General features: G+C 61.1%; 58 protein-coding genes, 1 tRNA gene and 1 other RNA gene (2 of these 60 cut by a window edge). 31 read left to right on the top strand and 29 right to left on the bottom strand.

The window, feature by feature from the left end:
- From HY36_RS00575 to recR, 15 genes are all read left to right on the top strand, one after another.
- On the top strand, positions 1-54 hold the 3' portion of the coding sequence (locus HY36_RS00575) for an accessory factor UbiK family protein (protein ID WP_035546869.1). 198 nt of this gene lie to the left of the window's left edge; 54 of the gene's 252 nt are visible here — the last part of the coding sequence; its start codon lies off the left edge, out of view; its stop codon occupies positions 52-54.
- A gap of 130 nt (positions 55-184) precedes the next feature.
- A complete protein-coding gene (locus HY36_RS00570; RefSeq protein ID WP_035546866.1) occupies positions 185-688 on the top strand; it encodes a YbjN domain-containing protein in 504 nt (167 codons plus the stop codon).
- Positions 689-698: 10 nt separating this feature from the next.
- Complete coding sequence (gene proC, locus HY36_RS00565) at positions 699-1,508, top strand: pyrroline-5-carboxylate reductase (protein ID WP_035546862.1); 810 nt, start codon at positions 699-701, stop codon at positions 1,506-1,508.
- 15 nt (positions 1,509-1,523) lie between these two features.
- The gene (locus HY36_RS00560) at positions 1,524-2,162 is read left to right on the top strand and encodes a hypothetical protein (RefSeq protein ID WP_035546861.1); all 639 of its coding nucleotides are present in this window, start codon (positions 1,524-1,526) and stop codon (positions 2,160-2,162) included.
- On the top strand, positions 2,163-3,254 hold the full coding sequence (locus tag HY36_RS00555; protein ID WP_051602365.1) for a phosphotransferase: 1,092 nt from the start codon (positions 2,163-2,165) through the stop codon (positions 3,252-3,254).
- Positions 3,255-3,455: 201 nt separating this feature from the next.
- On the top strand, positions 3,456-3,728 hold the full coding sequence (locus HY36_RS00550) for a DUF1153 domain-containing protein (RefSeq protein ID WP_035548108.1): 273 nt from the start codon (positions 3,456-3,458) through the stop codon (positions 3,726-3,728).
- A 146-nt stretch (positions 3,729-3,874) separates the two neighbouring features.
- The gene (locus HY36_RS00545; protein ID WP_035546858.1) at positions 3,875-4,519 is read left to right on the top strand and encodes a hypothetical protein; all 645 of its coding nucleotides are present in this window, start codon (positions 3,875-3,877) and stop codon (positions 4,517-4,519) included.
- On the top strand, positions 4,516-5,445 hold the full coding sequence (locus HY36_RS00540) for a FliG C-terminal domain-containing protein (protein WP_035546855.1): 930 nt from the start codon (positions 4,516-4,518) through the stop codon (positions 5,443-5,445). Before HY36_RS00545 ends, HY36_RS00540 begins: the two co-directional genes overlap by 4 nt.
- Positions 5,442-5,846: a hypothetical protein gene (locus HY36_RS00535; protein WP_035546846.1), complete on the top strand. Its 405-nt coding sequence runs from the start codon at positions 5,442-5,444 to the stop codon at positions 5,844-5,846. Before HY36_RS00540 ends, HY36_RS00535 begins: the two co-directional genes overlap by 4 nt.
- Positions 5,843-6,109, top strand: a complete 267-nt coding sequence (gene fliN / locus HY36_RS00530) for a flagellar motor switch protein FliN (protein ID WP_035546843.1) — start codon at positions 5,843-5,845, stop codon at positions 6,107-6,109. The genes HY36_RS00535 and fliN overlap by 4 nt, the downstream gene beginning before the upstream one ends.
- 166 nt (positions 6,110-6,275) lie before the next feature.
- A complete protein-coding gene (locus HY36_RS00525) occupies positions 6,276-7,283 on the top strand; it encodes a flagellar biosynthesis protein FlhF (RefSeq protein ID WP_035546841.1) in 1,008 nt (335 codons plus the stop codon).
- A gap of 4 nt (positions 7,284-7,287) precedes the next feature.
- Complete coding sequence (locus HY36_RS00520) at positions 7,288-8,127, top strand: AAA family ATPase (RefSeq protein WP_035546838.1); 840 nt, start codon at positions 7,288-7,290, stop codon at positions 8,125-8,127.
- 135 nt (positions 8,128-8,262) lie between these two features.
- Positions 8,263-8,976 (top strand): response regulator transcription factor CtrA, encoded by a 714-nt coding sequence (gene ctrA / locus HY36_RS00515; RefSeq protein WP_035546835.1) that lies wholly within the window; start codon positions 8,263-8,265, stop codon positions 8,974-8,976.
- 299 nt (positions 8,977-9,275) lie between these two features.
- A complete protein-coding gene (locus HY36_RS00510) occupies positions 9,276-10,736 on the top strand; it encodes a hypothetical protein (RefSeq protein ID WP_035546833.1) in 1,461 nt (486 codons plus the stop codon).
- A 45-nt stretch (positions 10,737-10,781) separates the two neighbouring features.
- Entirely contained in the window at positions 10,782-11,387 is a 606-nt protein-coding gene (recR, locus tag HY36_RS00505; RefSeq protein ID WP_035546828.1) for a recombination mediator RecR, read from the top strand.
- A gap of 6 nt (positions 11,388-11,393) precedes the next feature.
- Here recR and HY36_RS00500 read toward each other — a convergent pair whose 3' ends face one another.
- Positions 11,394-12,530, bottom strand: coding sequence for a PQQ-dependent sugar dehydrogenase (locus tag HY36_RS00500; protein WP_035546824.1), 1,137 nt, complete (start codon positions 12,528-12,530; stop codon positions 11,394-11,396).
- A gap of 123 nt (positions 12,531-12,653) precedes the next feature.
- Positions 12,654-15,593, bottom strand: a complete 2,940-nt coding sequence (locus HY36_RS00495) for a TonB-dependent receptor (protein ID WP_035546821.1) — start codon at positions 15,591-15,593, stop codon at positions 12,654-12,656.
- Positions 15,594-15,806: 213 nt separating this feature from the next.
- On the opposite strand from HY36_RS00495, the gene queC reads away from it, so the two are divergent.
- Positions 15,807-16,514: a 7-cyano-7-deazaguanine synthase QueC gene (queC, locus tag HY36_RS00490; RefSeq protein ID WP_035548106.1), complete on the top strand. Its 708-nt coding sequence runs from the start codon at positions 15,807-15,809 to the stop codon at positions 16,512-16,514.
- Between the two features lie 130 nt (positions 16,515-16,644).
- Positions 16,645-17,064 (top strand): 6-carboxytetrahydropterin synthase, encoded by a 420-nt coding sequence (locus HY36_RS00485; RefSeq protein ID WP_051602364.1) that lies wholly within the window; start codon positions 16,645-16,647, stop codon positions 17,062-17,064.
- Here the strand turns inward: HY36_RS00485 and HY36_RS00480 are convergent.
- From HY36_RS00480 to HY36_RS00470, 3 genes are all read right to left on the bottom strand, one after another.
- Positions 17,061-17,552, bottom strand: coding sequence for a hypothetical protein (locus tag HY36_RS00480; protein WP_035546814.1), 492 nt, complete (start codon positions 17,550-17,552; stop codon positions 17,061-17,063). The genes HY36_RS00485 and HY36_RS00480 overlap by 4 nt on opposite strands.
- A gap of 90 nt (positions 17,553-17,642) precedes the next feature.
- Complete coding sequence (locus tag HY36_RS00475) at positions 17,643-17,954, bottom strand: cupin (protein ID WP_035546811.1); 312 nt, start codon at positions 17,952-17,954, stop codon at positions 17,643-17,645.
- 80 nt (positions 17,955-18,034) lie between these two features.
- Entirely contained in the window at positions 18,035-18,730 is a 696-nt protein-coding gene (locus HY36_RS00470; protein WP_035546809.1) for a pirin family protein, read from the bottom strand.
- 135 nt (positions 18,731-18,865) lie between these two features.
- Here HY36_RS00470 and HY36_RS00465 point away from each other — a divergent pair, with 135 nt between their 5' ends.
- Together HY36_RS00465 and recQ are read left to right on the top strand one after the other, a co-directional pair.
- Positions 18,866-19,756 carry a histone deacetylase gene (locus HY36_RS00465; protein ID WP_035546805.1) on the top strand — a complete coding sequence of 297 codons (891 nt, stop codon included), beginning with the start codon at positions 18,866-18,868 and terminating at the stop codon, positions 19,754-19,756.
- 49 nt (positions 19,757-19,805) lie between these two features.
- Positions 19,806-21,641: a DNA helicase RecQ gene (gene recQ, locus HY36_RS00460; RefSeq protein ID WP_035546802.1), complete on the top strand. Its 1,836-nt coding sequence runs from the start codon at positions 19,806-19,808 to the stop codon at positions 21,639-21,641.
- Here recQ and HY36_RS00455 read toward each other — a convergent pair.
- Positions 21,638-22,402 carry a hypothetical protein gene (locus tag HY36_RS00455; RefSeq protein WP_162175920.1) on the bottom strand — a complete coding sequence of 255 codons (765 nt, stop codon included), beginning with the start codon at positions 22,400-22,402 and terminating at the stop codon, positions 21,638-21,640. The genes recQ and HY36_RS00455 overlap by 4 nt on opposite strands.
- A 206-nt stretch (positions 22,403-22,608) precedes the next feature.
- Here HY36_RS00455 and HY36_RS00450 point away from each other — a divergent pair, with 206 nt between their 5' ends.
- From HY36_RS00450 to HY36_RS00425, 5 genes are all read left to right on the top strand, one after another.
- A complete protein-coding gene (locus HY36_RS00450; RefSeq protein WP_035546792.1) occupies positions 22,609-23,208 on the top strand; it encodes an ATP-dependent Clp protease proteolytic subunit in 600 nt (199 codons plus the stop codon).
- A 148-nt stretch (positions 23,209-23,356) separates the two neighbouring features.
- Positions 23,357-24,988 carry an ATP-binding protein gene (locus tag HY36_RS00440; protein WP_051602363.1) on the top strand — a complete coding sequence of 544 codons (1,632 nt, stop codon included), beginning with the start codon at positions 23,357-23,359 and terminating at the stop codon, positions 24,986-24,988.
- 8 nt (positions 24,989-24,996) lie between these two features.
- Positions 24,997-25,377 (top strand): DUF983 domain-containing protein, encoded by a 381-nt coding sequence (locus tag HY36_RS00435; RefSeq protein WP_035546782.1) that lies wholly within the window; start codon positions 24,997-24,999, stop codon positions 25,375-25,377.
- An 89-nt stretch (positions 25,378-25,466) separates the two neighbouring features.
- A complete protein-coding gene (locus HY36_RS00430) occupies positions 25,467-27,182 on the top strand; it encodes a hypothetical protein (protein WP_035546780.1) in 1,716 nt (571 codons plus the stop codon).
- Positions 27,183-27,270: 88 nt separating this feature from the next.
- A tRNA-Met gene (locus tag HY36_RS00425) sits at positions 27,271-27,347 on the top strand.
- A gap of 175 nt (positions 27,348-27,522) precedes the next feature.
- On the opposite strand, the gene trxB is transcribed toward HY36_RS00425, so the two are convergent.
- The 3 genes from trxB to HY36_RS00410 all read right to left on the bottom strand — a co-directional run bounded on the left by trxB (position 27,523) and on the right by HY36_RS00410 (position 30,552).
- Positions 27,523-28,491: a thioredoxin-disulfide reductase gene (gene trxB, locus HY36_RS00420; RefSeq protein WP_035548101.1), complete on the bottom strand. Its 969-nt coding sequence runs from the start codon at positions 28,489-28,491 to the stop codon at positions 27,523-27,525.
- A gap of 86 nt (positions 28,492-28,577) precedes the next feature.
- On the bottom strand, positions 28,578-29,573 hold the full coding sequence (locus HY36_RS00415) for a cation diffusion facilitator family transporter (RefSeq protein ID WP_035546777.1): 996 nt from the start codon (positions 29,571-29,573) through the stop codon (positions 28,578-28,580).
- A gap of 91 nt (positions 29,574-29,664) precedes the next feature.
- Positions 29,665-30,552, bottom strand: a complete 888-nt coding sequence (locus HY36_RS00410) for a DMT family transporter (RefSeq protein ID WP_162175919.1) — start codon at positions 30,550-30,552, stop codon at positions 29,665-29,667.
- Between the two features lie 167 nt (positions 30,553-30,719).
- Between HY36_RS00410 and HY36_RS00405 the strand changes: the two genes are divergently transcribed.
- A complete protein-coding gene (locus tag HY36_RS00405; protein WP_035546771.1) occupies positions 30,720-31,439 on the top strand; it encodes a VOC family protein in 720 nt (239 codons plus the stop codon).
- Between the two features lie 276 nt (positions 31,440-31,715).
- On the opposite strand, the gene HY36_RS00400 is transcribed toward HY36_RS00405, so the two are convergent.
- The 10 genes from HY36_RS00400 to HY36_RS00355 all read right to left on the bottom strand — a co-directional run bounded on the left by HY36_RS00400 (position 31,716) and on the right by HY36_RS00355 (position 42,216).
- A complete protein-coding gene (locus tag HY36_RS00400; RefSeq protein ID WP_035546767.1) occupies positions 31,716-32,393 on the bottom strand; it encodes a hypothetical protein in 678 nt (225 codons plus the stop codon).
- A gap of 172 nt (positions 32,394-32,565) precedes the next feature.
- On the bottom strand, positions 32,566-32,787 hold the full coding sequence (locus HY36_RS00395) for a DUF2945 domain-containing protein (protein ID WP_035546764.1): 222 nt from the start codon (positions 32,785-32,787) through the stop codon (positions 32,566-32,568).
- Positions 32,787-32,972 (bottom strand): DUF3008 family protein, encoded by a 186-nt coding sequence (locus HY36_RS00390; protein ID WP_035546763.1) that lies wholly within the window; start codon positions 32,970-32,972, stop codon positions 32,787-32,789. The genes HY36_RS00395 and HY36_RS00390 overlap by 1 nt, the downstream gene beginning before the upstream one ends.
- A gap of 289 nt (positions 32,973-33,261) precedes the next feature.
- A complete protein-coding gene (locus tag HY36_RS18290; protein ID WP_155841594.1) occupies positions 33,262-33,981 on the bottom strand; it encodes a hypothetical protein in 720 nt (239 codons plus the stop codon).
- Positions 33,982-33,998: 17 nt separating this feature from the next.
- Positions 33,999-36,425, bottom strand: coding sequence for a DNA topoisomerase (ATP-hydrolyzing) subunit B (gyrB, locus tag HY36_RS00380; RefSeq protein ID WP_035546759.1), 2,427 nt, complete (start codon positions 36,423-36,425; stop codon positions 33,999-34,001).
- A 398-nt stretch (positions 36,426-36,823) separates the two neighbouring features.
- A complete protein-coding gene (locus HY36_RS00375) occupies positions 36,824-37,588 on the bottom strand; it encodes an enoyl-CoA hydratase (RefSeq protein WP_035546757.1) in 765 nt (254 codons plus the stop codon).
- 86 nt (positions 37,589-37,674) lie between these two features.
- A complete protein-coding gene (gene map, locus HY36_RS00370) occupies positions 37,675-38,454 on the bottom strand; it encodes a type I methionyl aminopeptidase (protein ID WP_035546753.1) in 780 nt (259 codons plus the stop codon).
- Complete coding sequence (locus HY36_RS00365) at positions 38,451-38,675, bottom strand: ParD-like family protein (RefSeq protein WP_035546752.1); 225 nt, start codon at positions 38,673-38,675, stop codon at positions 38,451-38,453. Before HY36_RS00365 ends, map begins: the two co-directional genes overlap by 4 nt.
- Positions 38,676-38,766: 91 nt before the next feature.
- Positions 38,767-40,749: a DEAD/DEAH box helicase gene (locus HY36_RS00360; protein WP_035546750.1), complete on the bottom strand. Its 1,983-nt coding sequence runs from the start codon at positions 40,747-40,749 to the stop codon at positions 38,767-38,769.
- 237 nt (positions 40,750-40,986) lie between these two features.
- Positions 40,987-42,216, bottom strand: a complete 1,230-nt coding sequence (locus HY36_RS00355) for a cytochrome P450 (protein ID WP_035546749.1) — start codon at positions 42,214-42,216, stop codon at positions 40,987-40,989.
- 187 nt (positions 42,217-42,403) lie between these two features.
- Here HY36_RS00355 and HY36_RS00350 point away from each other — a divergent pair, with 187 nt between their 5' ends.
- Complete coding sequence (locus tag HY36_RS00350; RefSeq protein ID WP_035546745.1) at positions 42,404-43,786, top strand: cytochrome P450; 1,383 nt, start codon at positions 42,404-42,406, stop codon at positions 43,784-43,786.
- Here HY36_RS00350 and HY36_RS00345 read toward each other — a convergent pair.
- The 5 genes from HY36_RS00345 to HY36_RS00325 all read right to left on the bottom strand — a co-directional run bounded on the left by HY36_RS00345 (position 43,783) and on the right by HY36_RS00325 (position 46,414).
- Entirely contained in the window at positions 43,783-44,553 is a 771-nt protein-coding gene (locus tag HY36_RS00345; RefSeq protein ID WP_035546742.1) for a siderophore-interacting protein, read from the bottom strand. The two genes, HY36_RS00350 and HY36_RS00345, sit on opposite strands and share 4 nt — an antisense overlap.
- 106 nt (positions 44,554-44,659) lie before the next feature.
- Positions 44,660-45,091: a PaaI family thioesterase gene (locus HY36_RS00340; RefSeq protein ID WP_035546739.1), complete on the bottom strand. Its 432-nt coding sequence runs from the start codon at positions 45,089-45,091 to the stop codon at positions 44,660-44,662.
- Complete coding sequence (locus tag HY36_RS00335; protein ID WP_035546735.1) at positions 45,091-45,546, bottom strand: PaaI family thioesterase; 456 nt, start codon at positions 45,544-45,546, stop codon at positions 45,091-45,093. The genes HY36_RS00340 and HY36_RS00335 overlap by 1 nt, the downstream gene beginning before the upstream one ends.
- Positions 45,547-45,561: 15 nt before the next feature.
- On the bottom strand, positions 45,562-46,044 hold the full coding sequence (locus HY36_RS00330; RefSeq protein ID WP_035546733.1) for an SspB family protein: 483 nt from the start codon (positions 46,042-46,044) through the stop codon (positions 45,562-45,564).
- Between the two features lie 184 nt (positions 46,045-46,228).
- Positions 46,229-46,414, bottom strand: a complete 186-nt coding sequence (locus tag HY36_RS00325) for a hypothetical protein (RefSeq protein WP_035546724.1) — start codon at positions 46,412-46,414, stop codon at positions 46,229-46,231.
- 117 nt (positions 46,415-46,531) lie between these two features.
- On the opposite strand from HY36_RS00325, the gene HY36_RS00320 reads away from it, so the two are divergent.
- The 4 genes from HY36_RS00320 (at position 46,532) to HY36_RS00305 (ending at position 50,754) form a co-directional block, all read left to right on the top strand.
- Positions 46,532-47,773 carry a pyridoxal phosphate-dependent decarboxylase family protein gene (locus HY36_RS00320; protein ID WP_035546722.1) on the top strand — a complete coding sequence of 414 codons (1,242 nt, stop codon included), beginning with the start codon at positions 46,532-46,534 and terminating at the stop codon, positions 47,771-47,773.
- Between the two features lie 29 nt (positions 47,774-47,802).
- The gene (locus HY36_RS00315; protein WP_162175918.1) at positions 47,803-48,669 is read left to right on the top strand and encodes an SDR family NAD(P)-dependent oxidoreductase; all 867 of its coding nucleotides are present in this window, start codon (positions 47,803-47,805) and stop codon (positions 48,667-48,669) included.
- A gap of 108 nt (positions 48,670-48,777) precedes the next feature.
- On the top strand, positions 48,778-49,983 hold the full coding sequence (locus tag HY36_RS00310; RefSeq protein ID WP_035546717.1) for a Gfo/Idh/MocA family protein: 1,206 nt from the start codon (positions 48,778-48,780) through the stop codon (positions 49,981-49,983).
- Between the two features lie 99 nt (positions 49,984-50,082).
- Positions 50,083-50,754, top strand: coding sequence for a glutathione S-transferase family protein (locus tag HY36_RS00305; protein ID WP_035546714.1), 672 nt, complete (start codon positions 50,083-50,085; stop codon positions 50,752-50,754).
- A gap of 3 nt (positions 50,755-50,757) precedes the next feature.
- Here the strand turns inward: HY36_RS00305 and HY36_RS00300 are convergent, their stop codons facing one another.
- The 5 genes from HY36_RS00300 to dapB all read right to left on the bottom strand — a co-directional run bounded on the left by HY36_RS00300 (position 50,758) and on the right by dapB (position 54,475).
- A complete protein-coding gene (locus HY36_RS00300; protein ID WP_035546711.1) occupies positions 50,758-52,374 on the bottom strand; it encodes an amidase in 1,617 nt (538 codons plus the stop codon).
- 87 nt (positions 52,375-52,461) lie between these two features.
- Positions 52,462-52,821: a transfer-messenger RNA gene (gene ssrA / locus HY36_RS18035) on the bottom strand.
- 9 nt (positions 52,822-52,830) lie between these two features.
- The gene (locus HY36_RS00295) at positions 52,831-53,139 is read right to left on the bottom strand and encodes an HPr family phosphocarrier protein (RefSeq protein ID WP_035546710.1); all 309 of its coding nucleotides are present in this window, start codon (positions 53,137-53,139) and stop codon (positions 52,831-52,833) included.
- Positions 53,139-53,543, bottom strand: a complete 405-nt coding sequence (locus tag HY36_RS00290; RefSeq protein ID WP_035546707.1) for a PTS sugar transporter subunit IIA — start codon at positions 53,541-53,543, stop codon at positions 53,139-53,141. The genes HY36_RS00295 and HY36_RS00290 overlap by 1 nt, the downstream gene beginning before the upstream one ends.
- Before the next feature lie 98 nt (positions 53,544-53,641).
- Entirely contained in the window at positions 53,642-54,475 is an 834-nt protein-coding gene (dapB, locus tag HY36_RS00285) for a 4-hydroxy-tetrahydrodipicolinate reductase (RefSeq protein WP_206741130.1), read from the bottom strand.
- 85 nt (positions 54,476-54,560) lie between these two features.
- Between dapB and HY36_RS17510 the strand changes: the two genes are divergently transcribed.
- On the top strand, positions 54,561-55,030 hold the 5' portion of the coding sequence (locus HY36_RS17510) for a diacylglycerol/lipid kinase family protein (protein WP_051602361.1). The gene runs 409 nt beyond the window's last position; 470 of the gene's 879 nt are visible here — the first part of the coding sequence; the start codon lies at positions 54,561-54,563; the stop codon falls past the right edge of the window.

Genomic DNA, 55,030 nt, shown 5'->3' with positions numbered 1-55,030 from the left:
GAAGCCCTTGAGGCGCGGGTGGCTGAGCTCGAATCGGCGGCCAAATCCGAATAGCCCAACCCACAACCAATCACTGCCTGCCTGTTGACCAGGGGTGGACGCGGGTTCGCTGCCGCGTTTCAACAGGGATGGCCATTGGACACGAATCCTGTGTCCATGACTCCAGAGAGCAGGGGAGACTTTCATGAGCCTTGATCTTTCGCGCGAAGAATTTGCCGGAGTGGATCCGCTCGACCGTGTTGAAGAGGCCCTCGAAATCGCAGGGTGGCAACACGAACGCGATGAAGAAGGAACCATTCAGGCGGTCGCCGAGACCCGTTGGGGCGATATGGGCGCGCTGTTCGCGTTCCGTCCTGAGCCGGCTGCAATCCATTTTTCTGTAACTCTGGACGTGAAGCCGGTTGCCGCCAAGCGCAGCCAGCTGTCTGAACTCATCATCATGGCGAATGAGCGCCTCTGGCTTGGTCACTTCGACTATTGGGCCGATGAGGGCGTGGTGATCTTTCGCTACACCTTCTCCATGATGGATCGGGATGAAGCCTCGCTGGGCGAAATCCGTTCGACGATCGCGGCAGCCGTTAGCGCGGTCGACCGGTTCGTGCCGGCATTCAACTTCCTGATCTGGGCCGGAAAGACCCCGCGCGAGGCCATCGACGCGGTCATGTTCGAAACCCAGGGCGAAGCCTGAGCAGGGCCCTATGGCACGGGGAAAATCGATTGTCCTGATCGGGGCCGGGCGCATGGGCGGCGCTTTGGCGGCCGGATGGCTGGCTGGACGGTCAAAGCCAAACCTTGCCATCATTGCGCCGAGACCCACGCCACAGGTTCAGGCCTGGGCGGAGGAGGGGCTGGTCTTTCTCAATCCTGAACCTGCACCAGCGGATATTGTCGTTCTTGGTGTGAAGCCACAGCAATTTGCGCGTGCGGCGGAGGGCATGAAGCCCTTCATCGGCGAAAAAACGCTGGTTGTTTCGGTCATGGGCGGGATCAAGCTGGGCCAGCTTGAGGACGGCCTCGGGACATCTCACGTCATTCGCGCCATGCCCAATACACCGGGAAGTGTCGGCAAGGGTGTCACCTTGCTGGCCGCAGCTTCCTCGCTGGGGCAGGACGATATCGAGGCCGCCCGCAAATTGCTGACGCCGCTGGGACTGGTCGAAGGGCCGATGGACGAAAAGACCATGGTCGCTGCAACGGGTATTTCCGGCTGCGGGCCAGCCTATGTCTTCCTTCTGGCGGAAGTGATGGCCGAAGCTGGTGAGGCGGAGGGCGTGCCGAAGGAGATGGCGGCGCGGCTGGCTGTCGAGACGATCATCGGCGCGGCGGCCCTGATGGAAGAGTCCGGGCAGACGCCGAACGAGCTCAGGAAAATGGTGACTTCACCCGGCGGCATCACCCAGGCAGCCCTTGACATCCTCATGGATGACGGTGGGATGCCTATCTTGTTGAGAAAGGCCCTGCGCGCGGCGGTTACGCGTGATCGGGAGCTTTCGAGGGAACCCGACTAGAGGACGCGAAACCGGATGACGGATCAGGCAGGCATATTGGAAAAAGGCCTGCTCGCCGCACTGGAACTGGCCGCCGATACGCAATGGGCAGACCTCACCCTTTCAGAGATTGCAGAGGCGGCTGACCTAAAGCTCTCGGACTTTCATGGCGTTGCTGACAAGGACGCACTGGCCGCGCATGCGGACTCCTATTTCGACAAGGCCATGTCGGAGGAGGGCATTTCGGCGGATGACAGCCCGCGCGAGCGATTGTTCGATGTCATCATGCTGCGCTTCGAAGCGATGGAAGAATACCGGGCGGGTCTGGTTTCGCTGATGAAGTTTCGGGATCGTACGCCGTCTCTTTTGCTCTCATTGCCAATCGCCCGAAAGCGGAGTGCTGACTGGGCGCTGGTTTCGGCCGGACTGGACAATCGCTCAGGCGCGCCTGCCGGGCTGAAATCTGTTGCCATCGGATACGTGATCGACAAGGCCGAACGTGCCTGGCGAAAGGAAACCAGCGCCGATTTCGCGCGGACGATGGCCGCGCTCGACAAGGGGCTGCGCGAAGCTGAAGAGCGAATGGAGCGGCTGCAGCGCTTCACCGGCTGGGGCAAGACAAGACAAAGGCAGGAAAACACTGCCACTGAGGAAACGAAACCGGAGGAAACATGAATGAGCCGACCAGGCCTCGACGCGAACCCGCTGACACTTGAAGCGGGGTGGTTCAACGCGCTTTTTGATGAGATCGGCATTGATGCCGAAGTCAAAGGCCTGACCGCAAAATCCATTGGCACCGGCCAGATTGGCGAGAATGTCCGTTTCGTTTTCGATTACGCGCGCAAAGGCGCGAATGCGCCGGAAACGCTTGTCGGGAAATTTCCATCTGACAGTCCCGAAAGCCTGATGACGGCGAAGATGCTTGGCCATTACGAGCGTGAGGTGAATTTCTATCGCACCTTCCCGAAAGTGGCCGGTGTCATCACGCCGAAAGCATTCTACACGGATTATGATGCAGAAACGAACCGCTTTGCCCTGATCATGGAAGATATGGCGCCATCAGAGCAGGGCGACCAGTTGCGAGGGTGCAGCGTGGCCGAAGCCGAACGCGCGCTGTCCGCCGCGGCGGTCATGCATGCGGCCCATTGGAATGATCCTGCACTGGACACTTATGCCTGGTTGCAGGGGAGTGAGCTGGCGCCGCCGCCTGCGTTGGCACCGGAGGCCGTGCAGGGGCTGTGGCATGGCTTCAAGGAGCGGTATGGTGACCGTCTGGAGGCGGATGATATTCTGGTCGGGGATGCGTATTCAGCTGTCTTGCCTGCCTGGAGCGAGAGTTATGAAGGTCCGCATGCGCTGACGCATAATGATTTCCGGCTCGACAATATGCTGTTCGGCGCGGACACGGCCCCCAAGCCGCTGGCCGTTGTCGATTGGCAGACAGCCGGCAAAGGCGCGCCCGCTGGCGATGTGGCGTATTTCATAGGCGCGGGCCTGACCCGGGAAGACCGGCCACAGCATGAACTGGCGCTGCTGCGCTTCTATCATGCGCGATTGGAAGAGGCAGGCATCCGGGATTATCCGTTCGAGGCGCTGTACGATCATTATCGCTGGTTCAGCTTTTACGGCATGTCGGTCGCATTCGGGGCTGCCATGCTGGTGAAACAGACCGAGCGCGGCGACGAGATGTTCCTGACCATGCTGCGCCGTCACGCGGCTCAGGCGCGCGAGAATGATGCGTTGAATTTGCTGCCAAACCCGGCGTGAAACTTATCAGTTGTGTAATGTTTCCGCCAGATTCCCGGCGAGTGTCCCGGCCCGGTACAGGTTTCCAAACATTCCTCTAACCGGTGCCGTGAAACTGACGAGGTTGCTTATGCCTCGGCTTAAAACTGCTCCTGTATGGTCTGCTTCATGGCGCCCGGAGAAACCGGGCAGTCCTGTCACGACAACTAGAATGGTGTGGACATGGAACAGCAAAACACTCGCAATCTCAGCGTCCCCGGCCCGGATGGCCAGATGCTGACCCTGGCGGATCTTCCGTCGCCGAATATTTCCCGCTGGGTTACCCGTCGCAAAGCTGAAGTCGTTGCTGCAGTCTCAGGGGGGCTCTTGAGCCGCAAGGCAGCCTGCGATCGCTACAGCCTGAGCGATGAAGAATTCGAGACGTGGGAAAAGCTTTACTCCCGTCACGGCACCAAGGGCCTGCGTACAACACGCTTGCAACAATACCGCCGCTAGACTGCGATCATGTTTAACGGAAAGTTTTTTCGTTAAACTCAAATTTACAAGCCAGCGCCTATCACTGGTCCCTGAATGCCGGAAAACCACGCCGGTATGGGGAGTTTCTGATGGAAAACAGGCTTGTCAGACTTAGAAACAGCGCGATGCTCTCCACACGAGCTGTCGCGCTGTTTGCGCTTGTGATTGCAGTTGTGCTCAGCTCTTGGCGCGGCGCAGACCTGTTTACCCATCCCGTTGAGGCCTGGGTGCCGGGCTCCACCATTGAAGCCTCGCTCATGGGGATTCTGGAGCCAGTCGCCGGAAATGGGAACATTCGCCTGTCCGTTACAGGCGATGGCGGGTCTGGCCGATCTGTCCTGATCCTGCTGGAAAGCACCGCAGCCGAGACCGCGCCGACTCTGCAACGCCTTGCGACATCTGCTTTGCTTTTGTCGCCGGAAGCCGGCGACCAACTCGTCATTGAGCAAGCAGAATTCGCGCGCGGCGTTGCCGGGCGTCCGGATGCGGCCGGTTGGACGGAACTCGGCCTCTATGCGTTGCTTTGCAGCCTGCTGGCCTGGGTCGGTTTTCGTGCGCCCGCCGATGAGGCTGTCAGCGTTTCCCAAGATACGCCCGCCGCTGAAACGAAGACAGCGCGCAGTGACACAGCCGAGATCATTCCTGCGCCGACCGCACCACGCACCGTCCGCCAAGCCGATCCTGATGCGGCGGCGCTGGTGCGCAAGGATCCAGCCCGGACAGCTTCCATCCTGCGCAGCTGGATGCGCGGAGAAGGGGGCGCCGCATGACCGCGCTCGCCATTGCCCGTCCGCGCAAGGAAACCGGATTGGCCCGGTCGGCACGCCTGATGCGCGCGCTCGGCCCGGAAGCTGCACCTGTCTGGAATGAATTGAGCGCTCAGGAAGCGCGCGCTTTGTCTGCCGCAATGGACGCGCTGGATGACAATCAGCGCGAAGATGCCAGTACGCTGGAGACCTACAAACAGGCGCACCAGACGCCGGAAGCTTACATATTCAACCAGAACTCGGTCTGGGCCAGCGCATCGGAACTCGAGACCCGCGATCTGCTGAACCTTGCTGAAGGCCAGCATCCGCAAACGCTGGCGCTCATGGTGTCGAAACTGGACGGGGCGGCCTCGGCTCGTTTGCTGAAATCGCTGGAAAGACCGCTCGCCGTCGACGTCATGCAACGCTTACTGCATATCGGGCCTGCACATCCCGCGGCGATCACGGCCCTTGAAGCGGCTGTCGGTGGCTGGATGAACAATGCTGCGCCATCTGCGCGCAGCGGCGGTCATGAGGGCGTGGCCCGTATCTTCGACCGGATGGATAGCCGCGCAGAGACAGATTTGCTGTCTGCACTTGAAACGGCGGAGCCAGGGTCAGGTGAGCGTGTGCGTTCCCTGATGTTTACGTTTGATGATCTTGCCGCTCTGGATGCCGGCGGTCTGCAAACCCTGCTGGCAGCGGCAGACCGTACGCGGCTGACCTTTGCGCTGAAAGGCGCGCGAGAAGAGACGCAGGCGGCTTTCTTCCGCAACATGACCCAGCGCGCGGGCGAGCTGCTGCGCGAAGAGATTGTCATGCTCGGCTCGGTTCGCCGCAGTGAAGTCGAGACCGCTCGTATGGAGCTGGTTGATCTGGCGCGCACTCTGATCGAACGCGGTGACATCCGCGCAGGACGCCCGCAAGACGAGGATGAACTCGTCGAATGATCCACCGCGCCGTCAAATCCGTTACACCGTTTGAGTTTCGCAGCGATTTCACTGCCGATACGATGAAGCCGGTTGAGGTCGACCCGCCGGTGAAGCTGACGACGCCGGAATTGCTGGACATGCTGGCCGAGGCACGCGCAGAGGGCGCGGCAACCGCCCGGCTCGAACACCAGACGGACGAATCAGCCCGCTTGCAAGACGTTACGAATGCTCTCAACGAAGCCTTGGCCAATCTGGTTGCGCTGACCGGACATCTAGAGGCGTGTGCGTATGACGAGGCTTTCAGCGAGCGTGCCCATGCGTTAATAAGGGCGACGGCCCGCACAATACTGGACGGGCAGGGTGACTTGTTTGCAGCCCGGACTTCCCTGAAGAGCGACAACGCCGAAGGATCATCATGACTCAACCTGCAAATCCCGCGCTGAAGAAAAGCCTGATGGATGTGCCCGTTCGTGTGGACGTGGTGTTGGGTGAAATGCGCATGCCCATTGAGGATCTGATGGCGATGGCAGAAGGCGATATCGTTGCCCTTGAGCGCCATACCAATGAACCGATCGACATTTATCTGTCAGATCGCCTGATGGCGCGCGGCAAACTGGTCATCGCAGATGGTCAGCTTGGTGTCACCTTGTCGGAAATTGTCGACGAGCGTGCCGCGGCCTGAGCCGCGCCCAAATTATCATTAAATCCTTGCAACACGCCGCAATTCCTAACGGAAGAAAGGAAGTTGTTAACCTTTCGCGGTGTTAACTGTTTCCAATGACAGCATGTCCTGCCGGACTATTGGGGTGGCACTCGGCGGGGTGATTAACACAAGGGAACATGCAGACATGCGCATGAAGATGTTCGCCGCGGAGACCCTTGAGGCCGCCAAAGCGATGATTTTTGCCGAAATGGGCGCCGACGCCGTCATCCTGTCCGAGCGGGAGATTGAAGGCGGTGTGGAAGTCCGCGCGGCCACAGACAAGCTGGGCGGCGGCGTTGTGCCGAGTGAGCCACTCTTCCTGAGGGACGCTCGGGGAGGGCATGGCCGCGGCGCTGAAAATCCACTCTATAGCCGGGTACGGGATGCACTGCTCTGGCATGGTGCGCCGCAACGGTTTGCGGACCGTGTAGCCCATGAGGGTGCAGACCAGAATGCGATCCCCGGAGATTCGCCAGAGGATTCGATTGCTGCTGGTCTTGAGCGCATCGTCACCTGCGATCCAATCCCGGCGCGTCTGGAGAAAGACATCATTCTGGTTGGTCCACCCGGACATGGCCGCACGGCGACCGCTGCCAAGCTCACACGCCGCGCCGCTGTGGCGCGCACGGCCATCCTGCCTGTTGCTGCAGATCTCGACGGAACGGCTGGCGGCGAACAGCTTGCGGCCTATCTTGAGAATGAACGCGACCAGATCCGCATTGCGGAGACGCCAGATGCCCTGTTCGACGCGCTGCGCGCCGCCCGGGCTGCAGGTCAGCGCTGTGTGATTGACCTGCCAAGCATTAACCCATTCGATCAGGATGACATGGCCAGCCTGCAGGACCTGATCCAGGTCGTGCGCGCCGAGCCTATCCTCGTCATGTCGGCAGAAGGTCACCCCGAAGACCAGACGGATGCCGCAAAGATCTTTGCACGGGCCGGTGTTCGCCGCGCCATTCTGACCAAGCTGGATATTGCCCGGCGGAGGGGAGGGGCGATTTCCGCACTTTCCTCTGCCGGCATAGCCTTCTCACACCTAGCTGTAACGCCATTCATCGGCGGCGGACTTGTCCCGGCTGCACCCTCCCGGCTCGCTGCGCTGTTGATGGAAGATGCGCCGGGCGATGTTATCGCCCTGAAAGGAGCTGCGTAGTCCTATGAGCTTCATGCTTCGAAAATCTCAGGAACGTCCGGCCCAGCGCCCGACGCCTCGTGTTGCCCCGGCCTCCATTATCGCTGTTGCCAGCGGCAAGGGCGGTGTGGGCAAGACCTTCATGGCCATCACCCTGGCATCGGCCTTTGCGCAGGCGGGAAAGCGGACCTTGCTGGTCGACGGTGACCTCGGCCTTGCCAATGTTGATGTTCAGCTGGGCATTGCTCCGGAAACGGATCTCGCCGCAGTTATTGCTGGTTGGGTTGAACTGGATGATGCGGTTACGCCGGTCGATGGCGGCGCAGCAGATGGCGGCTTTGATGTGCTGCCGGGCCGGTCTGGCTCAGGCGCGCTGGCAGAATTGCCGCCAGAAGAAGTTGCGCGCCTGGCGGCCGGACTTTCCGCGCTGGCGCTTCAATATGATCAGGTCGTCGTCGATCTGGGCGCCGGCATTGAGGCCAATTGCATGCGCTTGGCGCGTGCGGCTGACAAGGCGCTCATGGTGATCACCGATGAGCCGACATCGATGACGGATGCCTACGCCTTCATCAAGGTGCTGCGTGGCTATGCGCCGAATGTCGAGCCGGTCATCTGTATCAACCAGGCAGAGTCGCGCGCCGCGGGGCAGCGCACTTACGAAGCCATTGCGCGGGCTTGTCAGACTTTCCTGGGCTTCCGGCCCCATCTGGCCGGTACGGTCATGCGGGACCCGAAAGTGCGGGATGCGATCCGTTGCCAGAAGACGCTGATCTCGACCGACCAGCAGGCCCAGCCGATCCAGGATGCCATCGCAATTTCGCAGATGCTGATCGGTGGCCGTCAGGGCGCGGATCTTGGCTATTAATTTGTGTGAAGAAAGCGGAAGTTTGGGGGGTGAATCGCACGGCTTGTTAACCTTCGTTAAAGGATCAGCCCGTAGGATTCACATTGACAGGAAATGCGGCTAACTTGGTCGTAATGATGATTCGGGAGACGAGAGATGCGCGTCCTGCTGATTGAAGATGATAGTGCGGTGGCGCGTTCCATCGAGTTGATGCTGAAGGCTGCAGGCTTCAACATCTACACAACCGACCTCGGTGAAGAGGGCGTGGACCTCGGAAAAGTGTACGAGTACGACATGATCGTTCTCGACCTGTCCCTGCCGGACATCTCCGGATACGAAGTGCTCAAGCAGCTTCGCATGGGCCGTGTGAACACCCCGGTCATGATTCTTTCCGGCAATCCGGACATCGAAGCCAAGGTGAAAACTCTGGGCTATGGCGCAGACGACTACCTCACCAAGCCATTCAACAAGGACGAGCTGATCGCCCGTATCACGGCCATTGTGCGCCGCTCCAAAGGCCATGCCGAGAGCGTTATCCGCACTGGCGAAATCGTCGTGAACCTCGATGCCAAGACCGTGGAAGTTGACGATGAGCGCGTCCACCTGACCGGCAAGGAATACCAGATGTTCGAGTTGCTCTCCTTGCGGAAGGGCACGACGCTGACCAAGGAAATGTTCCTGAACCACCTGTATGGCGGTATGGACGAGCCGGAATTGAAGATCATCGACGTGTTCATCTGTAAGCTGCGCAAGAAGCTGCAGAATGCGACCGGCGGAAACCATTACATCGAGACTGTCTGGGGCCGCGGCTATGTGCTGCGCGACCCACGCCCGAGCTCGAAAACAGCGGATATCGAAGAAGCCGCATAAGGCCGTTCGCCTTTAATCCAAATTCGTCGAACCCCGGCCCCAGGCCGGGGTTTTTTTTGTTTTTTCCTGACGTGCAGTTGCGGAGTAGGTGCATTCGCCCCTGACGGGAACGCTGTTGCGCCCACTGCACGAGGCGGCAATATTCGTTTCTCTTTTGGGATGAAATTCGGGGCTGATTCATGAAAAGACATTGGGGTCGGACTCTGCTTTTGGCAGGGTGTGCAATACTTGCGCTGGGAGCATGTGGGGGAGGCGGCGGCTCATCCGATGGTGGTGTGACGGCGAGAGCCGGATAGCCAATGGCACCCCCTCCACCACCCCCGGCTAACACGCCTCCGGAGCTTGCCTATACGCTCACGCCTGAAAGTCCCGAGGAAGGTCGCCCATTTGTAATCGACGCGACCGCTTCCAGCGATGCAGAGGGCGAGCCATTGACGTGGACCCTCGAACAGGTCGCCGGGCCGGCGCCCAGTGACGTGCCGCTCGGAGAGGATGAGGCCGTTGAAGGAGAGGCCATGTTTGCCTTCCGGGCGCCTGAAGTGGATCAGGATACGCTGATGGAGTTCGAACTCACGATTTCCGATGGTGAGGATATCACAATGGAGCGGATTTCTGTCGGAATACAGAATATCGAATTGACCCCCACTGTGTCGCTCTTGGGGGAGGCGGTTGCGCTATTTGACGGTCTTCACAATCCGGAACAGGCCGATTTCTACTCCATGTCGTTCGGAGATCACGAGATTGGTGTGAACGGCATCGCCGATGCTGATGACGATTCCGGACGCATTCTTTTCCGCTACATGAATGATTATGTGACCGAGGAATTCTCGGACCTCCAAACCCTTGCGTTGGAAGGGTCGGTCGTGGGAGAGAGCGCCACTCTGCAAATGGAATACATGAACGGGTTTTCGCCTTCCTTGCTGATCGGGCTGGAAGAGAGCGATCAAATTCATATCAAGGAAGCATTTGCCCAAATCGTGGAGACGGAGGCGCCGTGCGCCTTTTCGCTGCTCAGTTCTTCGATCCACGACACACAGAATGACCTGCTCGTCGGCAGTAGAGGTGCCGGCTTGAAGATATTTCAGTTCGACAAGTTTCCGCGTGGCACCTTCGCGCCCGGTGAAGAGCCGGTGCTGGAAGTGGGGCCAATTTTGGCGAGCACGGGAAATTTCTGTTTTGCGAACGCCTGGGGCAGCCACATCATTGGATATGATGAGGCGACAAGTACGTTGCGTTTCTGGGACGTCGTATGGGGAGGTGAACCGGACGAGATGGCGTCTGTGCCGATCAGCCTGCCCGAGAGCGGGCCGCTCGTGGATGCCGATTTTTACATAGATGAGGTAGGCCATTTTGTTGCAGCCTTCGTGTCCTCGAATGGCGCACATGAGGGGCAACATGAACTGTGGATTTATGCCAACCAGTTTGATGGCTCCGGTCCGGTTCAGGTCCAGAAATATAGCTGGGACAAGGGCGTTCCTTCTGATGTGATATTGGCGGATTTGGATACGGGCGACGTGGATGCTCAGGCGGATGTTCTCATCACTCTGGAGACGGTGCCGTATCTCATCCGTGTCGAGCAGACGGGGGATTTGTCGCTGGGGGATACCAGGCCGAGCTTTGAAGAGTTGACCTATGTGCCCACTACGCTCTGGAACACCAGCGTTCGCAAGGCAGGCGCCCCCGACTTCACGACCCAGACGCTGATCTTGACCCAGACCCGGACGGGGAAGGTGTCGATGATGGAATTGACACCCGACTAGGGGTACAGGGCTTGCCTTGCTGTACAAACAGATGACATTGGGCGCATGTCCCAGAATTCTGCCGGTCCCGAAATTCTTCGTCTGATTGAGCTTATCTCGCGCCTTCCGGGCCTTGGGCCCCGGTCTGCGCGGAGGGTGGCATTGTTCCTGTTGAAGCGGCGCGACACCTTGTTGAAGCCGCTCGCAGACGCGCTGGCGGAAGCCGGCGAAAAGATCGAGCGCTGCAAGACGTGCGGGAATTTTGATACGGTCCAGCCCTGCGCGGTCTGTCAGGCGGATGGCCGTGATGATGGCCTTGTGTGTGTCGTCGAGGATGTGCCCGATCTCTGGGCACTGGAGCGAGGCGGCGCCTTCCGCGGACGGTATCACGTTTTGGGGGGTGTATTGTCCGCGATTGATGGCATCACGCCGGAAGACCTGAACATTCCATCCCTCGTCACGCGGGTTGAGGCGGGCGGTGTTCGCGAAGTGATCCTGGCCCTCAACGCGACGGTCGATGGCCAGACGACGGCGCACTATGTCGCCGAGCTTCTGGAAGGGAAGGGCGTTAGCGTCACGCGGCTCGCCCATGGCGTGCCAGTGGGCGGCGAACTCGACCATCTTGATGATGGCACGCTCGCCGCCGCGCTGCGGTCGCGCCGGGATATCTAGATCAGTCTATTCGGCCTCGACCGGATCGACGCGGAAGATGCCGTCGAAATCCTTGGTGGCCACATATAGGTGCCCGTCCGGGCCCTGCACGACATCGCGGATCGCATACTCGCCGTCAAACAGCGATTCCCGTCCAACAACTTCGCCATTCTCCATGTCGATCCGGGTCAGTTCCAGCCCGGCCGGGCCATTCATGCCGCCCGTGAAGAGATCCCCCTTCCAGCCAGGATAAACATCGCTGGTCAGCATGACGAGTCCGGACGGCGCGATGGAGGGCACCCAATAGGTCATGGGCTGGGCCATGCCTTCGGCTTCGGTTTCGTTGGTGATGATGGTGCCGTCATAGTTCACGCCATAGGTGATTTTCGGCCAGCCATAATTTGTTCCCGGCGTCACGAGGTTCAGCTCGTCGCCGCCTTTCGGACCGTGTTCGGTTTCGTACAGCGTGTCTGTTTCCGGGTCGTAGTAGAGGCCTTGCACATTCCGGTGACCATAGGAGTACACCGATGGTTTGCCGTTTTCGCCATCGGCGAATGGATTATCCGCTGGAATGGAGCCATCTGCGTTGATGCGGACGATCTTGCCGTGCGTGTTGGTCGGGTCCTGGGAATCCTTCATGTACTTGAAGCCTTCGCCCAGAGAAACGAACAGCGTGCCGTCATTCGCGAATTGCAGGCGCGCGCCGTAATGATAGGCGGTATCGCGCGCATCGGCCCAGAAGATTTCCTCGACATTCTCCAGCGCGCTGGCGTCGTCGCTCAACCGGCCCTTGATGACGGCAGTGGCGTTGGCAGCGTCATCACCCTTTGAATAGGCGATATAGACGAGCCGATTCGATTCGAAGTCCGGATCGAGCGTAATGCCGAGATACCCGGCCTGTCCTTCGACATAGGCCTCCGGCAGGCCGCTGACCGCACTCGGGGCGCCTTCGCCCCCGGCAACGAATTTCAGGCCGCCTTCTTTCTCGGTGAACAGCAAATCGCCATTCGGCAGAAACGTCATGCCCCACGGCCATTCAGCCTCCTCGACAATCGGAGTCAGCGCGACTTCGAAATCGCTGGTGGCGGCAGGGGTGGTTTCAGCCGGACCACCACATGCGGCAGCAAGCAGGGTGAGCGGGATGATGGGGGTGAGGTGGCGCATAAGGGATCCTCCAATATGGGGCAGGGCAGTCGGGGCAGATAATAGGGTGGCGCTATCAAATGACCAAACAAAAAGGGTGGCCCCGGCAAGGGCCACCCTCAATTCATGGATCAGCTAGGTGTGTTACCAGGACTTCTTGACTGTGACGCCATACAGGGCTGGCTCGGTCAGGAAGGCGTTGGTGAACAGGCCGGAGGAATCATCGGTGAGGTACGTACCGGTGATGACTTCTTCATCGGTCAGGTTCTTGGCGAACACTTCTACGCCCCAGCCGCTCTGTTCATTGTTGAACAGGATCGACAGGTTGACGTTGGACCAGGACTCCAGCTCGTCACGTGGAGTGTTCCAGATCCGGCTATAGCTGTCGGACTGCATGTAGTAGTCGCCGCGGATCGTCATATCCCAATCAGAATTGCCGAGGGATTGGAATGTGTATTCCGCTGCGAGGTTCAGCGTCATTTCCGGAGCACCCGGCATGGAATTGCCGTCCAGATTTTTCGCATCACCTTCAATCGCCTGCAGGGCCGTTGCGGTCTGTGTGTCACCATTTGAGTCGGTGTACGTCACTGTCACACCGCCGAGACCGAGCGCTGCTTCCGTGAAGGCGCGGTCTGTGGCTGCGCTGCCGGACCCGCCAGTCGTGCCGTTTACCGCGTCGTAGAAGGACGTTCCAAACGCGCCAGTACAGAGCTGCAGGGTTGCGCCGGTCAGTGCCGGATTGGCCTGAATGGCGCCCAATACGGTTGCATAACCTTGCGCCGAGATCACACAGTTCGAATAGGAACTGGAGTTCTTCAGTGCAACCATATCCGCCCGACCGTTGGTCCGATCCAGCACATCAATACCGTAGGTATCGATGACTTCGGCGTTCAGCAGGCCCAAATTTGCCGTCAGCAGCCAGTTATCGGCTGGGGTCCAGAGACCTTCCAGTTCGATACCCTGAAGTTCTGCGTCCACGTTGATGTTCACGGAAGACCGGTTGATGATCTGCGTGATCTGGTAGCCTTCATAGTCATACATGAAGCCGGTCAGGTTCAGCTGGGCTGTGCCGTCCGCGAATGTGTTCTTCGTACCGATTTCATAAGAGTTGATGAACTCTGGATCGAAGGTTTGCGGGAACAGGTTTGCGCCAGCGGGCTGTGGTGGGTTGATACCGCCGCCCTTGTAGCCTTTGGAGTAGAAGCCATAGATCAGCGAGTCGTCAGTGAAGCTGAGATCAGGCGTCCAGTCGAAACCGACACGGCCAGTCACTTCCTGGAAGTCCGCCTTCAGCTTGCCTTGTGACGCCAATGGGTCAGCGCCAGCAGCTTGCGGTGTGAACAGGAAGGTGTTGACGATATCCTGCTCTTTCTGGTCGTCCGTATAGCGAAGACCGAGCGTCAGCTGCAAATCGTCTGACACGTCGTAGTAGCCTTCGCCGAAGACGGCGAACGATTCCAGCTCATAAGGAGACAGCGAACGGAAATAGTTGCCGCCATCGCCATTCAGGCTGAGGTCGAAGAGAGACGCGGTCGTGGTGGCCGTTGACCCTGTGTCGAGCGGAACGTTTCCGCCAAAGAGTGCACCGCCAGCAGCGTTGTTGATCTGCGTCAGCGCTGTCAGAGCGTTGGACAGAACATAGTAGCCGTCTTCCGGATTGCGTGGGTCAATGGACTCGAAATCAACCTTGATGGCACCAAGGTTGAAGTTGAACGGACCATCAAAGTCAGACTGCAGACGAAGTTCGTGAGTGGTCTGTTCGCTGTTTGCACCTGAGAGGTCAAACGTGCGGAACGAATTCGCTGCGCCCAGTTCCGGGTCGGTCACAACACCGCCGGGGAAGAGCAGGCCATAAAGTGGCGCAAGCGCAGGGTTGATGAAGGGGCCCGCTGTTTCATTGAAGTTCAATGCGGCGGATGCCTTGTTGTAGTCCTCACGGGAAACAACGGAACTTTCACTGTAGCTGCCGAGATACGTCAGCAACAGATTGTCGCTAATGTCTGCTTCCGCTTTCCAGGAATAGAGAGTCTGCTCTGCCTGATACATCGGGTCGAATGCCGACTCGATCTTGCGAAGGTCTGCGATGGCCGGATCCGTGTTCACGTCGCCATTCAAGAGGCCGGCGAGAATACCGAGGCCGCCAGCGAGGGTTGCTTGAGAGTTCACACGGTCGCGGGATTGGTCAAGCGGCGCATCCACACAGCCGAGAGATGTTGCCAGCTGGTCAAAAGCTGTGACCGGAACACCCATGAACGTGTCGAAGCCCGGGTCCTTGGCGCAGAGCTGCTTGCCCGAGCGGAGACGGGAATCGTCTTCCTCGAAGTGTTCGACGGAAATCCAGCCGCGGGCCCAGTCAGTTGGCTCGACGGCCAGGGTCGCCCGGATGCTGTAGAGGTCGCGATCGTCGACGTCATTGCCCGTGGTCAGATTGTCCACATAGCCATCACGGCTGAGATAGGAACCAGCAACGCGCAGGGCAGCCGCATCTCCAATGGGCAGGTTGACCATGCCCTTGCCCTTAAAGGTGTTGTAGTTGCCATAGGTCAGCTCGGCATCGGCCTGGAACTCTCCGAGCACCGGCTTGGCGGTAATCAGGTTGAACACACCACCGGTGGCGTTCCGGCCATAGAGCGTTCCCTGAGGTCCACGCAGTACCTCAACACGCTCAACATCATAAAACTCGGCTTCGAAGAGGCGGTTGGCCGTGAGCGGAATGTCATTCTGGTGAATACCCACGCCGGCGTCACCAGACTGTGCCACAACATCTGCACCGATGCCGCGGATCTTGAAGTTGAAACTGGTGAAGTTGCCCTTCGTGAAGCTGACGTTCGGAATCGACTTCACAAGGTCCGGGCCGCCTGCAAGCTGCAAGCGGTTCAGCGCGTCTTCGTCAAACGCCGAAACCGCAATCGGAACATCCTGAATGGATTCTTCGGTTTTCTGCGTTGTCACCGTAACGGTGGAAAGCGTGCGCGGGCTTTCGTCGGAATCGTCCTGAGCCATGGCAGCAGGTGCTGCGAGTCCGAAAACCAGGGCGGATGCCCCAGCCAGCCAGACGCACTTCGAGTGTCTGTTATTTCGCATGTTTTGTTTCCTCCCCTCGGGCCGCTTTTGTGCTGACCTCGAGCAATTTTTGCCGAGCCGGCCTCTTTTGGGCCTGCTTCAAGTGTCATCAGAATGCATTCGTGACGGGTCTGTCAACATGACGCAGGGGTAATGGATGCAATAAAAATCGGGGTGTTAAAAATGTAACGCCTCCGCTTGGCCCGCTTCCCCATGCCTGTTACAGGCGCGGTCATGTCACAATTGCTTCCAGCTGCTCTCGTTCTGTTTTCCGGAGGACAGGATTCCACGACCTGCCTCGCATGGGCGCTTTCGCGGTATGAGCGAGTCGAAACCGTGGGATTCGACTATGGTCAGCGCCACCGGATCGAGCTGGAATGTCGCGAGACTGTTCGCTCTGGGCTGGCCGCCCTCAATACTGATTGGGGTGCCCGTCTGGGGGCGGACCACATGCTGGATGCGACTGTCCTGAAGTCGCTCGGTGAAACCGCGATGACGCACGAGGTCAGCATCGAGATGACTGAGGCGGGTTTGCCGTCTACCTTTGTGCCGGGTCGCAATCTCCTGTTCCTGACACTGGCCGGGGCGCTCGCCAGCCGCAGGGGAATCGCGGTCCTGGTCGGCGGTATGTGCGAAACGGACTATTCCGGCTATCCGGACTGCCGGGCCGACACAATGGCGGCGCAGGCCGAGACCCTGCGGCTCGGCCTGGATGTTCCCATGCAGATCGAGACGCCCCTGATGTATATCGACAAGGCGGAAACCTGGGCGCTGGCGGATACGCTGGGCGGGCAGGGGCTGGTCGATCTGATCGCGGAAGATACCCATACGTGTTATCTTGGCGAGCGGGGCGCACGGCACGAATGGGGATATGGCTGTGGCACATGCCCCGCGTGCGAGTTGCGGGCAAAGGGGTGGGAAAGCTGGAAAAACGCCAGCTAAGCCGATTTGCGCGTTACAGCCAAAACAGCCATATAAGCTGGACTTTTCAGGGTTTTTCCACCATTTGAGGGCGCTTGATCGCCCCGCGCCAATGGGCGTGCGCCCCTGAACCAGACCTGACCTTGAGACGATGACCACTCAGACCGACCAGACCAGCCAGAGTTCTGCTGCGACCAATCCGGAAGGCAGCGTGTTCGCGATCTCGAAATCGGTGAATTTCGAGGCTGCTCACTATATGGGCGGCAAGCCCGAAGGGCACCCATATCGCAATGTTCACGGGCATTCCTTCGTGCTTGAGGCGACTGTTGCCGGAACCGTCAAGCCGGGTGAGCAATGGGTTGAGGATTTCTCTCATTTGACCGCGTGCCTGAAAGAGACTGCGGCGAAGCTGGACCACAAGCTGCTGAACGACATTGAAGGGCTTGAAGTGCCGACGCTGGAGCGGATTTGTCTTTGGGCGGCCGCTGACCTGAAGGCCGGCCTGCCGGGATTGACCAAAGTCGCCATCTCCCGGCCCAGCCTGAATGAGCGGTGCGAACTGGTGCTCTAGCTGCCCGACGGGGTTCCGGCGGTCAGTTCCTTCACGAATTTGCGGGCAAACCGGTCAGAGGCGCGCTTGGCATCCTGCCAGGTCGATATGCCCGCATAGCGTAGATCGGTTTCATACCAGTCATAGGTCAACTCGCCGGTCGCATTGCCATCTGCGTCATATGCAGTGGCAGACAATTTCATGCCCCCAATGCTTTTTGAATCGCCATAGTCCAGCCCCGGCGTGTCACCGAGCTGTTTGAACGTCGGCTTGTTCGGCATGGCGTCCAGAATCGTTACCTCAATGCGCGGAATGTCCAGCCCGGCCTTGCCGAGTTCACGATCCAGATCATCCTTCACGGCATCGATCAGATAGTCGGCCTCTCGCATGCCGTAATCATCTTCGAGTTCTTCGGTGAATTCCGGGCTGAAGCCGACATGGATCTCGCCCGCCAGCGCAATCGGCGCGGCCAGAAGGGCAAGGGCGGCAAGGGGTGTAAACCGTTTCATTGGAGTATCTCCTGAACTGTTGTGTTTACACTCTATCATGCCGGTCGAACCTGTAGAAGTCACAGGCCTGTGAGCGAGCCTATCAGAGGTTCAGATGCTGCCTTCGTGCTCGACCACCAGGATGCGGGCTTCCCCCCGGGGATGGGCGACATGTTCACACCCGATCCCGGCGAAGAAGACGTCTCCCGTTTCCAGCGTCACGATCTTCTCGGTGCCGTCTTCGCGGTAATGCATGTCAACCACGCCATCGAGCACGGCGAATACTTCCTCACCTTCGTTGACGTGCCAGATATAGGGCTGATCGGTCCAGTGCAGGCGCGTTGTGATCCCGGCCATATTCGCCACGTCGATCGCACCCCATGCTTTGGGCGCGGTAAATGCCTTGCTGCGGATGATCTTCATGGTCGTCGTTCCCTAATGCAGTAAGCCGGGCCGCAGAGTGTTGCGGCCCGGTCTCCGACGTATCGCGGCTAGAGGCAAGATCAAACCGTGTCCACGAACACGATTTCTGCGTCGGCTACACCTTTCAGAGTCACGGATTCCGGGCCCGTGATCGCGGCGCCATCGCGTCCGTTCATGACAATACCGTTCAGCTCGATGGATCCATCGGCCAGTACCAGATAACCGTGACGGCCTTCCTTGACCTCATAGGTGAGCGTTTCGCCTTCCTTCAGTGTCGCGCCGAGAACATTGGCATCCTGATTGATGACGAGGCTGTCGTCTGCGCCGTCGCCAGAGGCCAGCACCGCCCAATTTCCGGAGCGTTCCCCTTTCGGGAACTTCCGTGCGCCCCAGCCGGGCTTGCCGCCTGCATGGCGTGGCAGGATCCAGATCTGGAACAGGGTCGTTTCTTCGTCTTCGGCGTTCCACTCCGAGTGCTGCACGCCATCGCCAGCGCTCATCACCTGCACGTCGCCAGCCTCGGTACGGCCGGTATTGCCCATCGAATCTTTGTGGGTGATCGCACCTGTGCGGACATAGGTGATGATCTCCATTGAGCTGTGCCCGTGCGGCGGAAAGCCTGTATGCGGCTGGATCGTGTCATCATTCCAGACGCGCAGGGCACCTTCGCCCATCCGCTTCGGATCATGGTAGCCCGAGAAGGAAAAGTGATAATTGGCGTTCAGCCAGTCGTTCTGGAACCGGCCAAGCTGTTTGAAGGGTCTGTGTTCAATCATGGCGATATCCTTTCGCTCGTGTTGCAGCGAATATGACGTGTCCGGGCGCAGCCTGAAGAGCGCAGCCAGCCATCACACCTATGCATGCCGTGCATAAGTGGAAACGGGCCCGAAACCCGCTAGGTTCCGTCCGGCATGACTCTGCCCATTGTTCACCATGTTGATTATGACGCGAAAACCGTCGCGGATGACCATCGTTTCCCGATGCGCAAATATGCGCTCGTGGCCGAATTTCTCCGCGCGGCAGGCCATAGCTTCATAGAGCCACAGGCCGCATCGGAAGACTGGCTGCACCTCGCGCATGACGAGGCCTATGTCACCGCCATCCTGACCCAAACGCTTGATGCAAAGGCCGCCCGCAAGGTCGGCTTCGAGATCACGCCCGCCATCGCCCGGCGCTCGGCTGCGTCGGTTGGCGGCACATGCCTTGCCGCGCGCCTTGCGCTGGAGCAGGGGGCCGCGGTGAACCTTGCCGGCGGCAGCCATCATGCCGGGCCCGACGGCGGGGCGGGGTTCTGCGTGTTCAATGATGTTGGCGTTGCCGGAAAGCTCCTGCTGGAAACGAAGGAAGTGCGCCGTGTGGCCGTCATTGATTGTGATGTACACCACGGAGACGGCACGGCGCTGATCTTCCGCTACGATCCGCGCGTCTTCACCGCCTCGCTGCATTGCGAACAGAACTGGCCGCGCGAGAAGCCGCCCTCTGATCTGGACATCGGCCTGCCAAAGGGCACGGGCGATGCGGCCTATCTTTCCGCGCTGGAAGATCTTGTCGATGCCGCCCTCGGCACCGCGCCGGACATTGTCTTCTACAATGCTGGGGTCGATCCGCATGCAGAGGACCGTCTGGGCCTGCTGTCCCTAAGCGATGAGGGCTTGCGCGCGCGGGACGCATATGTGGCGCGGGCCTGCCGCTCAGCCGGCATCCCGCTCTGCGGCGTCCTCGGCGGCGGCTATGCCCGCGACGCCCACGCTGTCGCCCGGAGGCATACGTTTCTGGTTGAGGCGCTGGGCGCGGCTGCGTGAAGGCACCCAGCCTCTTGCCCCGACTCACTTGCGTCGCCACAAGAGGCAGATGCCTGCCCAGCCAACCCTCAACGATGCCCGCGCGCTGCTGAAGCGCGTCTATGGCTATGACGCCTTCCGGGGGTTGCAGGAGGCGGTCATCTCGGATGCGCTGGCAGGCAAGGATGGCCTTGCCGTTCTGCCGACCGGCGGTGGCAAGTCGCTCTGCTATCAGATCCCGGCGCTGCTGCGGGACGGGGTCGGCATTGTCGTCTCGCCGCTGATCGCGCTTATGGCCGATCAGGTCGACGCGCTGAAACAGGTCGGCGTGCGCGCCGAGCGGCTCGATTCTTCTATGGATTTCAATGCCCGGGCCGAGGCGCTGGAGGCGGCCGCGCGCGGCGAGATGGATCTGCTCTATGTCTCGCCAGAGGGCATGGGCACGGGGCTGGCCCAGCGCCTCGCGCAAATGAACATCTCGCTGATCGCCGTGGACGAGGCGCACTGTGTCAGCCAGTGGGGCCATGATTTCCGCCCGGACTATCGCGCGCTGGGCCGGCTGAAGGATTTGTTCCCCGGCGTGCCGCGCCTGGCCGTGACGGCGACCGCAGACACCCGTACACGCGAAGACATTCTTGAGCAGCTCGACCTGACGAAGCCCGCCGTGCATGTCGCGAGCTTTGATCGGCCAAACCTTGCGCTTGCCGCAGAGCCGAAGGAAGGCAACCGCGCCCAGCGCGTCGTCTCTCTCGTCAAGGCGCGACCGGGCCTCTCCGGCATTGTCTACGCCGCCACCCGCAACGCCACCGAAGACCTTGCAGAGGCGCTGGAGCGGGCCGGGATTTCCTCGCTCGCCTATCATGCGGGCCTTGATGCGGACGTGCGGGCCGAGCGCCAGCGGCGTTTCCTGCTTGAAGACGGGCTCGTCATGTGCGCGACCGTCGCGTTCGGCATGGGCGTCGACAAGCCGGATGTGCGCTTTGTCATCCATGCCGACCCGCCCAAGACGATGGAAGCCTATTGGCAGGAAGTTGGCCGCGCGGGCCGGGATGGCGAGCCTGCCGAGGGCGTGGCCCTCTATGGCCCAGCAGACATGCGCCGCTCGCTCAGCTGGACTTATGAGAGCGATGCACCCGAAGCGGTCAAGCGCGTGCAGATCACCAAGACACGGCAGCTGTTTGCCTTTTTCGATGGGGATGATTGCCGCCGCGCAGCGGTGCGTCGCTATTTCGGGGAAGAGGGGGTGGAGGCCTGCGGGGCCTGCGATATCTGCCGGGGCGAGAGCGGTGACCCTTATGATGCGACGCGCTGGGCGCAGATGGCGGTCTCAGCTGTCCTGCGCTGCGGCCAGAAGATCGGCCGGGGGCGCCTGATCAATCATTTGCTGGGGCAGGCGAAGGACAGTTTCGACGAAGAGCTGTCCACCCAGTCGACCTATGGCATCGGCAAGAACATGCCCAAACAGGGGTGGAGCCGTGTGTTCGATGCGCTGCTCTATGATGGCGTACTGGCCGAAGGCGGCGAGATGAACCGCCCGGCCATGATCGTGCCGGATGCCGAGGCCGCCCGCGCGCTGTTCCGGGGCGACCGCACGCTGATGCTGCGCGCCGATCCGGCCGCCACGCGCAAACGCTCGAAAGGCAAGAGCCGCGTCGCGGCGCAGGCCCTGGCTGACATGTCGGAGCGTGATCAGGCCCTGTTCGACAATCTGCGCATCTGGCGCACGGAAACGGCGAAGACGCGCGGCGTACCGCCTTACGTTATTTTCCATGACCGTACCCTCGCCGAAATCGCCCGCGAACGTCCCAATGGCGCAGATGAGCTGCGCCTGATCAGCGGTGTCGGCGAGAAAAAGGCCCAGCGCTACGCCGAAGACGTGTCGCGGATTATCAGCGAAGCGGCCTAGATCGTGTCGGCTGAAGCCAGCTTAATGCCGCCGAGGCGGCGTACCATCGCGTAGAGGAACAGGGAGACACCAGCAATCTCGCAAGTTTCTTCGATGAGCACAAAAACGTCGCCGACAAGCGTCGCTTCTCCCGCGCGTGCCAGACCATTTGCATCGTAGTAGACCGACGCGACCTGCTCCAGCCCAACCGCGCCGCACACAAAGATAAACCCGGACAGGGCGAACAGGAGCTGGCTGGACCGGTCCAGGTTCAAATACCACCTGATCATGAACAGACCGATGATGCCCATGACAATGAGATAGGGGATTTCAAATCCCGTATAAGGCATGAAACCTTCGGGCAGGATTGCGCGCATGGAATTGGTTATGCGCTCATGGATGCGGATGTTTTCATCGAAGCTGAGCAGGACGAACACCAGGCCAACGGTGAGCCAGGGTAGTTTGCTCCGACGATCGCCCGGTGTCACGGCTGCGGTGAAGAAAGCCATCATCGCCGTCGAAAACAGAAGCAAGGAAGACATAAAAGACGGAACATTCATTTCTCCGTCCATATGGAACGTGCCGACAAAGCCGAAGGCGTGCTCGCGTCCAAGTCCATATTTTAGGATGAGTGCCGCAATATGCGCAGACACCAGAAACAGCGTGATTGCGATCAGAGCCTTGGCAACCGAGCGCTCTGAAATCGTCGCCTCGGTAGCCGTCGGACGGCCGATTTGTTGTGTAGTGATGCTCGAAACCATGTTGAGCGTCTCGTCCCCCAAGTAAACAAAATCCTAATATTGGTAGTTATTTAAAGGTTTCGTGACGGTCAAGCTAAGGGTGACGAGATTTCAATTTTTCCGACGCGCTGCAAAAGATTTGGAAAAATTCACGAGGCGTCCTCGGCAAAAGGCTTTCAGCGCCTTGACCCGGCGGGCAGCGCGCCTCACCTATAGAGCCAACAAGATTTCCCGCTTTCGGAGTTCTCATGAACCTTTTGCACCGCCTCGATGACGAGACAGACGAAAAGACCCAGACCGAGCCGAATGCCTTCCTTGAGGAAGCGCTGTTCAAGGCCCGTACGATCCTGCTGACCGGCGGCATCGATTTCCACGCCGCGCGCCGGGTCAGCCAGCGCCTTCTGGCCCTGTCCTCGGAAAGCAAGGAGCCAATCCTGCTGGTCCTGTCCTCTCCGGGCGGCCATGTCGAAAGCGGCGACATGATCCACGACATGATCAAATTCGTCGAAGCTCCGGTGAAAATCCTCGGCACAGGCTGGGTCGCCTCTGCCGGCGCGCTGATCTACTCGGCAGCCAAGAAGGAAAACCGCTACTGCCTGCCGAATACACGCTTCCTGCTTCATGAACCGCGGGGCGGTGTTGGCGGTCAGGCCACGGATGTTGAAATCCAGGCCCGCGAGATCATCAAGATGCGCGAACGTCTCAACAAGATCTTCGCGGCGGCGACTGGCAAGTCGCTGGAGCAGATCAAGGAAGACACAGATCGTGACTTCTGGATGAGCGCACAGGAAGCGGTCGATTACGGGCTGGTTGGCCAGATCGTGAATCACCGCAGCGACATCAAGTAAGCGTTCATCGCGCTGACACTCAAAGACATTTAACGCCCGGTCCTGTTCAGGTCCGGGCGTTTATCTTTCGTTAGGCATGTGTTTGCCGCGCGTAAAGGTTTATGGCGCAAGGTGGCTTCTTAACCTGTTCAAGGACCCCGCCGCCTCTATGCCGGTACGAGTAGAAGACATCGCGGTCGCTGTGCGGCCCATTCCGACCGCTGCCACAATATCCGGGTTAGTCACCCGGTTCCTGGCCAATCCGGACCTGTTTGCTGTGCCGATCGTCAGTGATGGTGCGGCGTTGGGCATGGTCACGCGCCGGGCCGTTCTGGAGGCGCTGGCCACCGTCAGTCTCAGGGAGGCCAACAGCTCGTCTCCGGTTACCAGCATCATGGTCGAGCAACCGGTCATGAGTGAAGCAGGCACGCCGGTTGGCCTGGTTGCCAAGATCGCTTCGGAAATGTCGAACACAGCGCTGACCGATGGTGTGATCGTATTGGCCGAAGGCAAATATTTCGGCCTGATAAGCCCCGCATCACTTCTGTCTGCCATCGCCAAGGAAAACACGGCCCGGGCGAGGGCGCTTCAGGTTGCACACAAGCGCCTTCAGCAGAAACAGGGCGAAGCAGGGACCTTTGAGCAGGAAAAGGCGCAGTTCCTGTCCTTTGTCGGGCACGAGATCCGCACGCCGCTCACCGGCATTCTCGGAGTTGCCGACCTGTTGCAGGACAGCGTGAATGGATCTGAGCCGAAACGACTGGCGCGCACCATTTCCGAAAGCGGGCATCACCTTGACCGGTTGCTCAGCGATCTTCTGGATTTGTCACGCTTGGAAGCCGGAAAGCTGTCGATCAACAGCGCGCCGTTCGAGCTTGGCGCCTTTGCCAATGAAGCCCGCGACCTGTGGCACTCCCGCATCGCCGGGAAGCGTCTGGACCTGCGCATTCGTGTTGTCGGGGAGCCGAACATTCGCCTTGAGGGCGACGCGATGCGCCTGCGTCAGATCCTGTTCAATCTGATGAGCAACGCGCTGAAATTCACCGAGCGTGGCTATATCGGCGTTGAATTGTCGACCTTTGAAGCCGCCGGAAGCCTGAAGCTTCGCATGACGGTGGAAGACACAGGCTGCGGTATCTCCGATGCTGACAAGGCGCGCCTGTTCGAAGCCTTTGAACAGGCCAGGCCCTCGACCGCTTCAACGCATGGCGGATCCGGGCTCGGCCTGTCGATCGCGAAGGGCCTTGCCCGCCGCATGGAAGGGGAGGTCCTCCTCGCAGACAATCCGGACGGTGGCTCGGTGTTTACCGTCACTATACCCGTGAAACGGGCAGGACCACGCCTTGCCGTGACAGGTGCGCCGCCAAAGCCCCGGATGCGGGCGTTCGAGCTGGGCCGCATCCTGCTGGCCGAAGACCATGCGGTCAGCGCCCTTGTTGTCACGCGTGCGCTCTCCGCTGCGGGGTGGCAGGTAGACTCGGTGCAAACCGCAGAGGATGCCATCGCCAAGGCAACCGAGAATACGTATCAGGCCATCCTGACAGACATTCACCTGCCGGGCGCGACAGGCGACGACGTGCTGGCGACACTTCGCGACAGCAAGGGGCCAAACGCCTTGGCTCCGATCATTGCGGTGACAGCTGATGTCAGTCCCGAGCGGCGACTCGCCTGCCAGCGCGCCGGGTTCACGACCATCATTGAAAAGCCGATCCGGCCCCGCGCGCTTGTGGCGACGCTGGTCGACATCCTGCTCGCGGACAAGGCGGCAGCCGCTGAGGCAACTGAATTGCAACGGGCCTGAGCGGAGACATGCCATTGCCGGACGACAAGCCAGGCCTGCTGATCGCAGTCGGGCGCGGCCTGCGGTTTCGGTGTCCGCGCTGCGGGAAGGGGCGTCTCTTTCGCGCCTATCTGAAACAAGTGGAGACTTGCGATGAATGTGGCGAGCCACTGGGACATGTCCGGGCGGATGATGGGCCTGCCTGGCTCACCGTGCTCTCGCTCGGGCCTTTCCTTGTGGCCATCACCTTCTTCGTCTCATTCGGCCATCTTCCCCTCTGGACCAGCCTTCCCATCGCAATCATCGCGGTAACCGGCGCGGTGCTGATCCTGTTGCCCCGTATGAAGGGGGCCTTTATCGCCGCGCTCTGGCTTTCCGGCTTTGGAAGCCGCGAGAACGACGAAGCCTGAAAGTCTACACAATTCGGCATTCAGGGTTGAAATTGCGCGAAGATTTCGCTCTCACTTGAGGCAAGACAATTTCAAGTGGGGAGACACGCATGGGAAAATGGTTTGGTCGCATAGCGCTCATCGTCGGATTCATCTCGGCTGTTATTGGTATCGTCGTTTATGTGAACGACGAGGTTCGTGCCCGCCTGTTTCCAGATCTTGCGCCCGCCACGCGCGCAGACGTTCAGGAGCAGATGCGTCTTAGCGAAGAACGTATCGTCTCTGTGGTGCAGGCGTCCGTCAGCGCGGCGCTGACAAATGCGCAGGCTCAGGGAACCGATTTCTCCGGGGACGAAAGGAACAATTACGAAGCCGCGCTGACCTCGTTGCTGGCATCTGAAGACCCCACTTTCAATGACGCCAAATTCCTCGCCCTATCTGGCCAGACAGAGGCGGCGGCTGATGAACTTGTAACGATGGCGGAGCTGACCTCTGGCGATGCAGACCCTATTCCCGAGCGAGATCGTGCCAGCCTTCTGCGCAGCGCGGGCGACATTCTCGTTCCCTCCGATCCAGAGAAGGCGCTAGCCACCTACCGCAAGGCGCAGGAGCTGGACCCGCACAACCAGATCCTCGCCACGCGCATTCAGCAATTGTCGGCTCAGACGGCCGCCGCCAATCAGGTGGCCGCTATCCCGAATGCGCAGTTTGAGTTTGATGGTCTGCTGTTCGAGTTTGAAGGGTGTGAGAATTCAGAAAAGCTGAACTGCGTCTTGTCGGTGACGAACACGACGCCCGACGAGAAACACCTGTTCACGCGCAGCGTCTGGGCCGTTGATGAGCATAGTCGATGGATGAGGGATACGCGGCGCAATGTTCGTGCATCCAGTCACTACACCTGGAATGTGCCGTCACTCGAGGCGTCTCAGATCGACTTCACCTTCGGGCGTACAGCAAACATTCTCCAGTATCTGACCTTTGACCTGCATGTGGAAAATGTGTCCTACAAGAAGACATTCCGCGACGTGGCGGTGCGCGGTGGCCGGGATGTGCAGGTGCGCCAGATGCGCGCGATCGATCCGACTTATCCGGACCGTGCCTTCTCTGTTTCGGGCGTGCAGTTTCATTTCCTGGGATGTAGCAATCCGGACGCGCCTGTCTGCCGCTTTGACCTGCTCAATACGGGGTCAGAAACGGCGGTTATCAACGTCCGTTCGGACGTGGCTTATGATCACAACAGCCGGGCGATCGAGTCGGTTCTCCCCGAGCTTGACATCAGTGGAGACAATCGCGGAGAGGTTCCGCCCGGCATCACGACAGGCTGGACCGTCAATTTCCGGAAGCCGTCCTCCTTCTTCCAGGAGTATCGGGCTTCAATCGAGGTAAATGGCAACCGTATTACAAGGTCCTATCGGGATCTGCCGCTCGGCGATGGTCCCATGCCGGAGATCAAAACGCTGGATGCGACCGCTGTATTTGGGCCTGATGGCTATTTCGAAGCAGGAGGAGTCGAGTTCGCGTTCATGGGGTGCACTGACACGCTGAAGCCAGTGTGCCGTACCGATGTTCGCAACACGACAGACGCCTATGTCAAAGTCTCTGCCGGGCGGGCCGAAGGCACGCATGATGGGGGGCAGGAGGTTCGGTCTGCGAATGCGGTGGTTCTTATGAACAACGACTTCAGCGGTGAAATTCCGCCCGGTCTGACAACGACCATAGAGCATCGATTCTCGCCTGAAGTGGGCACATTTGACACGCTGGATATCCGGTATTCCGCTGGCGATCAGCGCGAGAGCCGCAGCTTCAGCGCGGTGCCTGTGCAGTAAGGGCGCAAACGACCTGCATCGCGTGCAGGTCAGATGGTTGCAGAGGCGCGAAACCGCGTGTAATAGGCGCGCTTCGCAACATGCGATCGGTTCGGTAGCTCAGCTGGTTAGAGCGCACGACTCATAATCGTGAGGTCGGGAGTTCAAGTCTCCCCCGAACCACCATTTGCGGATTGCTGACCATTTTTCCGTTTATAGACTAGGGTTTGGGCTCCGCGCGAATATGCGGCTCGGTGCAGCAGCTCATCATAGCGCGGGAATATCGCCGCCACCGCGTACAGATCGCGGCGGCGACAGGTTTTGCAGGTTGGTCCCATTGAGACCGCTATTCTGAGTGAATTTACTCCGCAGCAACGGCTTCGGCGTGGGCTTCCTGTTCCGACAGGAAGCGTTCGGCCTCCAGCGCGGCCATACAGCCCATGCCGGCTGCGGTGACGGCCTGGCGATAGGTCTCGTCGGTCACGTCACCTGCGGCGAAGACGCCGGGAATTTCGGTGGCGGTCGAATCCGGCGCGGTGATGAGATAGCCATTGTCCTTCATGGCCAGCTTGCCCTTGAACAGTTCCGTGGACGGGGCGTGGCCGATGGCGATGAACACACCATGCACCGGAATGTCCGTCGTTTCGCCGGTGTCGACATTCTTCAGGCGCGCGCCCGTCACGCCAGCCGGGTCACCTTCGCCGAGCACTTCATCCAGAACCGTGTTCCAGACCACTTCGACTTTCGGGTTCTTGAACAGGCGGTCTTGCAAGATCTTCTCGGCGCGGAAGCCGTCGCGGCGGTGTACGACCGTGACCTTGGAGGCGAAGTTCGTGAGGAACAGCGCTTCTTCCACAGCTGTGTTGCCGCCGCCGACGACGAGGACTTCCTTGCCGCGATAGAAGAAGCCGTCACAGGTGGCGCAGGCGGAGACGCCGAAGCCCTTGTATTTTTCCTCTGACGGGATGCCCAGCCATTTGGCCTGTGCGCCCGTGGAAATGACGACGGAATCGGCGGTGTAGGTGGTGCCGCTTTCGCCCACAGCCTTGAACGGCCGGGAGGAGAAATCAACATCCGCGATATGGTCATTGATCACGGTCGCGCCCATGGCTTCGGCGTGTTCCTGCATCTTCACCATCAATTCAGGGCCCTGAATCTCGGTGAAGCCGGGATAGTTCTCAACCTCTGTCGTGATGGTCAGTTGGCCGCCGGGCTGCATGCCGGTCACCACGGTCACATCGCGCATCGCCCGCGCGCCATAGACAGCGGCGGTCCAGCCAGCCGGGCCGGAGCCGATGATCAGGATTTCGGTGTGTTTCGTGTCAGCCATTTCGGAAGGCTCCGCCATCTGTTCTTGTTGTTCGGCCCGCCATATAGGGAGCATTGACCGAGCCTTAAAGCGCTGCGGGCTTCATATCAATGTGAACACTGTCCGGCAGCGGTCAAGGCCGTGTCATTGCCCGCGCAGACGACTTCTACCGTGGCGTGGGAGACCTGAAACCGGTCAGCCAGCCTGTCTTTCACCGCGCGGCGCAGCAGGTCCGGATCGGCGCCGTCGGCGGCGGTCACTTCCAGCGTGATCAGGGGCTTTTGCTCGGTCAGCGCCCAGGCGTGAAGATGGTCGACCGAGACGACCCCTTCGAGGCTGGCGAGGTCTGCGCTGATCTCTGCCGGGTCCAGCCCGGCGGGGGTGCCTTCCAGCAGGATATGACCGGATTTACGGGCAATGCGCACACCCGCAAACAGAACCAGCAGGGCCACGAGGACTGACAGGATCGGGTCTGCAGCCATCCAGCCCGTGGTCATGATGATCACCGCTGCGCCGATGGCGGCGACCGAGCCGAGCAAATCCCCGGCCACATGCCAGAGCGCGCCCTGCAGGTTCAGGTCTTCTTTGCTGCCGCCATGCAGGATGGCGAAGGCGATGATGTTGACGATCAGGCCGCCAACCGCGACGGCCATCAGCACATTGCCCATCACTTCGACCGGTTCCAGCAGGCGGTGAATGGCTTCCCACACGATCCAGAGCGAGAGCAGGACAAGGAGGATACCATTGGTGAAGGCGGCCAGGATCTTCATGCGGGCAAAGCCATAGGAGCGCTGCGGGTCTGCCGGGCGGTCTGCCAGCTTGTAGCCGACCCAGGCGAGCGCGAGGGAGCCTGCATCGGTCAGCATGTGCGCCGCATCAGCCAGCAGGGCCAGCGAGCCGGAAATGACGCCGCCCACGATTTCCGCGATCATGAAGGCCGCTGTCAGCAGGCCGGCAATGGCAACGCGCCGGCGGGAATCGGCGCTGCTCATATCCGCGTGATGGTCATGATCGTGATGGTCATGATCGTGATGGTCATGACCGTGGCCATGTCCATGATTGTGACCATGATCGTGCGCTTGGGAATGGGCGTGTTCACTCATGCCATCTGTGTGGCGGCTCTTGGGGGAGGGGTCAATCAGCCTGTGATAGCGTTGCGATCGTGACGCTATAGCATCGGCAACAGGCCGGGCCCTATTCCGGCAGGTCGCTGGCGGGCAGGCGCGCTTCCCGGCGGGTGCGGAACCGGCCCTCGAAGGCAACGATCAGGCAGGCCGTGATGATCACGACCGCGCCGACCCAGAGCTGCCAACTGGGCATCTCGTTGAAGAAGACAAGCCCTAGCAGGGCCGACCAGACCAGCGAGGTATATTCCAGCGGGGCCAGCCGCTGCGCCGGGGCGCGGCCATAGGCCAGCGTCGCCAGGTACCAGACCCCATAGCCAAGCAGGCCCAGCAGCGCGAAGATCGGCAGGTCATTCCAGTCGGGCGCGCCGAACACGCCAAACGTGACCGGCAGCATGGCCAGCGCGGGCACGATATTGGTGAACAGCGCAATCGTGGTGGCGTCCTCGATCAGGGCCCGCATCCGCAACAGGACGAGCACGAACGCATAGCCGATCGTGGAGCTGAACAGAGAGATCAGGCCAAGTGTCTGGTTGCCCGCATCCTCGCCTGCGCCGGACTGTCCGGAGAGGGCAAAGGCGACGCCCGCAAAGCCGAGCAGGGTGGCGCCCGCGGCAACAGGGCTGATCTTCTCGCCCAGCAGGAGGCGCGCGACCGGGGCAACCAGCAGCGCCGCCGTAAAGCCCAGCGTGGTGGCCACGGCCAGTGGCAGCTGGGTCAGCGCGTAGAAGAAGGTGAAGGCGCAAAACAGCTGCAGCAAGCCGCGCAAGGTGTGGAAGCGGATGGCCGCCCAGCCGGGGGCGGGCTTGCGCTGGGCTAGGAAGACCGCAAGGGCGATGAGCGCGCCGAACAGGAAGCGCCAGGCCACGAGATGCTGCAGCCCCGCATCGGGCGCGACGCCCTTCACCAGCGCGTCCACACCGGTGCCGACCAGAATGGCAAAGGCGGAGATCAGCATGGGGGCGGAGAGAAGGCGGGCAATCATGAGCGCCGGACCGTAGACGAGTCCCCTCCGCGCGGGAATCGATTTCTTGGCGCGGCATATGTGTGCCGCCGGGGCAGGTGTGGTAGGAGAGGGGAAAGCGGTTGCCACCTGAACGAGCGACCGCGCCGAGGGAGGACAAGATGACCGCACCACGCCTGCGCCAATTGGTGATTGCCGCCGAAACGCTGGAGGCCGCTGACCAGCTGGGGGAGCTGCTGGAACTGGGCGCGCCTTTCGTGGACCCCGGCGTGAAGGAGTTCGGCCTGGAGAACCGGGTCTATGCCCTTGGCGACCAGTTCCTGGAGGTGGTCGTGCCGATGGCGGACAGTGCGCCCGCGCGCCGCTTCATCGACCGGGTGGGCGAGGGCGGATACATGGCGATCTTCCAGACCGATGATCTGAACGCCCTGCGCGCCCGCGTGGACGGAATGGGCATTCGCCGCGTCTGGAACATTGACCTGCCGGACATTTCCGCCAGCCATCTGCACCCGGCCGATATTGGTGGCGCGATCGTTTCCGTGGACGAAGCGCGCCCGGCGGGCAGCTGGCGCTGGGGCGGCCCGGCCTGGCGCGACAACACCGTGCCCGGACGGCTGGTCAGCGCCGCGATGGAGACACCAGACCCCGACGGCCTCGCCGCGCGCTGGGCCCTGGCGCTGGGCCTGACCGTGGACGAGCGGGTGTTGTATCTCGAAGACGCCGCCATCGTGTTCCGTGAGGGGCCGGTGGAAAAGCTCGCCGCCTTCGGCCTCTACCGCCCGGATGCCGAGGCCATCCTGTCGCGCGCCGAGGCGATGGGCCTGGATGTGGACGGGCGGGAAATCCGCTTCGCCGGTGTGGGGCTGAGCCTGTTGGAGTAGGGGGGCGTGTCAGTGCAGAAAACATTCAGCATTTGCCTGGGCCACATTCCCTTCAACCGCGTCATCCTTCGACTTCGCTCAGGATGAGTCTGTTCTGTGCTGCACTCACTGAGCGCTCATGCTGAGCGAAGTCGAAGCAAGGGCGCGGGATAACCGCTCAGACACGCCCGTATCTCCGGCGCATGCCGGAGTCTCCCGCGGTTGCCTATGCGGAGCCGCCTCGGGAGGCCCCGGATCAAGTCCGGGGATATGGATTGTGGAAACGCCTGCCCAAACTCAAGACGTATCCGGACATTCCCGGACCGCCACATCATGCAGCTCTATCAGCGCGGTTTCTTCGGCCCGCGTCACCGGCAGGCGGGAAAAGGCGGGTGGCAGGACGCGGGTGAGGATCGGGATGGCCTGTCCCATGAGGCGGCGCATCGCCTCGACATAGCGGGGCAGATTGTCCATCGCATGTTCCAGCGCCAGGAAGCGGCGCACCTGCCGCGCGGCGGGCAGGATGTCAAAGGGTTCGGCCCTGTATTCGGACAGGTCTACCGGCGTCTCCTCATCCAGCAGGCGGATGCGCGGGCCCGTGCGGAAGCGTTTGGGCGGCGGCGTGCGCCTTGTCTTTCCGGGCTCGGCCTCTGTCAGCCGGAAATACGCCGAAGGGAACAGGCGGGGTGTGGCGACCGGGCCCGTGGCGCGCTTTGGCGCTGGCGTGCCATGCGCCGTGGACGGATATGTCTGTAGCGCGCCCAGCTCAGCGGCGAGCAGCACGATCAGGCGTCGCATCAGGGGTTCGGCATAGGCCAGGAACCGCGTCAGGCCCTGCAGCTCCCGCCGCGCCAGAAAGGGCAGGCAGGGCAACAGGCCAAGGCAGAGCCGTCGGCGCATGTCGCCGACCATCCAGTCCAGCCGGTCAAGGCTGAACCGGGCCGCATGGATCAAGAAGTCGCCTGCACGGATCATGAGGCCCAGTCTGAAGGCCGCGCTTCTCAGACGGATTGGGGGCGGGGTTTGGGCCGCTTCATCCTTCGACTTCGCTCAGGATGAGTCCGTGCTTATTGAGCGCTCATGCTGAGCGAAGTCGAAGCACGGGCGCGGGCAGTCTGATGCCAATCCCCATGACTGTAAGTCGGCCTCACGCCTTTCGGAGTTCGGAGTGGGATTTGAGGACGCGGTCGCCGTCTTCCTGTTTGATGAGGTAGGCGGGGTCGTCTTTTGTCGCCTTGCGTTTCACCTCATTGCCCTTGATCGTGCGGGTGACCGTGTCTGTGAAGCGCTCGTCCACCTTGCCCGTGGCGGTGCCATTGCCCCAGTCCCATTCCACTTTCGTGCCGATATTGTAGCCGTCGGTCGCCATCAGTCGCCTTTCTTCTCCGGAATGTCGTCATGCTTGGTGGAGGCCAGGTCTTCGAGCTCGGACTCGCTCATCGAGTCGTACATCTCCTTTGACGCGCCTTGCAGGTCGCTGACCTTTGTCTCGCCGCGCTTGGCGGACAGCGCCGCGCCGGCGGCCTTCTGCTGGGCTTCGGACTGGGCAGGCATGGAGGGCTCCTTCGCGCATGGGTCTCGCGAGAGGAACGGGGAAGGGAGGGATGGGTTCCGGAACTCTCATTCCTGTCATCCCGGAAAATCCGGGAGGATTTATCCGGGACCCATTCTCTAAAGTCCGTTCATCCTGCGACTTCGCTCAGGATGAGCGCGTTGGGGTGGGCGGTGCAGGGAAGAAATTCATCCTGCGCGTAGATGAAGAATGGGGAGCCGCCAGACGAGACTTCAGATCAAATCGGAAGGATGACGGCTTAATGTGCTTTGGATTGTTGGGAGTGACGTATCAAGCTGAATTCAAATGATAGCGCCGATGAGCCAACCGTGCTGCGCTTTCGGCTGCGTTGTCTGTCACCTCAGGAGGAAAATGTTTTTGAAGATCGTGCTTCAATGCATCCGGTGCCTTGTTCTCTGGGAAATATGGAATGCTTTTGTCTCGCCACCTTGCATAATCAAACAGATGCTCAACCATCAGGCGTAGGGCTGATGCTTGCACGACCATATCTGAGATCTCTTCAACTTCTATCTCTAGTGCGCCGTCATATCTCCGTTCACGAAGAATGTTAGAGAACTGTCGGGAATGCTGAACCTGAACGAACTCAATTAGTCTTCGTAGCATTTTGGCGTCTCGACTGCGTACAAGAGCGCTCAACTCAGCAATGACCTCTAGGGAGGACTCCGGCACACGCTCAGTGCTGATTGTATAAGTAGGTCCGCCAGATAGTGCTTTGTGAGAACACACAAGCATCCATAAGCAATTATTTGCGTATTCCGACAAATCTAGAAGGGCTAACGATAACTTTGATTTGCTTTTTAAGTACAACTGGCGGCTTTGAAGTTTAAAGACACCCCAAACAGCAATTGCTGACCCGAAGGCCGCTATTATGCCTCCAAAAAGGCTTTGGTAATCGAGGAACCATTTCCCAGTTTTGGCTCCGGATGTTTCCGCATATATGAAGTTGCTGCTTTCGAGCCATGTCCAAAATTCCTGCAGCCACACCTCCATAAAATCACTCGCGTGCCTTAGACATCCACCTCAGCTTCCAGCGCGAATTCCTCGATGAACTCACGCCGTGGCTCCACGATGTCGCCCATGAGTTTGGTGAACATTTCGTCGGCTTCCTCGATATGGTCGACGCGGACCTGGAGGAGGGTGCGGGCGTTGGAGTCGAGCGTGGTTTCCCAGAGCTGGTCGGCGTTCATTTCACCGAGACCCTTGTAGCGCTGGATCTTGATGCCGTCGCGGCCCGCGGTCAGCACGGCCTGGAACAGGGCACATGGTCCGTGGACGGTAAAGTCACCGCCTTTTTCGCGGCGCAGGATCAGCGGCTGGTCATACAGCTCTCGCAGACTTTCGGCGCGTTCGGCCAGGCGAATGGCGTCCTGGCTGGCCAGTAGCGGCGCAGGCAGGATGGCGTTCTCTTCCACGCCGCGCACGGTGCGCTTCAGGACCAGCGCGCCGTCTTCAAAACGGCCCACCCAATTGTCTTCGCCCTCTTCGGCGAAGCGGTTCAGGCGTTCGGCGGTCTTCTGCGCTTCGGCGTCGCCCGCGCCCGCGGCCATCGCGCCGGCCATGGCGGCCTGTTCCAGCAAATCTGCCGGGGCGCGCAGGGCGAGACGGGCGAGGTTTGCCCGGAAGTTGGAGGCCGCGCGCACACGGTCGCGCAGGTCTTCGCCCGCAATCTGGGTGCCATCCGGCAGGATCAGTGCCTCGCCGGACGTGCCCTCGTCGATGAGATAGGAATCAAGCTCCGCATCATCTTTCAGATACCGTTCGGACTTGCCGCGCGACACCTTGTAGAGCGGCGGCTGGGCGATGTAGAGATAGCCCTTCTCGATCAGCTCCGGCATCTGACGATAGAAGAAGGTCAGCAGCAGGGTACGGATGTGCGCGCCGTCCACGTCAGCATCGGTCATGATGATGATCTTGTGATAGCGCAGCTTGTTGATGTCGAACTCGTCCCGGCCGATGCCCGCGCCGAGCGCCATGATCAGTGTGCCGACCTGATCGGAGGACAGCATCTTGTCAAAGCGTGCGCGTTCCACGTTCAGGATTTTCCCGCGCAGGGGCAGGATGGCCTGGTTCTGACGTTCGCGGCCCTGTTTGGCAGAGCCACCAGCGGAGTCACCCTCGACGATGAAGAGTTCGGATTTCGCCGGGTCTTTCTCCTGACAGTCGGCCAGCTTGCCGGGCAGGGAGGTGATGTCGAGCGCAGACTTGCGGCGCGTCAGCTCGCGGGCCTTGCGGGCCGCTTCGCGCGCCGCCGCTGCCTCGACGATCTTCATCATGATTTCCTGCGCTTCCTTCGGGTGTTCCTCGAACCATTCGGCGAGCTTTTCGCCCATCAGGCTCTCGACCACGGGGCGCACTTCGGAGGAGACGAGCTTGTCTTTCGTCTGGGAGCTGAATTTCGGATCCGGCACTTTCACGGACAGGACGCAGGTCAGGCCCTCGCGCGCATCATCGCCGGAAATCTCGACCTTGGATTTCTTCGCAATGCCGGTTTCGTTCGCATATTTGTTGATCAGGCGGGTCAGCGCGCCGCGGAAGCCCGCCAGATGGGTGCCGCCATCGCGCTGGGGGATGTTGTTGGTGAAGCAGAGCACGTTCTCGTGATAGCTGTCATTCCACTCCATCGCGACTTCGACCGTGATGCCGTCCTTCTCGCCGATGGCATAGACCGGCTCAGGGATCAGCTTGGATTTGGTCTTGTCGAGGTGTTCGACGAACGCCTTAACGCCGCCCTCATATTCGAGGATCGCCTCATAGGGCTCGGCGTCGCGCTCATCGCGGAAGATGATCTTCACGCCGGAGTTCAGGAAGGCCAGCTCGCGCAGGCGGTGCTCCAGCGTCTTGCGGTCATAATCGGTCTTGGTGAAGGTCGACGGCGAGGCGAGGAAGCGCACAGCGGTGCCGGTATAGGGCTTGCCATTGTCGCGGTTGGGGGACTCGCCCCGCTCGATCAGGGGCGCCTCCACGCGGCCCCCCTCGATGAAGCGGACCCAGTGTTCCTTGCCATTGCGGTGAATGGTCAGCTCCAGCCAGTCCGACAGCGCGTTCACGACGGACACGCCGACGCCGTGAAGGCCGCCCGAGACCTTGTAGGAGTTTGAATCGAATTTCCCGCCCGCATGCAGCTGGGTCATGATCACTTCGGCCGCGGAGACGCCCTCGGTCGGGTGCATGTCGACCGGAATGCCGCGGCCATTGTCGGTGATTTCGGCAGAGCCATCGGGGTAAAGCGTGACCGTCACACGGTCTGCATGGCCGGCAAGCGCCTCATCGATGGCGTTGTCCACAACTTCGTAGATCATGTGGTGCAGGCCCGAACCGTCATCGGTGTCGCCGATATACATGCCGGGGCGTTTGCGGACCGCTTCGAGGCCCTTCAGGACCTTGATCGAGCCAGCGCCATATTCGGGGGATTCAGCTTGCGTGCCTTCGGCCATAAAGGCCTCCTCATCGATTCGTGGATTCGCCTTTATTTATAGGGGGTTTGACGCCTAAAGGCCACAGATGAGAGGGGGAATTTGCAGCCCGGAAAACTCTTTTAAAACAGGGTCTTGCGGGCCGATTTGACCGGCAGGGCGTCCGTCTGCGGATGGCCGGGGTAAAAAAGTGCCAAAAAACCCCGGAATCAGGGGTGATTCCGGGGGGTATGAGTCTCTCCAGATCCGTGTCTCCGGGCTTGACCCGGAGCCTCTTGCGGCTGGCTGCGCGAAGCCCGCGCCCGTGCTTCGACTTCGCTCAGCATGAGCGCTCAAAAAGTGCAGTAAAGACCGGACTCATCCTGAGCGAAGTCGAAGGATGAAGCGGCAGAGCGCCCCCGTCAGGCCTCGCGAAATGCTCAGTCCTGGAAGACCGGTTTGCGCTTTTGGGCGAAGGCGGCGGCGGCTTCGGCGAAGTCCGGGGATTTGAGCTGTTCCGCAAACGCCTTGCCTTCTTCGGCCATGCGCTGTTTCACGGCGTCGCGATTGGCGCGGATCAGCGCCTTGGAGCGGCGAATGGCTGTCGGCGCCGCGGCGGCGACCTGCTGGGCGCAGGCGGTTGCGGCGGCCATCAGGCCTGCATCCGGCACAAGGCGCGAGACGAGGCCACAGTCCAGCGCTTCCTGCGCGGTCAGGATGCGGCCTGCCAGCAGGATCTCATTGGCCATGGAATTGCCCACAGACAGCGGCAGGAGCAGCGAGGAGCCCGCTTCCGGCACCAGACCCAGCGCCGTGAAGGGCGCGCGGAAATTGGCGCTCTCGGCCGCATAGGCGATGTCACAGTGCAGCAGCATGGTCAGGCCAACGCCGATGGCCGGGCCGTTGACGGCGGCGATGAGCGGTTTTTCTGCGTCGCGGATGGCGTTCAGGAAGCGGGTGACAGGCGGCTCGCCGGAGCTGCGCTCCATGTCGGAGGCGAAATCGCCAAGGTCGTTGCCAGCCGTGAACATGTCGCCTTCGCCGGTGATGATGATGGCGCGAACCGCCTTGTCGTCATTCGCGCCGACAATCGCATCCGCCATCGCGCCATACATGGCCTGGGTCAGGGCGTTCTTGCGCTCGGGCCGGTTGATGGTGAGCGTCAGGATCTGGTTGTCGAGGCTGGTCTGGATATGGTCGGTCATGGGGCGCTCCGCGTCTTGTTGCCCGCAGGGGTGTGCGGGCTGGCGCGCCGGGCGTCAATCTCTGACGGTGCGGGAGGACCTGCTGTTCATGCGGCCCGGAAGCCGGGGGCGCGTTCCTCTGGCCTGAGCGTCAGCACGTCGACGCCCGTGGCCGTTACCGCGACCGTGTGCTCGAACTGAGCCGAGAGGGAGCCGTCCGTGGTCACAACCGTCCAGCCATCCTCTTCGGTCCGTACGGTGCGGCGACCGCGATTGAGCATCGGTTCGATCGTGAAGACCATGCCTTCGCGCAGGGTGAGGCCGGTGCCGGGTTTGCCGAAATGAAGGATTTGCGGATCTTCATGCATCTCCCGGCCAATGCCGTGGCCGCAATATTCCCTCACCACGGAATAGCCAGCGCGTTTGGCGTGGCGCTCAATCGCATAGCCTATGTCCCCCAGTCGTGCGCCGGGGCGGACCGCTCGAATGCCTTTCCACATGGCGCTGTAGGTCGCCTGAACCAGACGCCTGGCCGCGAGCGAGACATCGCCAACAAGGTAGGTTTTGGAGGAATCGGCAATGTAGCCGTTCTTTTCCAGCGTGATGTCGAAGTTCACAATGTCGCCATCGCGTAGAACGTCCGTGGGCGACGGAACACCGTGACAGACAACATTGTTGATGGAGGCGTTCAGGACAAACTCAAACCCATATTGCCCCTTGCTGGCGGGGCGGGCCTGAAGGTCTTCCCGAATGTAGTGTTCGACCAGATCGTTGATCTGGAGGGTGGTTGTTCCAATGAGGTCCAGCGTGTCCAGATACTCGAATACGGCTGCGAGCAGGCGTCCGGATTCCGCCATCAGCGCGAGTTCCTGTGGCGTCTTTGTCATGCGTCGACAGCGGCGCGATCAGGCGTGAGAGAGGGCGCCGAGACGCCAGCGGTCTCCAGTTCGCGCTTCAGGACTTCGCTATAGCTGAGGGTCGGATTCATTTCGCAAAGCATGCCGATCCTGATCCAGTAGGCTGCCTGAGCGTTGATGGAGCGGGCGGACACCTTGCTGGCCCGCCGGACCTGTTCGTGCAGGTCGTCGTCGATGTTCACAATTCCCATGTCCGGCTCCAAATACATTCCATATATGGATCGTATATGAAATGTATATCGGTGCCGCAAGAGGAATTTCAGGTCGTGCCAGTGATGGCGGCTAGTCCGCCTGTGGCTTCTTCGGCCCCTTGCCGTGGCCTTTGGCCGGGCCCTTCTTGAAGGGCTTTTTCTTTGTGGGGCGTTTGTAGGTCTGGTCGCCGCCGGTGGGTTTGCCGCCCTTGCCGGGGGCTTTTGCGCGGATCTGGGGCGCCTTGCGGGCCTTCTTGGCCGGGCGGTCATCCTGGATGTAGTCGGTCAGCGGATCGAAGGGCTTTTCCTTCGCCGCGGCGGGCGGCTTTGGCTTCTTGCGCTCGCGGCGGGGCGGCGGACGGTCGTCCTTTGCGTCGGAGCCTGGCGCATGCGCGGCAGGCGGGCCGTTCAGCGAGAAGGCGCGCAGGCCTTTCTCCAGCGTGCCATCCGGCTTGATCGTGTCGAACAGACGTTTGGCGGCGTCGGGCTTCAGTTCCACATGCGTGTCGGCCGGGTTGATGCGGATCGCGCCGATGTCTTCGCGTGACAGGCCACCCGCCTTGCACAGCATGGGCAGCAGCCAGCGGGCTTCGGCATTCTTGCGACGACCGACGTTCAGGCCGATCCATGTTGCATTCTCGAATCCGGGCTGCGGCTCGCGCGGGCGGCGTTCGCGAGGCTCGCGCGGTTCTCTGGGACCACGATCATCCCGGTCGCGGCGATCATTGCGCTCACGCCGCTCACGCGAGGGCGGGCGGTCATCCACTTCGCGCAGATCTTCCGGGGCGGTGCGCCCGGCGCGCTGGCGGCGGATGAAGGCGGCTGCGATCTGTTCTGCGCCATAGGTGTCTATCAGCGTACGGGCAAGTTCTGCCTCATTGGCGCTGGCATCTTCGGTGAAGATCGGGTCGGCCATCAGGCGGGCATCGTCCAGCGCATTGATTTCATCTGCAGACGGCGGTTTTCCCCAGCTCGCCTCGATCTTTGCGTCGCGCAGAAGGCGCTCCACCCGGCGGCGGGCACGCGGTGCAACCAGAAGCGCACTGACGCCCTTGCGGCCTGCGCGGCCTGTCCGGCCTGACCGGTGGAGCAGGGTGGCGGGATCGCGTGGCAGGTCTGCATGGATGACGAGGCCGAGATTTTCGAGGTCCAGCCCGCGCGCGGCAACATCGGTGGCGATACAGACGCGGGCGCGGCCGTCCCGCAGGGCTTGCAGTGCGTTGAAGCGCTCTTTCTGGCTCAGCTCACCTGACAGGGCGACGACCGGGAAGCCGCGATTGCCCATACGGCTCATCAGCTTGTTCACGGCGGCGCGCGTCGTGCAGAAGACGATGGCGGTCTCGCTGTCGGAATGGCGGACAATGTTGACGATAGCGTTTTCTTCATCCCCCGGCGCAACCAGCAAGGCCCGATAGTCGATGTCGACATGCTGGGATTTCTCTGCCGCCGTGGTGATGCGCTTGGCATCGTTCTGGTAGCGGGAGGCGAGCGCGGCGATGCCTTTCGGCACGGTGGCGGAAAACATCAGCGTGCGGCGGGTTTCAGGTGTGCCGTCGAGAATGTGCTCCAGCTCCTCGCGGAAGCCCATGTCCAGCATCTCGTCGGCCTCGTCCAGCACGACGACGCGCACCTTGGAAGCGTCGAGCGAGCCACGGCGGATATGGTCTGACAGGCGGCCCGGCGTGCCGACAACGATGTGGACTCCGCGGCCCAGCGCCCGGCGTTCGTCGCGCATGTCCATGCCGCCCACGCACGTCGTCAGGCGCGCGCCGGAGGGGGTATAGAGCCAGTCCAACTCGCGGGAGACCTGCTGTGCCAGTTCCCGGGTCGGGGCGACGATGATGGCCAGCGGCGTTTCGGGGCGGTCGAACCGGTCGGCACCGTCCAGCAGGTCGGCGGCCATGGCGAGGCCGAAGGCGACCGTCTTGCCGGAGCCGGTCTGCGCGGAGACGAGCAGGTCCTGGCCAGCGAGGTCTTCTTCAATGACGGCGGATTGGACCTGGGTCAGCGTGTCGTATCCACGCTGCGCAAGGGCCTCGGCAAGCGCCGATGGGATAAGGGAAGTGTCGGTCATGGGGCAGGGACTTTCAGGGGCGCTAAGGGCGCAGCAGCGTGCGCAGCGCGGGAAGATTTTGCCCCCTATGACACGTTTTTGCGTAACGCACCATAAACAGCGCGCAGATGGGGTGTTTGGGGGATTCTGGCGAAACCCCCTCTCCCGCCTCCCCGGACTTGATCCGGGGTCTCCCGAGGCGGCTCCCAATAGCTAGCCGCGGGAGGCTCCGGCATTCGCCGGAGACACGGGAGAAACTCACACTTCCACGTCCAGTCGCTCCAGCCCACGGAAGAAGGGGAGGGCGCGCCAGGTCAGTTCCTGCTCTGGCAGGCGCATGTCAGGATAGCGCGCGAACAGTTTCTCGAACACGCGGCGCGCTTCGATGCGGGCAAGAGGCGCGCCGATGCAGATATGTGGGCCGCCGCCAAAGGCGACATGGCTCGCGCGTTTCTGCGTGATGTCGAACGCTTCGGGCGCGTCAAACACGGTCTCGTCCCGATTGGCGGAGGCCAGTGAGCAGAACACGACCTGATGGGCCTTCATCGGACAGCCGGCGACTGTCTTATCGGCCTCGACGATGCGGGAGGTGGCCGAGACGGGCGCCTCATAGCGCAGCACTTCCTCAACCGCCTGCGCGCCCATCGCCGGATCGGCCTTGAACGCGGCGAGTTGGTCCGGATGGGTCAGGAACAGCCACACGCCATTGCCGATCAGGTCTGTCGTGGTGAGGTTCCCGCCAACAAGGAGCGCGCCGAGATTGATGCGCAGTTCGTCATCTGTCAGCGGAGCGTCGCCGCTTGCCTGCAGCTGTACCATGTCTGTAATCAGATCATCGCCGGGGGTCTTGCGGCGCGCCTCCATCAATTCGGTGAAATAGGCGTCCAGCGCGTGGCTGCCGTGTTCCATCCGTTCTGTCTCTTCCGGGGTGCGCACGGGATTGAGGCTGAGGATGATGTCTTCTGACCATTGGCGGAAATCCGGCAGGCGTTCCTCGTCCACGCCGAGAATGCGGGCGATGACGGTGACGGGGATGGGCACGGCGATGTCTGCCATCAGGTCGAAGCGGCCGGTCGCGGGCGCGGCGTCGATGGTCTCGTCAATAATGGCTTCGATCTGGGGCTTCATCTTCTGGATGCGCGCATAAAAGGCCTTCGCCAGCGGCGGGCGAACGCGGGAATGGTCCGGGTCATCCAGGAAGAGAATGGAGGTGCGGCGCGGGGTTTCGTCGTCCTCGATCAGCTGGCGCGAGATTGAGCCTTCTTCGGAATTCAGCGGATGGCGGACGAAGCTGCGATCATTCACGGTTTCCCGAATGTCGGCATAGCGCGTCAGGAACCAGGTCTTGGCGATCTCGTCACGCATGACGGGACAATTGTGGCGCAGGGCTTCAAGCTTGGGATGCGGATTAGCGCGCGCATCGGGCATGAAAGCGGTCACTTCAATAACGGATTGCGGCACCGGCGGTGCGGTCTGGTCGTCGGCCATGTTTTCCTCCCTGTCCGGTCTTTGCGCCGGATCACTCAAGTGAGCTTAACATGGATCAGCCGCGAAATCGTGGGTGACGCTGGGCGAAGGGAGTTTCTGCTCTAAATGGAGAAAGCCGGTTTTTGCCCCTTGAGTGTCGTAGGGAGAGCCGGGGATAGTGTGGTCAAAACATGACTCGGAGGAAGCCATGACGAGGCTGGTCAGCGACGCCATTCTTGAAGACACCGGCGCAGTAATGCCGGCAAACCCACTTGCCTATCCCATGCTTGAATCGGATTTCGAGCTCTGGAATCCCAACTCCTGGACACAGGGCCACCCCTACGAACTCTATGCCCGGATGCGTAGCGAAGCGCCGGTCATGTGGTCCAAGATGGGGCGGGGCGGCACGGGGTTCTGGTCGGTCTCCCGCTATGAGGACATCAAGGCCGTTGAGCTGCAGCCGCAGGTCTTTTCATCGGAGCGAGGCGGCATCAATCTGGCCGTGCCCCCGCGCCAGCATTGGAAACCGGAAATCCTGGTGCGCGCGGCGATGGACAATCTGATCTCGATGGATGAGCCGCGCCACATGCAGATGCGCATCCAGCAGAAGGATTTCTTCATTCCGGCCTATGTGAAGCAATTGCGCGAGAAGGTCAGCGTGAAGGTGGACTCGCTGCTGGATGATCTGGAGGCGAACGGACCAGAGGTCGATTTCGTCAAACTGTTTTCCAACCAGCTGCCGCTGTTCACCCTGTGCGAGATGCTGGGCGTGGACGAAGAAGACCGCCAGAAGATCGTCCACTGGATGCATTACCTGGAAATGGCCAGCCAGTTCATGACCAATCCGCTGCGCACCTTCCTGGGCGAGCCATTGTTCCCGCTGCGCTTCAAGAAAGTGGTTGAGGACATGTTTGCCTATGGCGCGCAGGTGATGGCAGACCGCCGCGCCAATCCGCGGGAAGACCTGTTGACCGTGATCGCCCATTCCAAGCTGGACGATGAAGACCTGCCACAGGAATTTCTCGACGGCTCCTGGTTGCTGATCATCTTTGCGGGCAATGACACGACGCGCAATTCCCTGTCGGGCACGATCAAGCTGATGACAGAATGGCCGGAGCAGCGCGCCATGGTGCTGGAGGATCCGTCGTTGATCCCGCGCATGTCTGACGAGGCGTTGCGCCTGATCTCGCCGGTGAAGCACATGCGCCGCACCGCGCTGGAAGACATTGAGCTGAACGGCCAGATGATCGCCAAGGATGAGAAGGTCGTCATGTGGTACGGTGCCGGCAATCGGGATGCGGACATTTTCCCGGACCCGGACCGGTTCGACATGATGCGCGACAATGTCGACAAGCATATCGCCTTCGGCCACGGCATCCACAAATGCCTCGGTTCCCGCGTGGCACAGATGCAGCTGCGCGTGGCCTATGAGCAGATTTTCCAGCGCTTCCCGGACATCGAGTTTACCGGAGAGATCAAGTACGGCCCGAACGCGCTGGTCCATGCGATCTCGAAGCTGAAGGTCAATCTCTACGGCAAGGGCAAGTCCCGCCCGACCAAGGTGCAGGTCAAGTCGATGGCGACGGCCTAGGCCGCAATTTGCGCCTTGAAGGCTTTGTGTTCGGGTTCGATGAGGCCGAGTTTCCAGTAGGAGCTGACATAGGTCAGGTCTTTGCGTGTCGGGCGTTCCTTGCGGAAATAGGTGCGGAATAGTCTCGCCACGGAGAATTCGCCAGCGACGAAAACGCTGGGCGCGCCGTCGCGCCAGGTGATGGACTGGATCGCATCGATCAGCTCGTCACTCGGCGCGTGGGAGTCCGCCTTGATGATCCAGTGGATGGTGATGCCGGCTGGCGCGCGCACGGGCTGGCGGTCTTCCTCGCTGAGGATTTCGAAGAAGGCATCGCCGACCGCATGTTCTGGCAGGCCTTCGAGTTCGATGGCGGCGGCCGGGATGGCGGCCATGTCCGCCGCGAACAGATGCCAGTCTGCCTCTTCGACCGAGAATTTCAGCGTGCCGGGGCGCGAGATGAGGATGCGGTTGCCAGGCCTTGCCTGTTTCGCCCACGGCCCGGCAATGCCTTCATCGCCATGTACGACAAAATCGATGTCGAATTCCTGCTCCGCCGGGCGGACATGGCGCAGCGTATAGGTGCGCATCTGTGTCTTGTAGGTGTTCGGATCGAAGGCGGGCGGGCCAGCTTCGCCGGGGGCAGGGGCCAGCACTTTCAGGTATTGGCCGGGCGCGCCGAGCGTGAAGTCTGCCGCAAATTCTGACCGGAAGGTCAGGCGATACATGTGCGGCGTCAGCTGAGCGGTGCGCAGGACGATGGCTTCGGCAAAATTGGATGAGGACATGAACGGGCATACCTGTGTTGAGAATAATTCTCAATCACACATATGGCCTGTGCGGGCGGGATCAAGCATGTGAGCGCAATTTGGCCTGAAAAAACGCGTCTACGGCTCAGCCGAGGGCGCGCGGAATGCAGCTGGCAGTGGCCTGCGCCAGCAATGTGCCGTCTTGGCGGCGCAGGAAACCTTGCGTGAAAATGCCGGCGCGGCCCCGGCGGACACATTCGCCGCGACCGATCAGGCGCTCACCGACCGGAACGGGGCGGATATAGCTTGTTGTCATTTGCAGGGTGGGGGCCATCGCCGGGCCATCCTGCACGATGGAGCCCGCGACGCTCATCACTTCATCCAGCATGGCCGCAACGAATCCGCCCTGACCATCGCCAGCCGGATTGCCCGCTTCGGGCGGCAAGGTAAAGGCCGCTTCGACCCAGCCTTCGGTCTCGTCAAAGGCGATCAGTTCGAAATTCAGGAAGCGGGCGGCGGCGGGAATATCGTCCCGCGTCAGCAAGTCCTGCCAGAAGGCGCGCTTGTCAAAGCTCATCAGCCGAGGCGTTTGAACAACATGGGGATGGCGGTGGCGGTCGCCTTGGCGACGAGCTTGCCATCTGCATCGAAACATTCGGCTTCCATGAAGGCGGCGGACTTGCCCATGCGCAGGATGCGGGCCTCAACGCTGGCCTTGCCTGGCATCAGGCGGCGCAGATAGCTGGTCTTCATCTCAAGCGTTGGCGCCGTCATGGTAATGTTGGAGGCGATGATCACGCAGGTGCTCATCGCTTCGTCCATCATGGCGGAAATGAAACCGCCCTGAACCGCGCCGGTCGGGTTGGCGAAGCTGGGAGAGACGTCAAAATCCATGCGGATGCGCTGGGCATCCTGCTCGACTTCGACAAGGCGCATGCCCAATGTGTCAGAGCAGGGCGGGCGCTTCTTGGAGTTCTGGAAACGCGCCAGCATGTCGGCGTCGGAGACGCGGGGTTTTTCGTCGTCGGACATGGTCGCGGTCCGGCCCTATTTGCGGCGGAAGGCGTCGAGATTGACGACGGTTCCGGCCTCTGCCTCGGCGCTGTCGGCGTCCTCAGGGGCGCTGGGCGCGCTGGTCGCTTCGCCCGCGGGAGAAATGACGGCGGCGTCCTTGTCCGGGGATTCGAATGTCAGGCCGAAATTGACCGAAGGGTCCACGAACCGTGTGATGGCGGCATAGGGCACGTGCAGGTGCTGGGGCACGCCGGAGAATTTCAGGATGATCTCGAAATGACCGTCATGCACTTCCAGATCCCAGTATTGGTGCTGGATCACGATGGTCATTTCTTCGGGGAAGCGCTCGATCAGATAGTCGGCAATCTTCACGCCGGGGGCGCGGGTTTGGAAAGTCAGGTAGAAGTGATGGTCGCCCGGCAGGCCGTTGCCCTCAACGCCAGTGCGCAGGGCTTCGCGTACAACGCCCCGCATAGCCGCCTGAGTAAGTGCCTCATAGCCGATATAGTCCGTCATAAGCCTGTGTATTCCCCAGATGTCGTATGTCGTCGTAGCGATGCTTACAGTAGGGGCGTGGACGCAGGCTCGCAACGGCGTTCGCACAACGGGCGAGCAAAAAAGTCAGGTTCGCTTGCGGGAAGCTGTGACTAACTCATTGTGGCAGAAGCCATCTTTGCGAGCCTTTGCCCTGAATGAAACACTAGTAATTTGCTGGTGGGTCGCTGGCCGGGAAGGACTCGTCGAGTTCCTCATCGACCTCGTTCCACTCTTCCGGGGGATGCTCCATATTCTCTGCACCCGCAGGGCGAACTTTCTTGTGGTGAGTCGGTTCGTCTTCGGTTTCGGTCTCTGGTTTGCGGTTCTTCGGATCAGCTTGCTGTGTCATGTGCATACTCCTTCGTGCCAATCCAACGCATCGCGCCGCCTTTGGTTGCGTCTGGGTGCAATCTCTCTAGGCTGTCCGAAACAGGCCGGAACACCGGCAATCGGGAGGACAGTTTACATGATCACCATGCCGGAAAAGGGGCGCGACTGGAGTGACGTGCGCGAGGAGATGATTGCGCGCGGTGGCGGGGATGCGCAATGGCGCGACGGACGCACCACGGTCTACGTATTCAATGCAGGGCCGGAAATCTCTAACATCCAGCATGACGCCTATGGGCTCTACATGGCGGAAAATGGTCTCGGTCCGCTCGCTTTCCCGAGCCTGGCACAGATGGAGAAGGAAGTGATCGGCATGGGCCTGTCCCTGCTGCATGGGCCGGAGGGCTCGACCGGGGCGATGACGTCCGGTGGCACCGATTCGATCACGATGGCGATGAAGACCGCGCGCGATTATGCGCGCAGCCGGGGCAAGCCGCGCGAGGGGCAAAATGTGGTGCTGCCGCAATCGGCGCATCTTGCCTTCGACAAGGCTGCGCATCTGATGGACATCGAGATTCGCCGCGTGCCTCTGAAAACTGATGGCAGCTATGAGGCGGACCCGGTGGCGATGGGGGAGGCTGTGGACGCCGCGACGATAATGATGGTCGGCTCGGCGCCGAACTTCCCGCATGGCATCATTGATCCGATCGCGGCGCTGGGTCAGGTGGCGGAGCAGAAGGATGTCTGGCTGCATGTCGATGCCTGCGTCGGCGGCTATTTCGCGCCCTTTGCGCGGATGAATGGCGTGCCCGTGCCTGAATTCGATTTCGAGGTTCCGTCCGTCAAATCCATGAGCGCGGATCTGCATAAATACGGCTATTGCGCGAAGGGGGCGTCGACAGTCCTGTTCCGGTCAGAGGAGCTGTATGCCCACATGCCGTTTGACATGGCCGGATGGAGCGGCGCGCCGATGAAGACGCCGACGCTGGCAGGCACGCGGCCGGGCGGAGCGATCTCTGCGGCCTGGGGCGTGATGAACACTCTGGGCATTGAAGGCTACAAGCGGCTTCAGGGGCAGGTCTGCGCGACGCGGGAGCGTATCGAGGAGGGCGTCAAGCGGCTCGGCTTTGATGTGGTCGGCAATCCGATGCTGGGCCTGATGGCCTTCTCGCATCCGGATGTCCATGCCTTCGCGATCTATGGCGAGATCTTCCGGCGGGGCTGGTTCACCTCCGTCACGAAGGAGCCGCCAAGCCTGCACCTGATGCTGAGCCCGAAACATGCCGACGTGGCGGACGCCTATCTCGCCGACCTCGATGCCAGCGTGAAGGCGGTGCAGGCCGGCACGGCAGGTGAAAAGGTCGAGGCGCGCTATAGCTGACATAATGTATGAATGGGGAGGACGCAGACATGGAAACGAAGGGACGAACAGCCGTCATAACAGGTGGTGCAAGCGGCATTGGTGCGGCGCTGGCTGACGCAATGGTGGCCGATGGCGGCCGCGTCGTGATTGTGGACATCAACAAGGACGCCGCCGAGGCGCAGGCAGCAAAGCTGGGCGATGCGGCGCACGCCATCGCGTGCAATGTCGCCGATGTGGCGGGTGTCGAGGCGATGGCGGAGGAGGCCTGGAACTGGCTGGGCGGGGTCGATCTTGTCTTTGCCAATGCCGGGATCAGTGTTGCCCGCCCATTGCTCAAGGCCAGTGAGGCGGAATTCGATGTCACGATGGGCGTCAATCTGAAAGGCGTCTGGGCTACGGCCAAGGCCTTCGCTGTACGGATGATCGAGGCGGGCCATTCCGGGCATATCTGCCTGACCGCATCTGAACACGCCCTCGGCCTGCAACATCCGGGAAATGGTTTCTACACGGCATCAAAACATGGCGTCCTGGCGCTGGGCGATGTGTTCCGGGCTGAATTACCGGACAGTATCGGCATGAGCGTGTTGTGCCCCGGCCTGACCGCGACAGGCATGCCGGATACGAGCCCCGCAGCAACGGGTATGTCGGCGGATGAGCACCGCAGCGCGATCGCCCGTGCGGTCATGGCGCAAGGCAAGCCGGCGGAGGAGGTGGCCCGCCACACGCTGGACGAGATCGCGCGTGACACATTCCTGATCGTGCCGGAACCGTCGGCCTGGCTGGCGGCGGAGAAACGGGCCGACGAAGTGCAGAAGGAGTTTGCACGTCAGGCGCCGATGGGGCCGGGCGCCATGCAGTATCATGTCGGCGCTGTGGTGGAGCGTATCCGAAAGTCTGGCCAGGGCCTGCTGTGACGCGGTTGTGATCAACCACGCCCGGCTTTTCCCTTGACCGCCCAGGGCGGCTGGGTTTCTCTTTCGGTGGCGCTAACACAAGATGCAGCGACCCTCAGGGAGACCCTCATGACCGGATTCATTCATTCGCGCAGGCAATTCATTGCCCTAAGTTCCGCCACCCTTGCGGCGGCGCCGTGGATCGCGGGATGTGCCAGTGCAGAAGGCAGCGGCGCGATCCCGGCCAAGGCGATCGGCATGCCGTGGCCCAACTGGGGCGAGTTGCCCGACAGCCCGCCGCCTGCACCGACAGAGGGCAGCGTCGGGTTCGCCGTGATGGGACTGGGCGGTTACGGCATCGGCAAGGTCTTGCCCGCGCTGGCCGCGGCCGACCGGTGTCATGTGGCGGCGGTGGTGTCCGGCAATCCTGAGAAAGCGAAAAAGGTGGCCGCGGCCTATGGCCTGTCGGAGGATGCTATTTATTCGTATGAAGACTTTGACCGCATCGCCGAGGATGATCGCGTTGAGGCGGTGTATAATGTGCTGCCGACGGGCCTGCATCTGGAATGGACGGAGAAGAGCTTTGCGGCAGGAAAGCACGTGCTTTGCGAAAAGCCGATGGCGATGTCGGTGGCCGAATGCGAGCAGATGATTGCTGCCTCTGAGGCTACCAATCGGAAACTGATGATTGCCTATCGCTGCCATTTCGAGCCGTTCAATTTGCGCGCCATGGAGCTGATGCGGGAAGGGGCAGTCGGCAAGATCAAACATATCGAGACGGCGCAGAATTACCGTATGGGACCGACCAGCGTGTCTGAAAACTGGCGGGTGGTTCGCGCGCTGGCCGGAGGTGGGCCGCTGGAGGATTACGGGATTTATGGTCTTCAATCTGCGCTCTACCTGTCTGGGGAAATGCCGGTGGCTGTAAAGGCCGTGACCGAGCAGCCCGCAAACGATCCGCGCTTCGAGCAGATCTTCTCCACTGTCACGACAGATCTGCGCTTCCCGTCCGGGGCGACGGCGCGCCTGTTCACCTCCTATGACACCGCGCCCGGCAACAATATGGCGCGGGTGGACGGCGAGGCCGGCACGCTGCTCATGCAACCGGCGACGGGCTATGGCGGCCACAAGATGAGCCTGACCCGCGATGGCGTGACCGAAGACCTCAATCCTGGCGACCCGAACGTACAATTCGCGCTTCAGTGCGATCATCTGGCGGACGCCATTCGCGACGGAACCGAAATCATCACGCCGGGCGAGATGGGCCTGCGGGACATGGCGCTGATCGAGGCGATCTATCGCTCCGCCGCTGAAGGGCGCGAGATCACGCTCTAGCGCGGAAATTCATCGCCCCTGCGCAAGGGAAAGCTGGACGCGGTCGCCCCGCGACCTACAGTCCTTCCTGTTTCCAATATTGGGCTGAGGGGCCAATCCATGATCACGCTGCATCATCTCGAAAAGTCGCAATCCATCCGCATCCTCTGGCTGCTGGAGGAATTGGGGGTGCCCTATGAGGTGAAGCTGTATGACCGCGATCCGAACACGCGGCTGGCCCCGGCGGAATACAAGGCCGTGTCACCGCTCGGCACTGCGCCCTGCATCAGCGATGGTGACGTCACGCTGGCCGAGACGAATGCCATTGTCGACTATATCCTGGACAAACATGATGATGGCCGCCTGCGCCCCGCGCCGGAGACGGATAATCGTGCAGATTACCTGTTCTGGTTCCATGCCTCGCAGGGCAGTTTCCAGCCCTTGCTGACCAACAAATTCGTCATGATGGCGATGACCAGCCGCGCGCCATTTTTCCTGAAGCCTGCGGCGAAGATGTTGGTGGGCGGCCTGGACAAGGCCTTCTTCGGCCCGCGCCTGAGCGCGTTCATGGCAGAGGCGGAAAAGGCGCTGGGCAAGCATAAATGGTTCGCTGGCGAAGAGTTGACGGCAGCAGATATCGTGATGGGGTATTCGATGGAGCTGGCCGCGCACCGGGCTGGCATGGACGCCGGAAACTATCCGAATGCGCACCGCTTCCTGCAGCAGATGCGGGCCTATCCCTCCTATCAGCGCGCACTGGAAAAGGACGGTAAGGGCACGATCCTGCTCTAGCGTCTAATCTGGGCGGCGCATGGCATTTGCGATGTTCGGCAGGTCCTCTGCCGTCTGATAGTATTGCGGTTCTGCGCGGGCATTGCTGGCCTGTTCATAGGCGTAGCCAAGGGAGAGGATGGTGGCGTCCTGATCCTTTCCGCCCATGAACGAGATTCCGACCGGCAGGCCGCGAGCAGTTCCCATCGGCACAGTCAGGTGCGGATAGCCGGCGATTGCCGCCATGAACCCTGCGCCGGGCCAGTCCGGCCAGACATCGCCATTGACCGGATCAACGCGCGGGGCGAGGGGGCCGGTCGGTGCCACCAGTGCAATCACGTCATGTTCCGCCAGAAGACGGTCTATGCCTTCCTCACGTGTTGCCGACTGCACAAGGGCGACGGCGTCGCGATATCGGTCTGACTCGAGCCCCTCCATCGCGTTCGATTGTTCGAAAATATCCTGGTTGAACAGGGCCAATTCGGCTTCGGCATTTTGCTGGTTGAAGGCGATGAGGTCTGCAAGAGAGCGGGTCGTGACCGCGTCTGGCGTGGTGGCCAGATAGGCATTCAGCGTGGCCTTGAACTCATATTTCAGCACATCGAACGCGTTGCCCCAAAAGCCGCTCGGCATGTCTACATCTTCTATATCAACAAGGATGGCGCCCGCCGCTTCCATATCGACCAGTGCCGCGTGGAAGCGCTCCCGGATCAGGGCGTTGCTGCCCTCTGCCCCGCGCAACACGCCGATGCGCGCGCCCTGAAGAGAGGCGTCGTCCAAAGCGCTGGCATAGTCCGTTCTCGTATCTCCGGTTGCCATCGCGGATAGCATCATCGCTGCGCCCCTGACCGATTTGGTCATTGGGCCTGCCGTGTCCTGTGAGGAGGAGATCGGGATAATATAGTCTTGCGAGACAAGGCCGACGGTTGGTTTAAAGCCCACCACGCCATTGACCGTAGAGGGGCAGGAAATCGACCCATTGGTTTCTGTTCCGACGGTTCCCGCGGCGAGTGAGGCAGCCGCCGCTGCGCCAGAGCCGGAACTGGAGCCGCAGGGATTGCGGTCCAGCATGTGCGGATTACGGACTTGCCCACCAAGGGCGGACCAGCCGCTCATCGAGCTGTTGGAGCGGAAGTTCGCCCACTGGCTGAGATTGGTCTTGCCAAGGATGATGGCGCCCTCCGCGCGCAGGCCCGCGATCAGGGGCGAGTCGCGGCCGGTGATATTGTCCTTCAGGGCGAGCGCGCCGGCCGTGGTGGGCATGGCGTCGGCCGTCTCGATATTGTCCTTGATCAGGATAGGCAGGCCATGCAGCGCGCCGAGCGGTTCACCCGCTGCGCGCTTTGCGTCCAGCGCGCGGGCCGCGTCCAGCGCATCCGGATTCAGGGTGAGGACCGCCTGCAGCGTGGGGCCGCTCCGGTCGACCTGTTCGATCCGGTCGAGATAGGCTTGGGTCAGTTCCTCAGCCGAGATTTCGCCTGCCTTCAGGGCCTCGGCCAGTTCCGGCAGGGATTTGGCGGTCCAGCCTTCGGCGGCATAGCTGATCGCTGGTTTGCTGTCCGGCATGGGCGCATCCTCCACGGTTTGGGAACAGGCCGACAAGACCAGCGCCGACATCGCAGCAGTGAATACGTGTTTCATGGTGGCCAACTCCCCTGAAGCTCCATCAGAAACGCTATCGCCAATCGTGTGGACTGGCCAGACACATGCCATTCGGGAAGGGGAGAAAGTGGAGGCTTCTGTTGCCAGGCGCCTCCGGGCCCCGCCTTAGGGTCTGAAGCCTAAGGAGTTAAGTCGGTAATCCGAGCACAGCTTACGCTGCGAGCAGTTCACCTTCAGCAAAGTTGTCATTTGCAACTATGTTGATTTGGGCTTCTGAGGGGGCCCAATCCGGCGAAGGCATCGTCTTTACACGTCCGTCGATCCTGTTTCGGCCCCGTCAGAAACAGGCTGGTGAATGCCTGAGCCTGCTTGTGGTGGAGCCGCCGGGTACCGCCCCCGGGTCCGAACCGCTTATTACACGCGCGTTTATCGCCATAGTCCGAAGACAGGACCAATATAGGGATGATTTGCGGGCGTTGGAAGGGGGGAGGTGCCTCAGCAGATCGTGTCGGCTTCGCCCTGTTCGCCGAACCCGTCGGCGATGAGGCTGGCGATGGCGGTGACGGCCTCGGCGGCGTCGGGGCCTTCGGCGTTGATTTCCACTTCGCAGCCCGTATGCGCGACCAGCATCATGAGATCCATGATCGAGCGTGCATCCGCCGTTTCGCCCTCATGCGAGACGATGATGCGGGATTCGAATTCCCCCGCGAGGCGTGACAGGCGCGCGGAGGCGCGGGCGTGCAGGCCCTTGCGGTTGACGATGGTGGCGCGCTGGCTGGCGGTGACGGTTTCGGTGTCGGGCATCAATTCGACTTTGTGAGAAGTTCAGAAGCGATATTGATGTATTTCCGCCCGGCCTCTGCGGCAACCTTGGCGGCGTCTTTCAGGGAGAGGTCTCCGCGCACTTCCGCCAGCTTGATCAGCATGGGCAGGTTAACGCCGGAGAGCACTTCAACATTGCCGGTATTCATCACCGACATGGCGAGATTTGACGGCGTGCCTCCGAACATGTCGGTCAGGATGATGACGCCCTTGCCATTGTCGCAGGATTTCGCCGTTTCGCGGATCTGGTCGCGGCGCGCTTCGATATCGTCCTCGACCTCTATGGAGATCGAACGGAATCGGTCCTGTTCGCCGACAACATGCTCTGTCGCGGCGACGAGTTCGCGGGCAAGCTTTCCGTGGCTGACAACCACAATTCCGATCATGGGCGTTTCCGGCTATTAAACTTTACGAACTTGTCATGCTGCCACTGCGAACAGGAGCGTCAACCCTGATTCAGCTGCTGGGCGACTGGGTAGCCCATCTAGTTGCCCGAAAGCCCCAGCACATCGTCCATGTCGTAAAGGCCGGCATCCTGGCGCACGGCCCATGCTGCAGCGCCCAATGCGCCATGTGCGAACACGGCGCGATCAATGGCAGTATGGCTGAGCGACAGGATTTCCATATCGGAGGCAAAACTCACCTCATGCTCGCCGATAACCCCGCCAGAGCGGCGAACGGCGAAGCCGATGCTGCCCGCGCGGCGCTTGGCATCCGGGCCGTCATAAGGCGCGGCGCGTAATTCCGACAGCGGTTTGCCGCGACCGGCTGCGGCCGCTTCGCCCACCATCAACGCCGTGCCAGAGGGCGCATCCACCTTGCGGCGGTGATGGGTTTCCAGGACTTCGATGTCCCAGCCCGGCCCGAGCCGTTCGGCGGCCATACGGGTGAGCGCCTGCAGCAAATTGATGCCGACAGAGAAATTGCCTGCCTTCACGATGGACAGCGTCTTGGCCGCGTCTGCGATTTCCGCCTCTTCTTCGTCGGAAAAGCCGGTTGTGCCGATAATGACGGCGCGGACACTGGTGTGTTTCAGGGAATCGAGCGCCGCCAGCGTCGCGGCAGGGCGTGTGAAATCGATCCAGACATCCGCATTGCTGGCCGCAGCCACCGGATCGGTTGCGGGTCTCAGGTCCAGCAGGCGACGCCCGGCAAGCTCGCCAATATCACTGCCCAGGAATTCAGACGCCGGGGCCTCGCTGCCGCCTGTTACGGTGAGGCCAGCGTCCAGCGCTGCGCCAACCAGCTGGCGGCCCATGCGGCCTGCCACTCCGGCCACGGCGACACGCATCGAATCGGAAGGGGATAGATCAGTCATCGCGCCCTTATAGCGGGCTTTTCCGTCAGGGCGAGAGGCGCGCGGGCGCGCGGAACAAATTTCTCGTGTGGAGCGTTTATAGCGCATGGTTCCAACAGATACTCTCTCGCGGCTGGGCCGCGTTTCGTGTGTGATCAACCCGCAATCGGGCAGCACGCCCGCAGACGCGGCAGACCTGATCCGCGCCAAGCTTTCCGGCCTGCCGGATGAAGCAAAACTCCATGTGGCCGGGGAGGGCGATCTGCCGGTGCATGTAGAAGACGCCCTGGCCGACGACCCGGACACGCTGATCGTCTGGGGGGGAGACGGGACAATCGCCTGCGCCCTGTCGCATGCCGGCATGACAGGTCCGGCCATCCTGCCCTTGCCGGGCGGAACAATGAACATGCTGCCGACCCGCGCACTGGGCGGCGATTATGATTGGGAAACGCTCATGGACGCGGCCCTGAAGGGCGGACGTGTCAGGCCGATGCCCTGCGGAGAGATTGTCGGCGGTCCGCGCTTTTTCGTGGCCGCGATGATGGGCGACATGACACGCTTCACCCAGACCCGCGA

This window comes from Hyphomonas atlantica corrig. (genome assembly GCF_000682715.1).
GTDB classification, from domain to species: Bacteria; Pseudomonadota; Alphaproteobacteria; order Caulobacterales; family Hyphomonadaceae; genus Hyphomonas; species Hyphomonas atlantica.
Note: the sequence above shows the minus strand (reverse complement) of the source record. Positions and strands in the feature narration are given on the sequence as shown.

Excerpts from the sequence above, each read along its gene's own strand:
- HY36_RS00570 (WP_035546866.1), top strand. The coding sequence starts at position 185 with ATGAGCCTTGATCTTTCGCGCGAAGAATTTGCCGGAGTGGATCCGCTC.
- proC (WP_035546862.1), top strand. The coding sequence starts at position 699 with ATGGCACGGGGAAAATCGATTGTCCTGATCGGGGCCGGGCGCATGGGC.
- HY36_RS00560 (WP_035546861.1), top strand. The coding sequence starts at position 1,524 with ATGACGGATCAGGCAGGCATATTGGAAAAAGGCCTGCTCGCCGCACTG.
- HY36_RS00555 (WP_051602365.1), top strand. The coding sequence starts at position 2,163 with ATGAGCCGACCAGGCCTCGACGCGAACCCGCTGACACTTGAAGCGGGG.
- HY36_RS00550 (WP_035548108.1), top strand. The coding sequence starts at position 3,456 with ATGGAACAGCAAAACACTCGCAATCTCAGCGTCCCCGGCCCGGATGGC.
- HY36_RS00545 (WP_035546858.1), top strand. The coding sequence starts at position 3,875 with ATGCTCTCCACACGAGCTGTCGCGCTGTTTGCGCTTGTGATTGCAGTT.
- HY36_RS00540 (WP_035546855.1), top strand. The coding sequence starts at position 4,516 with ATGACCGCGCTCGCCATTGCCCGTCCGCGCAAGGAAACCGGATTGGCC.
- HY36_RS00535 (WP_035546846.1), top strand. The coding sequence starts at position 5,442 with ATGATCCACCGCGCCGTCAAATCCGTTACACCGTTTGAGTTTCGCAGC.
- fliN (WP_035546843.1), top strand. The coding sequence starts at position 5,843 with ATGACTCAACCTGCAAATCCCGCGCTGAAGAAAAGCCTGATGGATGTG.
- HY36_RS00525 (WP_035546841.1), top strand. The coding sequence starts at position 6,276 with ATGCGCATGAAGATGTTCGCCGCGGAGACCCTTGAGGCCGCCAAAGCG.
- HY36_RS00520 (WP_035546838.1), top strand. The coding sequence starts at position 7,288 with ATGAGCTTCATGCTTCGAAAATCTCAGGAACGTCCGGCCCAGCGCCCG.
- ctrA (WP_035546835.1), top strand. The coding sequence starts at position 8,263 with ATGCGCGTCCTGCTGATTGAAGATGATAGTGCGGTGGCGCGTTCCATC.
- HY36_RS00510 (WP_035546833.1), top strand. The coding sequence starts at position 9,276 with ATGGCACCCCCTCCACCACCCCCGGCTAACACGCCTCCGGAGCTTGCC.
- recR (WP_035546828.1), top strand. The coding sequence starts at position 10,782 with ATGTCCCAGAATTCTGCCGGTCCCGAAATTCTTCGTCTGATTGAGCTT.
- HY36_RS00500 (WP_035546824.1), bottom strand. The coding sequence starts at position 12,530 with ATGCGCCACCTCACCCCCATCATCCCGCTCACCCTGCTTGCTGCCGCA.
- HY36_RS00495 (WP_035546821.1), bottom strand. The coding sequence starts at position 15,593 with ATGCGAAATAACAGACACTCGAAGTGCGTCTGGCTGGCTGGGGCATCC.
- queC (WP_035548106.1), top strand. The coding sequence starts at position 15,807 with ATGTCACAATTGCTTCCAGCTGCTCTCGTTCTGTTTTCCGGAGGACAG.
- HY36_RS00485 (WP_051602364.1), top strand. The coding sequence starts at position 16,645 with ATGACCACTCAGACCGACCAGACCAGCCAGAGTTCTGCTGCGACCAAT.
- HY36_RS00480 (WP_035546814.1), bottom strand. The coding sequence starts at position 17,552 with ATGAAACGGTTTACACCCCTTGCCGCCCTTGCCCTTCTGGCCGCGCCG.
- HY36_RS00475 (WP_035546811.1), bottom strand. The coding sequence starts at position 17,954 with ATGAAGATCATCCGCAGCAAGGCATTTACCGCGCCCAAAGCATGGGGT.
- HY36_RS00470 (WP_035546809.1), bottom strand. The coding sequence starts at position 18,730 with ATGATTGAACACAGACCCTTCAAACAGCTTGGCCGGTTCCAGAACGAC.
- HY36_RS00465 (WP_035546805.1), top strand. The coding sequence starts at position 18,866 with ATGACTCTGCCCATTGTTCACCATGTTGATTATGACGCGAAAACCGTC.
- recQ (WP_035546802.1), top strand. The coding sequence starts at position 19,806 with ATGCCTGCCCAGCCAACCCTCAACGATGCCCGCGCGCTGCTGAAGCGC.
- HY36_RS00450 (WP_035546792.1), top strand. The coding sequence starts at position 22,609 with ATGAACCTTTTGCACCGCCTCGATGACGAGACAGACGAAAAGACCCAG.
- HY36_RS00440 (WP_051602363.1), top strand. The coding sequence starts at position 23,357 with ATGCCGGTACGAGTAGAAGACATCGCGGTCGCTGTGCGGCCCATTCCG.
- HY36_RS00435 (WP_035546782.1), top strand. The coding sequence starts at position 24,997 with ATGCCATTGCCGGACGACAAGCCAGGCCTGCTGATCGCAGTCGGGCGC.
- HY36_RS00430 (WP_035546780.1), top strand. The coding sequence starts at position 25,467 with ATGGGAAAATGGTTTGGTCGCATAGCGCTCATCGTCGGATTCATCTCG.
- trxB (WP_035548101.1), bottom strand. The coding sequence starts at position 28,491 with ATGGCTGACACGAAACACACCGAAATCCTGATCATCGGCTCCGGCCCG.
- HY36_RS00415 (WP_035546777.1), bottom strand. The coding sequence starts at position 29,573 with ATGAGTGAACACGCCCATTCCCAAGCGCACGATCATGGTCACAATCAT.
- HY36_RS00410 (WP_162175919.1), bottom strand. The coding sequence starts at position 30,552 with ATGCTGATCTCCGCCTTTGCCATTCTGGTCGGCACCGGTGTGGACGCG.
- HY36_RS00405 (WP_035546771.1), top strand. The coding sequence starts at position 30,720 with ATGACCGCACCACGCCTGCGCCAATTGGTGATTGCCGCCGAAACGCTG.
- HY36_RS00400 (WP_035546767.1), bottom strand. The coding sequence starts at position 32,393 with ATGATCCGTGCAGGCGACTTCTTGATCCATGCGGCCCGGTTCAGCCTT.
- HY36_RS00395 (WP_035546764.1), bottom strand. The coding sequence starts at position 32,787 with ATGGCGACCGACGGCTACAATATCGGCACGAAAGTGGAATGGGACTGG.
- HY36_RS00390 (WP_035546763.1), bottom strand. The coding sequence starts at position 32,972 with ATGCCTGCCCAGTCCGAAGCCCAGCAGAAGGCCGCCGGCGCGGCGCTG.
- HY36_RS18290 (WP_155841594.1), bottom strand. The coding sequence starts at position 33,981 with ATGGAGGTGTGGCTGCAGGAATTTTGGACATGGCTCGAAAGCAGCAAC.
- gyrB (WP_035546759.1), bottom strand. The coding sequence starts at position 36,425 with ATGGCCGAAGGCACGCAAGCTGAATCCCCCGAATATGGCGCTGGCTCG.
- HY36_RS00375 (WP_035546757.1), bottom strand. The coding sequence starts at position 37,588 with ATGACCGACCATATCCAGACCAGCCTCGACAACCAGATCCTGACGCTC.
- map (WP_035546753.1), bottom strand. The coding sequence starts at position 38,454 with ATGACAAAGACGCCACAGGAACTCGCGCTGATGGCGGAATCCGGACGC.
- HY36_RS00365 (WP_035546752.1), bottom strand. The coding sequence starts at position 38,675 with ATGGGAATTGTGAACATCGACGACGACCTGCACGAACAGGTCCGGCGG.
- HY36_RS00360 (WP_035546750.1), bottom strand. The coding sequence starts at position 40,749 with ATGACCGACACTTCCCTTATCCCATCGGCGCTTGCCGAGGCCCTTGCG.
- HY36_RS00355 (WP_035546749.1), bottom strand. The coding sequence starts at position 42,216 with ATGGCCGACGACCAGACCGCACCGCCGGTGCCGCAATCCGTTATTGAA.
- HY36_RS00350 (WP_035546745.1), top strand. The coding sequence starts at position 42,404 with ATGACGAGGCTGGTCAGCGACGCCATTCTTGAAGACACCGGCGCAGTA.
- HY36_RS00345 (WP_035546742.1), bottom strand. The coding sequence starts at position 44,553 with ATGTCCTCATCCAATTTTGCCGAAGCCATCGTCCTGCGCACCGCTCAG.
- HY36_RS00340 (WP_035546739.1), bottom strand. The coding sequence starts at position 45,091 with ATGAGCTTTGACAAGCGCGCCTTCTGGCAGGACTTGCTGACGCGGGAC.
- HY36_RS00335 (WP_035546735.1), bottom strand. The coding sequence starts at position 45,546 with ATGTCCGACGACGAAAAACCCCGCGTCTCCGACGCCGACATGCTGGCG.
- HY36_RS00330 (WP_035546733.1), bottom strand. The coding sequence starts at position 46,044 with ATGACGGACTATATCGGCTATGAGGCACTTACTCAGGCGGCTATGCGG.
- HY36_RS00325 (WP_035546724.1), bottom strand. The coding sequence starts at position 46,414 with ATGACACAGCAAGCTGATCCGAAGAACCGCAAACCAGAGACCGAAACC.
- HY36_RS00320 (WP_035546722.1), top strand. The coding sequence starts at position 46,532 with ATGATCACCATGCCGGAAAAGGGGCGCGACTGGAGTGACGTGCGCGAG.
- HY36_RS00315 (WP_162175918.1), top strand. The coding sequence starts at position 47,803 with ATGGAAACGAAGGGACGAACAGCCGTCATAACAGGTGGTGCAAGCGGC.
- HY36_RS00310 (WP_035546717.1), top strand. The coding sequence starts at position 48,778 with ATGACCGGATTCATTCATTCGCGCAGGCAATTCATTGCCCTAAGTTCC.
- HY36_RS00305 (WP_035546714.1), top strand. The coding sequence starts at position 50,083 with ATGATCACGCTGCATCATCTCGAAAAGTCGCAATCCATCCGCATCCTC.
- HY36_RS00300 (WP_035546711.1), bottom strand. The coding sequence starts at position 52,374 with ATGAAACACGTATTCACTGCTGCGATGTCGGCGCTGGTCTTGTCGGCC.
- HY36_RS00295 (WP_035546710.1), bottom strand. The coding sequence starts at position 53,139 with ATGCCCGACACCGAAACCGTCACCGCCAGCCAGCGCGCCACCATCGTC.
- HY36_RS00290 (WP_035546707.1), bottom strand. The coding sequence starts at position 53,543 with ATGATCGGAATTGTGGTTGTCAGCCACGGAAAGCTTGCCCGCGAACTC.
- dapB (WP_206741130.1), bottom strand. The coding sequence starts at position 54,475 with ATGACTGATCTATCCCCTTCCGATTCGATGCGTGTCGCCGTGGCCGGA.